The organism is Streptomyces sp. NPDC003023 (assembly GCF_042888225.1).
In the GTDB taxonomy this organism is placed as follows: Bacteria; Actinomycetota; Actinomycetes; order Streptomycetales; family Streptomycetaceae; genus Streptomyces.
Window position 1 is genome coordinate 1 of sequence record NZ_JBIAPL010000002.1, and the last position, 56,250, is coordinate 56,250.

General features: G+C 71.4%; 50 protein-coding genes and 1 pseudogene (1 of these 51 only partly in view). 23 read left to right on the forward strand and 28 right to left on the reverse strand.

What is annotated here, in order from left to right:
* Positions 1–164 precede the first annotated feature (164 nt).
* The 3 genes from ACFYV1_RS08190 to ACFYV1_RS08200 all read right to left on the reverse strand — a co-directional run bounded on the left by ACFYV1_RS08190 (position 165) and on the right by ACFYV1_RS08200 (position 2,651).
* On the reverse strand, positions 165–1,532 hold the full coding sequence (locus ACFYV1_RS08190) for an FAD-dependent oxidoreductase (RefSeq protein WP_389394620.1): 1,368 nt from the start codon (positions 1,530–1,532) through the stop codon (positions 165–167).
* A 103-nt stretch (positions 1,533–1,635) separates the two neighbouring features.
* Positions 1,636–1,836, reverse strand: coding sequence for a DUF397 domain-containing protein (locus ACFYV1_RS08195; RefSeq protein WP_389394621.1), 201 nt, complete (start codon positions 1,834–1,836; stop codon positions 1,636–1,638).
* Positions 1,818–2,651, reverse strand: coding sequence for a Scr1 family TA system antitoxin-like transcriptional regulator (locus ACFYV1_RS08200; protein WP_389394622.1), 834 nt, complete (start codon positions 2,649–2,651; stop codon positions 1,818–1,820). Before ACFYV1_RS08200 ends, ACFYV1_RS08195 begins: the two co-directional genes overlap by 19 nt.
* A 114-nt stretch (positions 2,652–2,765) precedes the next feature.
* Here ACFYV1_RS08200 and ACFYV1_RS08205 point away from each other — a divergent pair, with 114 nt between their 5' ends.
* Both ACFYV1_RS08205 and ACFYV1_RS08210 read left to right on the forward strand, forming a co-directional pair.
* Positions 2,766–3,008, forward strand: coding sequence for a hypothetical protein (locus ACFYV1_RS08205; protein WP_389394623.1), 243 nt, complete (start codon positions 2,766–2,768; stop codon positions 3,006–3,008).
* A complete protein-coding gene (locus ACFYV1_RS08210) occupies positions 3,005–3,232 on the forward strand; it encodes a hypothetical protein (protein ID WP_389394624.1) in 228 nt (75 codons plus the stop codon). The genes ACFYV1_RS08205 and ACFYV1_RS08210 overlap by 4 nt, the downstream gene beginning before the upstream one ends.
* Positions 3,233–3,235: 3 nt before the next feature.
* On the opposite strand, the gene ACFYV1_RS08215 is transcribed toward ACFYV1_RS08210, so the two are convergent.
* Together ACFYV1_RS08215 and ACFYV1_RS08220 are read right to left on the reverse strand one after the other, a co-directional pair.
* Positions 3,236–3,649: a PIN domain nuclease gene (locus tag ACFYV1_RS08215; RefSeq protein WP_389394625.1), complete on the reverse strand. Its 414-nt coding sequence runs from the start codon at positions 3,647–3,649 to the stop codon at positions 3,236–3,238.
* Complete coding sequence (locus ACFYV1_RS08220; RefSeq protein ID WP_389394626.1) at positions 3,650–3,907, reverse strand: type II toxin-antitoxin system VapB family antitoxin; 258 nt, start codon at positions 3,905–3,907, stop codon at positions 3,650–3,652. It lies immediately after the preceding gene.
* Positions 3,908–4,023: 116 nt separating this feature from the next.
* Here ACFYV1_RS08220 and recO point away from each other — a divergent pair, with 116 nt between their 5' ends.
* The 4 genes from recO (at position 4,024) to ACFYV1_RS08240 (ending at position 6,584) form a co-directional block, all read left to right on the forward strand.
* Entirely contained in the window at positions 4,024–4,770 is a 747-nt protein-coding gene (gene recO / locus ACFYV1_RS08225; RefSeq protein WP_389394627.1) for a DNA repair protein RecO, read from the forward strand.
* A gap of 22 nt (positions 4,771–4,792) precedes the next feature.
* The gene (locus ACFYV1_RS08230; protein WP_389394628.1) at positions 4,793–5,638 is read left to right on the forward strand and encodes an isoprenyl transferase; all 846 of its coding nucleotides are present in this window, start codon (positions 4,793–4,795) and stop codon (positions 5,636–5,638) included.
* 71 nt (positions 5,639–5,709) lie between these two features.
* Positions 5,710–6,252, forward strand: a complete 543-nt coding sequence (locus ACFYV1_RS08235; protein WP_389394629.1) for a YcxB family protein — start codon at positions 5,710–5,712, stop codon at positions 6,250–6,252.
* 2 nt (positions 6,253–6,254) lie between these two features.
* Complete coding sequence (locus ACFYV1_RS08240) at positions 6,255–6,584, forward strand: hypothetical protein (RefSeq protein WP_389394630.1); 330 nt, start codon at positions 6,255–6,257, stop codon at positions 6,582–6,584.
* Between the two features lie 67 nt (positions 6,585–6,651).
* On the opposite strand, the gene ACFYV1_RS08245 is transcribed toward ACFYV1_RS08240, so the two are convergent.
* From ACFYV1_RS08245 to ACFYV1_RS08260, 4 genes are all read right to left on the reverse strand, one after another.
* Positions 6,652–7,083, reverse strand: a complete 432-nt coding sequence (locus ACFYV1_RS08245; RefSeq protein WP_389394631.1) for a Fur family transcriptional regulator — start codon at positions 7,081–7,083, stop codon at positions 6,652–6,654.
* An 83-nt stretch (positions 7,084–7,166) separates the two neighbouring features.
* On the reverse strand, positions 7,167–8,084 hold the full coding sequence (locus ACFYV1_RS08250) for a metal ABC transporter permease (protein WP_389394632.1): 918 nt from the start codon (positions 8,082–8,084) through the stop codon (positions 7,167–7,169).
* Positions 8,081–8,845, reverse strand: coding sequence for a metal ABC transporter ATP-binding protein (locus ACFYV1_RS08255; protein WP_389394633.1), 765 nt, complete (start codon positions 8,843–8,845; stop codon positions 8,081–8,083). The genes ACFYV1_RS08250 and ACFYV1_RS08255 overlap by 4 nt, the downstream gene beginning before the upstream one ends.
* A gap of 29 nt (positions 8,846–8,874) precedes the next feature.
* The gene (locus ACFYV1_RS08260) at positions 8,875–9,900 is read right to left on the reverse strand and encodes a metal ABC transporter substrate-binding protein (protein WP_389394634.1); all 1,026 of its coding nucleotides are present in this window, start codon (positions 9,898–9,900) and stop codon (positions 8,875–8,877) included.
* 145 nt (positions 9,901–10,045) lie between these two features.
* Between ACFYV1_RS08260 and ACFYV1_RS08265 the strand changes: the two genes are divergently transcribed.
* Positions 10,046–11,428, forward strand: coding sequence for a glycine--tRNA ligase (locus tag ACFYV1_RS08265; RefSeq protein WP_389394635.1), 1,383 nt, complete (start codon positions 10,046–10,048; stop codon positions 11,426–11,428).
* Positions 11,429–11,541: 113 nt separating this feature from the next.
* Complete coding sequence (locus ACFYV1_RS08270) at positions 11,542–11,745, forward strand: hypothetical protein (RefSeq protein WP_389394636.1); 204 nt, start codon at positions 11,542–11,544, stop codon at positions 11,743–11,745.
* 90 nt (positions 11,746–11,835) lie between these two features.
* Here the strand turns inward: ACFYV1_RS08270 and ACFYV1_RS08275 are convergent, their stop codons facing one another.
* Positions 11,836–12,420, reverse strand: a complete 585-nt coding sequence (locus ACFYV1_RS08275) for a TetR family transcriptional regulator (protein WP_389394637.1) — start codon at positions 12,418–12,420, stop codon at positions 11,836–11,838.
* A 54-nt stretch (positions 12,421–12,474) separates the two neighbouring features.
* Entirely contained in the window at positions 12,475–13,494 is a 1,020-nt protein-coding gene (locus tag ACFYV1_RS08280) for an aldo/keto reductase (RefSeq protein ID WP_389394638.1), read from the reverse strand.
* A gap of 255 nt (positions 13,495–13,749) precedes the next feature.
* Between ACFYV1_RS08280 and ACFYV1_RS08285 the strand changes: the two genes are divergently transcribed.
* The 4 genes from ACFYV1_RS08285 (at position 13,750) to ACFYV1_RS08300 (ending at position 19,908) form a co-directional block, all read left to right on the forward strand.
* Positions 13,750–13,971: a DUF6243 family protein gene (locus ACFYV1_RS08285; RefSeq protein WP_389394639.1), complete on the forward strand. Its 222-nt coding sequence runs from the start codon at positions 13,750–13,752 to the stop codon at positions 13,969–13,971.
* A gap of 129 nt (positions 13,972–14,100) precedes the next feature.
* Positions 14,101–15,252, forward strand: a complete 1,152-nt coding sequence (gene dusB, locus ACFYV1_RS08290; RefSeq protein ID WP_389394640.1) for a tRNA dihydrouridine synthase DusB — start codon at positions 14,101–14,103, stop codon at positions 15,250–15,252.
* A gap of 395 nt (positions 15,253–15,647) precedes the next feature.
* Positions 15,648–18,356, forward strand: coding sequence for a pyruvate, phosphate dikinase (gene ppdK / locus ACFYV1_RS08295; RefSeq protein WP_389394641.1), 2,709 nt, complete (start codon positions 15,648–15,650; stop codon positions 18,354–18,356).
* A gap of 532 nt (positions 18,357–18,888) precedes the next feature.
* Positions 18,889–19,908: an ArsR/SmtB family transcription factor gene (locus tag ACFYV1_RS08300; protein ID WP_389394642.1), complete on the forward strand. Its 1,020-nt coding sequence runs from the start codon at positions 18,889–18,891 to the stop codon at positions 19,906–19,908.
* Here the strand turns inward: ACFYV1_RS08300 and ACFYV1_RS08305 are convergent.
* Positions 19,878–21,041, reverse strand: coding sequence for an alkaline phosphatase PhoX (locus tag ACFYV1_RS08305; RefSeq protein ID WP_389394643.1), 1,164 nt, complete (start codon positions 21,039–21,041; stop codon positions 19,878–19,880). The two genes, ACFYV1_RS08300 and ACFYV1_RS08305, sit on opposite strands and share 31 nt — an antisense overlap.
* 242 nt (positions 21,042–21,283) lie before the next feature.
* On the opposite strand from ACFYV1_RS08305, the gene ACFYV1_RS08310 reads away from it, so the two are divergent.
* Positions 21,284–21,706, forward strand: a complete 423-nt coding sequence (locus ACFYV1_RS08310) for a VOC family protein (RefSeq protein ID WP_389394644.1) — start codon at positions 21,284–21,286, stop codon at positions 21,704–21,706.
* Between the two features lie 91 nt (positions 21,707–21,797).
* On the opposite strand, the gene nirD is transcribed toward ACFYV1_RS08310, so the two are convergent.
* From nirD to ACFYV1_RS08325, 3 genes are read right to left on the reverse strand one after another with little or no spacing between them, the layout of a single operon-like run.
* A complete protein-coding gene (gene nirD / locus ACFYV1_RS08315; RefSeq protein ID WP_389394645.1) occupies positions 21,798–22,157 on the reverse strand; it encodes a nitrite reductase small subunit NirD in 360 nt (119 codons plus the stop codon).
* Positions 22,154–24,745, reverse strand: coding sequence for a nitrite reductase large subunit NirB (gene nirB / locus ACFYV1_RS08320; RefSeq protein ID WP_389395256.1), 2,592 nt, complete (start codon positions 24,743–24,745; stop codon positions 22,154–22,156). Before nirB ends, nirD begins: the two co-directional genes overlap by 4 nt.
* Positions 24,746–24,755: 10 nt before the next feature.
* Complete coding sequence (locus ACFYV1_RS08325; RefSeq protein ID WP_389394646.1) at positions 24,756–25,979, reverse strand: NAD(P)/FAD-dependent oxidoreductase; 1,224 nt, start codon at positions 25,977–25,979, stop codon at positions 24,756–24,758.
* A gap of 430 nt (positions 25,980–26,409) precedes the next feature.
* Here ACFYV1_RS08325 and ACFYV1_RS08330 point away from each other — a divergent pair, with 430 nt between their 5' ends.
* Positions 26,410–27,198, forward strand: coding sequence for a sulfite exporter TauE/SafE family protein (locus ACFYV1_RS08330; RefSeq protein WP_389394647.1), 789 nt, complete (start codon positions 26,410–26,412; stop codon positions 27,196–27,198).
* A 6-nt stretch (positions 27,199–27,204) separates the two neighbouring features.
* Here the strand turns inward: ACFYV1_RS08330 and ACFYV1_RS08335 are convergent, their stop codons facing one another.
* The 5 genes from ACFYV1_RS08335 to ACFYV1_RS08355 form a co-directional block, all read right to left on the reverse strand.
* Positions 27,205–27,699, reverse strand: coding sequence for a hypothetical protein (locus ACFYV1_RS08335; RefSeq protein WP_389394648.1), 495 nt, complete (start codon positions 27,697–27,699; stop codon positions 27,205–27,207).
* Positions 27,700–27,701: 2 nt separating this feature from the next.
* Positions 27,702–28,235, reverse strand: coding sequence for a MarR family winged helix-turn-helix transcriptional regulator (locus ACFYV1_RS08340; protein WP_389394649.1), 534 nt, complete (start codon positions 28,233–28,235; stop codon positions 27,702–27,704).
* 43 nt (positions 28,236–28,278) lie between these two features.
* Positions 28,279–28,929 (reverse strand): class F sortase, encoded by a 651-nt coding sequence (locus tag ACFYV1_RS08345; protein WP_389394650.1) that lies wholly within the window; start codon positions 28,927–28,929, stop codon positions 28,279–28,281.
* Positions 28,930–29,042: 113 nt separating this feature from the next.
* Positions 29,043–29,546 (reverse strand): hypothetical protein, encoded by a 504-nt coding sequence (locus ACFYV1_RS08350; protein WP_389394651.1) that lies wholly within the window; start codon positions 29,544–29,546, stop codon positions 29,043–29,045.
* 276 nt (positions 29,547–29,822) lie between these two features.
* Positions 29,823–30,431, reverse strand: a complete 609-nt coding sequence (locus ACFYV1_RS08355) for a Uma2 family endonuclease (protein WP_389394652.1) — start codon at positions 30,429–30,431, stop codon at positions 29,823–29,825.
* Positions 30,432–30,599: 168 nt separating this feature from the next.
* On the opposite strand from ACFYV1_RS08355, the gene ACFYV1_RS08360 reads away from it, so the two are divergent.
* The 5 genes and pseudogenes from ACFYV1_RS08360 to ACFYV1_RS08380 all read left to right on the forward strand — a co-directional run.
* On the forward strand, positions 30,600–31,202 hold the full coding sequence (locus tag ACFYV1_RS08360; protein WP_389394653.1) for an NADPH-dependent FMN reductase: 603 nt from the start codon (positions 30,600–30,602) through the stop codon (positions 31,200–31,202).
* Between the two features lie 12 nt (positions 31,203–31,214).
* Positions 31,215–32,948, forward strand: a complete 1,734-nt coding sequence (locus ACFYV1_RS08365; protein ID WP_389394654.1) for an ABC transporter ATP-binding protein — start codon at positions 31,215–31,217, stop codon at positions 32,946–32,948.
* Positions 32,945–34,810, forward strand: a complete 1,866-nt coding sequence (locus tag ACFYV1_RS08370) for an ABC transporter ATP-binding protein (protein ID WP_389394655.1) — start codon at positions 32,945–32,947, stop codon at positions 34,808–34,810. The genes ACFYV1_RS08365 and ACFYV1_RS08370 overlap by 4 nt, the downstream gene beginning before the upstream one ends.
* Positions 34,811–35,038: 228 nt before the next feature.
* Positions 35,039–35,341 (forward strand): divalent-cation tolerance protein CutA, encoded by a 303-nt coding sequence (gene cutA / locus ACFYV1_RS08375; protein WP_389395257.1) that lies wholly within the window; start codon positions 35,039–35,041, stop codon positions 35,339–35,341.
* Positions 35,311–35,760 (forward strand): annotated as a pseudogene (locus tag ACFYV1_RS08380) (gamma-glutamylcyclotransferase family protein); the annotation flags it as partial. The gene cutA and the pseudogene ACFYV1_RS08380, both read left to right, overlap by 31 nt.
* 7 nt (positions 35,761–35,767) lie before the next feature.
* Here ACFYV1_RS08380 and ACFYV1_RS08385 read toward each other — a convergent pair.
* The 3 genes from ACFYV1_RS08385 to ACFYV1_RS08395 all read right to left on the reverse strand — a co-directional run bounded on the left by ACFYV1_RS08385 (position 35,768) and on the right by ACFYV1_RS08395 (position 39,483).
* The gene (locus ACFYV1_RS08385; protein ID WP_389394656.1) at positions 35,768–38,002 is read right to left on the reverse strand and encodes a molybdopterin oxidoreductase family protein; all 2,235 of its coding nucleotides are present in this window, start codon (positions 38,000–38,002) and stop codon (positions 35,768–35,770) included.
* A gap of 194 nt (positions 38,003–38,196) precedes the next feature.
* A complete protein-coding gene (locus ACFYV1_RS08390) occupies positions 38,197–38,778 on the reverse strand; it encodes a TIGR03086 family metal-binding protein (protein WP_389394657.1) in 582 nt (193 codons plus the stop codon).
* Positions 38,779–38,826: 48 nt separating this feature from the next.
* Positions 38,827–39,483 carry a vancomycin high temperature exclusion protein gene (locus ACFYV1_RS08395; protein WP_389394658.1) on the reverse strand — a complete coding sequence of 219 codons (657 nt, stop codon included), beginning with the start codon at positions 39,481–39,483 and terminating at the stop codon, positions 38,827–38,829.
* Between the two features lie 68 nt (positions 39,484–39,551).
* Between ACFYV1_RS08395 and ACFYV1_RS08400 the strand changes: the two genes are divergently transcribed.
* Positions 39,552–40,328: a hypothetical protein gene (locus ACFYV1_RS08400; protein WP_389394659.1), complete on the forward strand. Its 777-nt coding sequence runs from the start codon at positions 39,552–39,554 to the stop codon at positions 40,326–40,328.
* Here the strand turns inward: ACFYV1_RS08400 and ACFYV1_RS08405 are convergent.
* The 5 genes from ACFYV1_RS08405 to ACFYV1_RS08425 all read right to left on the reverse strand — a co-directional run bounded on the left by ACFYV1_RS08405 (position 40,226) and on the right by ACFYV1_RS08425 (position 52,958).
* On the reverse strand, positions 40,226–42,148 hold the full coding sequence (locus tag ACFYV1_RS08405; protein ID WP_389394660.1) for a hypothetical protein: 1,923 nt from the start codon (positions 42,146–42,148) through the stop codon (positions 40,226–40,228). The two genes, ACFYV1_RS08400 and ACFYV1_RS08405, sit on opposite strands and share 103 nt — an antisense overlap.
* Complete coding sequence (locus tag ACFYV1_RS08410; RefSeq protein ID WP_389394661.1) at positions 42,145–45,738, reverse strand: DUF5682 family protein; 3,594 nt, start codon at positions 45,736–45,738, stop codon at positions 42,145–42,147. Before ACFYV1_RS08410 ends, ACFYV1_RS08405 begins: the two co-directional genes overlap by 4 nt.
* A gap of 106 nt (positions 45,739–45,844) precedes the next feature.
* Complete coding sequence (locus tag ACFYV1_RS08415) at positions 45,845–47,002, reverse strand: AAA family ATPase (protein ID WP_389394662.1); 1,158 nt, start codon at positions 47,000–47,002, stop codon at positions 45,845–45,847.
* A complete protein-coding gene (locus ACFYV1_RS08420) occupies positions 46,999–52,086 on the reverse strand; it encodes a hypothetical protein (protein WP_389394663.1) in 5,088 nt (1,695 codons plus the stop codon). Before ACFYV1_RS08420 ends, ACFYV1_RS08415 begins: the two co-directional genes overlap by 4 nt.
* Positions 52,083–52,958 carry a DUF4132 domain-containing protein gene (locus ACFYV1_RS08425; RefSeq protein ID WP_389395258.1) on the reverse strand — a complete coding sequence of 292 codons (876 nt, stop codon included), beginning with the start codon at positions 52,956–52,958 and terminating at the stop codon, positions 52,083–52,085. The genes ACFYV1_RS08420 and ACFYV1_RS08425 overlap by 4 nt, the downstream gene beginning before the upstream one ends.
* 457 nt (positions 52,959–53,415) lie before the next feature.
* Here ACFYV1_RS08425 and ACFYV1_RS08430 point away from each other — a divergent pair, with 457 nt between their 5' ends.
* The 3 genes from ACFYV1_RS08430 to ACFYV1_RS08440 all read left to right on the forward strand — a co-directional run.
* Entirely contained in the window at positions 53,416–54,198 is a 783-nt protein-coding gene (locus tag ACFYV1_RS08430) for a sirohydrochlorin chelatase (RefSeq protein ID WP_389394664.1), read from the forward strand.
* Between the two features lie 55 nt (positions 54,199–54,253).
* Positions 54,254–55,579 carry a deoxyguanosinetriphosphate triphosphohydrolase gene (locus ACFYV1_RS08435; RefSeq protein ID WP_389394665.1) on the forward strand — a complete coding sequence of 442 codons (1,326 nt, stop codon included), beginning with the start codon at positions 54,254–54,256 and terminating at the stop codon, positions 55,577–55,579.
* A 137-nt stretch (positions 55,580–55,716) separates the two neighbouring features.
* On the forward strand, positions 55,717–56,250 hold the 5' end (the start) of the coding sequence (locus ACFYV1_RS08440; protein WP_389394666.1) for an NAD(P)/FAD-dependent oxidoreductase. Its footprint extends 747 nt past the window's final position; only the first 534 of its 1,281 coding nucleotides appear in the window; it begins with the start codon at positions 55,717–55,719; its stop codon lies beyond the right edge, outside the window.

A 56,250-nucleotide genomic window follows, 5' to 3' on the forward strand; every position in this document is an offset into this window, starting at 1 on the left:
CCGGGGGGGCGGGCGCCCCGCCCCGGTGCCGCGGGCCCCCGTCCCGCCCCGGGGCCGCCGGGGGGGGCCCCCCCCCGGGGGGCCCCCCGGGGGGGGCGGGGGGGGGGGGCCCGGCCCCGGGGGGCCCGGCCCCACCGCCGGTCTCGCGTTCGGGCGGGGGCCGGTCAGGCGCCGCTCGCCTCGAGCATGTCCTCGCGCTCCACGATCTTCACGCGCGCACGGCCCTGCGGCTCGCCCAGCGCCTTCTCCGCGGCGTCGAGCCTGTACCAGCCCTCCCAGGTCGTCCAGCGGATGTTCCGCTCCGCCAGGAAGGACTCCACCGCCTCCGGCTCGGGCGACGCCGGTGTCTGGAGCCGGCCGTTCGCGTAGTCGGCGAGGAGGTTGGACACCGTTTCGTTCGCGTCGCCCTTGGTGTGGCCGATCAGGCCGACCGGGCCGCGGCGGATCCATCCGGTGACGTACGTCGAGTCCAGGTGCTCGCCGGACTCCTCGATCACGCGGCCGCCCTCGTCGGGCACCGTGCCGGTCGCGACGTCCCAGGGGAGCTTGGGCAGCTCGTCGGAGAGGTAGCCCACGGCACGGTAGACGGACTGGACGTCCCAGTCCTTGAACCGGCCCGTGCCCTTCACGTTGCCGGTGCCGTCGAGCTCGGTGCGCTCGGTCCGCAGGCCCACGACCCTGCCGTCCTCGCCGAGGATCTCGGCGGGCGACTCGAAGAAGTGCAGGAACAGCTTGTGCGGACGGTTGCCGACGTCCCGGATCGCCCAGTTCTCCAGGGTCTTCGCGACCATGTCCGCCTGCTTGTTGCCGCGGCGGGTCTCGATCGAGCCCTCGTCGTAGTCGATGTCCTCGGGGTCGACGATGACCTCGATGTTGGGGGAGTGGTCCAGCTCGCGGAGCTCCATCGGGCTGAACTTCGCCTGCGCCGGGCCGCGACGCCCGAAGACGTGCACCTCGAGCGCCTTGTTGGCCTTGAGTCCGTCGTGGACGTTCGCCGGGATCTCGGTCGGCAGCAGCTCGTCCGCCGTCTTCGCGAGGATGCGCGCCACGTCGAGCGCGACGTTTCCGACGCCGAGCACGGCGACCTTCTCGGCCTCCAGCGACCAGGTGCGCGGCCAGTCCGGGTGCCCGTCGTACCAGGACACGAAGTCCGCAGCGCCGTGCGAGCCGTCCAGCTCGACCCCGGGTATGTCGAGCGCGCGGTCGGCGGTCGCACCGGTGGAGAAGATCACCGCGTCGTAGAAGGCACGCAGGTCGTCGAGGCTGAGGTCGCTGCCGTAGTCGACGTTGCCGAAGAGGCGGATCTGCGGCTTGTCGAGCACCTGGTGGAGGGCGGTGATGATGCCCTTGATCCGCGGGTGGTCGGGGGCGACGCCGTAACGGATCAGGCCGAAGGGCGCGGGCATACGCTCGAAGAGATCGATGGACACGCCGGGGTCGGCGGCAGCCACCTCGGACTTCAGCAGCGCATCGGCGGCGTAGATTCCGGCGGGGCCGGCTCCGACGATGGCTACCCGCAGGGGGCGGGGCATGACAGGTTCCCTTCGAGCGGCGACAACTGGCTCGTCGGTAACCCTAAACAAAGGCATGCCTAAGTCAGTACTCGGCCCAGCCCTATGACCTCATAAGGTTGACTTATGAGGTCTCAAAGGCCTGCTTGATGAACGTATCCCAGGCCCCGGCGGTGACCAGGAGGACGGGCCCGGTGGGTACCTTGCTGTCCCGCACGGGCACGACATGGGGGAGGTCGTCGGCGATCTCGACGCAGCTACCGCCTTCGCCGTTGCTGTAGCTGCTCCTGCGCCACTGGGCGGTGCTCAGGTCGTACTCGCGCATCGTCTGTGGTCCTCCGCCGCCGACTCGAGCAGGGCCAGGGACGCCTCCGGCGACAGTGCGGCGACCCTCAGCAGATCGTAGGCGCGCTGTGCTCTCTTCACCACAGCCGGGTCATCGAGCAACATGCCGGAAAATGACGTCTCCGTATAGGCAGTTGGCGGTGCGTCCTCGAACTCCAGCAGGGTCAGCATCCCGCCCATTGACGCGTGCGCGCCAGCCGTGCTCGGCAGCGCGGAGATCAGCGCCACCCGCTGCCGAGCCAGGGCGGCCAGGTGTTCCAGCTGTCCGGCCATCACGGCCGGCCCTCCGACCGGCACCCGTAGAGCGGACTCGTGCACCACGACCCAATACTCGGGCCTTGTAGTGCCTCCAAGGATGCGCGCCCGCTCCACCCGGGAAGCGACCTTCTCCTCCACGTAGTCCTCGGTCGCGAACGGATTCGCCGCGATCGTGATTGCCCTCGCGTACTCGGCAGTCTGGAGCAGGCCCGGGACGACCGTCGGTGCGAACTCGCAGATCTTCGTTGCCAGTCGTTCCAGCTCTGCCACGGCCTGGAAGTACTCGGCGTAAGGCGACTTGTCGATGAGCTTGCGGCACATTCGCTCGAAAATACCGTCGGTTCGCAGTATTTCGTCGATTCGTCGCGCCACGTCCAACTGTGGTTTCCGAATGGCCTGTTCGAACTGTCCGATGTAGCCACCGGATACGAACACCCGCGCGCCCAACTCCTCCTGGGTGAGTTCGGCGACCTCTCTCCGCCGCTTGAGTTCCGCGCCGAAGAATTCCCACGCCGCCTGCCGCGGAGCTTTGGCCATGGATCAACCCCCGTGCTCAGCTGCCCAGTTGTAGTGGGCACACCCTTGATCAGGGTACTCGCGGAGCGCCACCGTCGTAATGCGATTCGTGAACATGACCATGGAAGGGAAATCATGTCGAGCAAGGGAAAGAGCCCGCGTCACCCGGTGGCGTGCGTGGCAGAGGCGGAGGAAGCCGTGAACAAATTGCGCGTCGCTCTGAAACGGTCCGGGATCACGCTGCCCTCATTGCGCATCGACCCCGCCTCGTACGCGAGGGACGTGCCCTGCCCGCTCGTCGAACTGGGCCGCTGCGACGTGGAAACGGTCCGTCTCGTCACGGCGGCGCTCGCAGGGGAACGGGGCGATGCTCCATGACGTCGGCCGCCGTCCCGCCCATCGGCTCGTATGTCGTGGACACCCGCACCGGCCGCGTCGGCCGGCTCATGGGGGAGTCGGGACCGTTCGTGTCCCTGAGACCCGTCGGGGGCGGCCGCGAATGGGAGTGCGCCCCGGAGGCGGTCCGCCCCGCGACCGCCGCGGAGCGGATCAGCGCGACGACGGCGTACGTGAACGCCCGCAGCCGAGGCGAACTGCCCTGACGGTCAGCTCCGGAGATCGATCACGCGGGTCGGCTGCCCTGTGGTGCGGGCGATGGTCTCGAAGTCCCGGTCGTAGTGGAGCAGTGTGAGGCCGGCCTCTTCGGCGACCGCGGCCACCAGGAGGTCGATGGGCCCAGCGCTGCGGTGCTCGCCTTTGGTGGTGAGTTGTTCCTGTACGACTTGTGCACGCCGGTAGATGCCGTCCGGGATCGGGCACCAGGTGTAGTAGGTGTCGAGGTTGCGCTTCAGCCGCTCGCGATCTGCGGTCGACTTGGCCGAGAACAGGGTCTCCAGCTCGGTGAAGCCGCAGATCGCGACGAGACCGGCGCCGATCCTGCTGTCCCACTCGGCGGCGGTCTGACCCAGCATGATGCGGGCCAGTGCCGAGGTGTCGATGAGGTAGTCGGCGACGTGCACTCACGCACTCCTGTGCGACTCGGTGGCTTCGTCGTCCCGGACGCCGCCCCGGTACTTGCGCTTGTCCATGAGGATGTCGATGTCCACGCCGCCGTCGGCGACGTGCTTGCGGGAATCCTCCAGTGCGCGCAGTCGCCGGTACCGTGCGGTCACTTCGCGAAGTGCGGTGTTGATGGTGTCACGTTTGGTGGTGGTACCGAGCTCTATGGCAGCGGCGGCGAGGGCTTCGTCGTCAAGGTCGATCACGGTCCGGCTCACTGGGCAACCCCCTGTGTATACGGCAGTGTGTATCAGTATATCGCTCCGTGTGTATATTCGGTGGCCCCGGCGCGACCCCGGGTCGGCGGCCGCCGCCTGTACGGGAGAATGGGGCCATGAGCCTGTTCCGTGATGACGGCGTCGTCCTGCGCACCCAGAAGCTGGGTGAGGCGGACCGCATCATCACGCTGCTCACTCGTGGTCACGGCCGCGTACGCGCCGTGGCGCGAGGTGTGCGGCGGACCAAGTCGAAGTTCGGGGCCAGACTCGAGCCGTTCTCCCATGTGGACGTGCAGTTCTTCGCCCGCGGCAGCGAGCTCGTGGGACGCGGGCTCCCGCTGTGCACGCAGTCGGAGACCATCGCCCCGTACGGCGGCGGCATCGTCAGCGACTACGCCCGCTACACCGCCGGCACCGCCATGCTGGAGACCGCCGAGCGGTTCACCGACCATGAGGGCGAGCCCGCCGTCCAGCAGTACCTGCTGCTGGTCGGCGCCCTGCGCACCCTCTCGCGCGGCGAGCACGCGCCGAATCTCGTCCTCGACGCGTTCCTGCTGCGCTCCCTCGCCGTCAACGGCTACGCGCCCAGCTTCGACGACTGCGCCCGCTGCGGACTTCCGGGCCCCAACCGGTTCTTCTCCGTCGCCGCGGGCGGCGTCATATGCGGCGACTGCCGGGTGCCCGGCAGCGTCGTACCCTCTGCGGAGGCCGTCGCTCTGCTCAGCGCGCTGCTGACGGGCGACTGGCCGACGGCGGACGCGTGCGAGGCGCGCCACGTCAGGGAGGGCAGCGGACTGGTGTCCGCGTATCTGCACTGGCATCTGGAGCGCGGGCTGCGCTCCCTGCGGTACGTAGAGAAGTAGCGAAATAGGAGATGTGAGCCGCATGGCACGACGCGGAATCCTTGGCCGGTCCCGCCGCGAGTACAAGGTCCCCGAGCCGCACCCCTCGGGCGCCCGGCCGCCCAGGATCCCGGCGGAGCTGGTGCCGGGCCATGTGGCGTGCGTCATGGACGGCAACGGCCGCTGGGCCAAGGAGCGCGGCCTGCCCCGCACCGAGGGGCACAAGGTCGGCGAGGGCGTCGTCCTGGACGTGCTCAAGGGCTGCCTCGAGATGGGCGTCAAGAACCTCTCCCTGTACGCCTTCTCCACCGAGAACTGGAAGCGCTCGCCCGACGAGGTGCGCTTCCTGATGAACTTCAACCGGGACGTCATCCGCCGCCGCCGCGACGAGATGAACGAGCTCGGTATCCGGATCCGCTGGGTCGGCCGCATGCCGAAGATGTGGAAGTCGGTCGTCCAGGAGCTCCAGATCGCGCAGGAGCAGACCGTCGACAACGACGCGATGACGCTGTACTTCTGCGTCAACTACGGCGGCCGGGCCGAGGTCGCGGACGCGGCGCAGGCCATCGCGCGCGACGTGGCGGCGGGCAGGCTCGACCCGTCGAAGGTCAACGAGAAGACGTTCCAGAAGTACCTGTACTACCCGGACATGCCGGACGTCGACCTCTTCCTGCGGCCCAGCGGCGAGATGCGCACCTCGAACTACCTGATCTGGCAGTCCAGTTACGCCGAGATGGTGTTCCAGGACGTGCTGTGGCCGGACTTCGACCGCCGCGACCTGTGGCGCGCCTGCCTCGAGTACGCGCAGCGCGACCGCCGCTTCGGCGGCGCGATCCCCAACGAGGAGCTCGAGGCGATGCGGGGCCGCCCAGAGGGCCCGGCGGCCTGACCGGACCGGCGTACGAGGCCGCCGGCGAAGGTCGTTACGATCACGGCTCATCACCGCCACCGGGAGGGGCCATGACACAGGAGCGCGGGCAGCAGCAGGACATCGAGGCGGTGGTGCTCGTCTACGAGCCCACCGCCCGCGACATGGCGTCCGCCCTGAGGGCCCGGATGCGCGGCACCCCGGCCGGACGTCTCACCTGGCGCCTGCTGAACTTCGCCGGCGTGCTGGGCGTCTGCGCCTTCGCGCTGCTCATCGTGCGGGGCCGGATGACCTGGAATCTGTGGCTGCTGCTGGTCATCGCGGTGCTCGCCTTCGGCTGCCTGTACCTCCTGCCGTGGATCCAGGCGCGCCAGATCTACCGTATGGCGGCCGGGCAGGGGGAGTTCCGTGCCGTCGCCGACGGCACCGGCGTCCGGGTCACCAGCCGCGACAGCGACACGGCCCAGCAGTGGGGGATGTACGCGCGGTACGCGGAGACCGACGACGTGTTCGTCCTCCTCACCGGCGACAGGCACGGCATCGGCCTCATGGTCCTGCCCAAACGGGGCGCGGCGGACGCGGCCGGAGTCGAGCGGCTGCGTACGCTGCTCGACGGTCATCTGCGGAAGGCGTGACCGTGCGCGGCTGCTGCAGCGCCGCACTCTTCGGCGTCGCCCTCCTCTTCGTACTGCTCAGCTTCGCCTTCACGATCGAGATGGAGGACTTCCCCGGCCTCCGCCCCAACGAATCGGATCTCGCCCTCTACTGTGCCGTGGTGTCGGCCGGAGCCGCACTGGGCGCCATGATGGTCGCCGTGCGCCGGTCCGTGCCCGTCCTCGCGGCAGCCGTCTTCCTGGCAGCGGCGCTCACCTGGCGGATGTACCACCTCGCCCCCGCCCTGGACTGCTGGGGCCACAACACCGTCGGCCGCAACGCCGACGGGTCCTACGACTGCTTCGATCTCTGACGCGGTACGCGTCGGCGGCCCGCACCCGAAAAGGCCGAAAAGGGGTGCGGGCCGCCGACGCGTCAGTTCAGCCGGCCTTCGCCGCGCACTCCACGCAGGTGCCGAAGATCTCGACGGTGTGGGCCACGTTCACATAGCCGTGCTGGGCGGCGATCGTCTCCGCCCACTGCTCCACCGCCGGCCCCTCGACCTCCACGGCCTTGCCGCACATGCGGCACACCAGGTGGTGATGGTGGTCGTCGGTCGAGCAGCGGCGGTACACCGACTCGCCCTCGTTGGTGCGCAGCACGTCGACCTCGCCCGCGTCGGCGAGCGACTGCAGCGTGCGGTAGACCGTCGTCAGGCCCACCGAGTCACCGCGGTGCTTGAGCATGTCGTGCAGCTCCTGAGCGCTGCGGAATTCGTCGACCTCGTCGAGCGCCGCCGCCACCGCGGCCCGCTGCCGGGTCGACCGGCCTCGTACCGGGGCGGTGTTACCGCCGGTTGGCGCCGTGGTCACAGGTGCCTCCTCGCCTCGCCCGCACATATGTCGGGCCATTCTGCCAGGCCCGCCGAGTGGTGCCGCGCGGACCCGTACCGGGCTCAGACCTTGACGTCGTCGCCCGGGCGCCTCGTGCCCGGCATGTCGGCCGTGCACTCGGCTGCGTTCACGCTCCCGTCGCCGCTCGCCTCCATCGCCTTCGCCCGCCGCCGCGCCAGGGGCGCGGCCAGCGCGGTCAGCACGACGAACACGGCGATGGCGAGCATCACAATCGTGGCCCCCGGCGGCACGTCCTGGAAGTAGGAGGTGGTGGTTCCGGCCAGGGCGACCGTCACGCCGATCGCGACCGCCAGGGCGTACGTCGTCCTGAAGGAGCGCGAGATCTGCTGGGCCGCGGCCACCGGCACCACCATCAGGGCGCTGACCAGCAGCAGACCCACCACTCGCATGGCGACGCTGACCGTGACCGCCGCGGTGACGGCGATCAGCAGGTTCAGTGCCCGCACCGGCAGACCGGTGACCCGGGCGAACTCCTCGTCCTGGCTGATGGCGAACAGTTGTCGCCTCAGCCCCAGCGACACCAGCACCACGAACGCCGCGAGCAGCACGATCGCGAGGACGTCCTGGTCGGAGACGGTCGAGAGGGAGCCGAAGAGATACGTGGTGAGGTTGGCCGTGGACCCGCTGTCCGAGAGCTCGATCAGCAGCACACCGCCCGCCATGCCGCCGTAGAACAGCATCGCCAGTGCGATGTCACCGCGGGTGCGGCCGTAGGTGCGGATGAGTTCCATCAGCACGGCGCCGAGGACCGAGACCAGTGTCGCCATCCAGATGGGGTTGGTCGACAGCAGGAAACCGAGGCCGACACCGGTCATCGCGACATGGCCGATTCCGTCGCCCATCAGTGCCTGCCGCCGCTGCACCAGATAGATGCCGACGGCGGGGGCCGTGATGCCGACCAGCAGCGCCGCGAGCAGGGCGCGCTGCATGAACGGGGATTCGAGCATTTCCAGGATCATGTCAGCAGTCCAGTGCGGAGCGGCTCGTCGGCCGCGTGGGGGTGTACGTGGTCGTGCCCGGGCAGGGCGTGCTGGCCGACGGCCTCCGGAGGCGGCCCGTCGTGGACGACGCATCCGTCGCGCAGCACCACGGCCCGGTCGATCAGCGGCTCCAGCGGGCCCAGCTCGTGCAGCACCAGCAGCACCGTCGTACCGGCGCCGACCTGCTCACGCAGCGTCCCCGCCAGCACCTCCTGGCTGGCCAGGTCCACGCCGGCCATCGGCTCGTCCATGATCAGCAGCTCGGGCTCCGCCGCGAGCGCGCGGGCGATGAGCACCCGCTGGTGCTGGCCGCCGGACAGGGCGCCGACGGAGTCCTTGGCGCGGTCGGCCAGGCCGACCAGCTCGATGGCCCGCTGCACGGCGGCCTTGTCACCGCGTGAGGGCAGGCCGAAGCGGGCGCGCGAGAGCCTCCCGGAGGCGACGACCTCGCGGACGGTCGCGGGCACGCCGCTCGCGGCGGTCGTGCGCTGGGGCACGTATCCGACCCGGGCCCACTGGCGGAAGCGGCGCAGCTCCGTGCCGAACAGGTCGATCCGGCCGTCGGTGAGCGGCACCTGGCCGATCACGGAGCGTACGGCGGTGGACTTGCCGGAGCCGTTGGCGCCGAGCAGGGCGACGACCTCACCGCGTTCGACGGAGAGGTCGATGCCGCGGAGTACGGGCCGCGAGCCGAGCGTGGCCCGGGCTCCGCGGACGGAAATGACCGGCTCGGTCCTCATGGGGGGCCGCCTCTCCTGGTGGGACTGCGTCACTTCGCGCCGAGGGCCTTCTTCAGCGCGGCGAGGTTGGAGTTCATGACCTCGATGTAGTCATCGCCCTTCGACCGGTCCGTGATTCCCTCGAGCGGGTCGAGGACGTCGGTCTTCAGGCCGGTGTCCTTGGCGAGGGTCTTCGCGGTCTTGTCGCTGGCCAGGGTCTCGAAGAAGACGGTGGTGACCTTGTCCTCCTTCGCGATCGTCTGGAGGTCCTTGATACGGGCCGGGCTGGGCTCGGACTCGGGGTCGACGCCCGCGATGCCCTCCTGCTCCAGGCCGTAGCGCTGCGCGAGGTAGCCGAAGGCGGAGTGGGTGGTGATGAACGTCTTCGTGGCCGAGTTCTTCAGGCCCTGCTCGAAGTCGGTGTGCAGGGTGTTGAGCTTCGCGACCAGCGCGTCGGTGTTCTTCTTGTAGGCTGCGGCGTTGTCCGGGTCGGCCTTCTCCATCTGGGCGCCGACGCCCTTGGCCACCTCTGCGTACTTCACCGGGTCGAGCCAGATGTGCGGGTCGGCCCCGGCCTCGGCCTCCTCGTGCCCGGCTTCGGCCTCCTCGTGCCCGGCCTCCTCGTGCCCGGCTTCGTCGTGCCCGGCCTCTTCGTGTCCGGCCTCTTCGTGTCCGTGGTCGTGACCGCCCGCGGTGTCGAAGTGCTCGAGCTTCGTGAGGGTGGCCGCGTCGACCTTGTACTTCACGCCCGACTGGTCGATGGCCTTGTCGACGGCGGGCTGGACGCCCTTGAGGTAGAGGACCAGACCGGCGTCGTTGAGCTCGGCGGTCTGGCGGGGCTTGAGCTCGAGGTCGTGCGGCTCGACGCCCGGCTTGGTGAGCGTGGTGACGTCGACGTTGTCGCCGCCGATCTGCTCGGCGAGATACTGCATGGGGTAGAACGACGCGGTGACCTTCAGCTTCCCGCTGTCCTCGCCGCCCGCGGCGTCAGAGGTGGAGCAGGCGGACAGGGCCAGGAGGCCGAGCGTGACAGCTCCGGCGGTGGCGGCGGTGGGTATGAGGCGTCGTACGTTCATGACACTCATTTTCAACAAAAACGGAAACGATTGTCAATAAACCAGCGTCCCGGCCCACGTACCCGATCCGATTTGATCCCAGGGGTGCCGCCGCCGGTAACCTGAATCATTCTCCGTTCGTCGTCGTCGTAATGAAGAGAGCACCGTGGCCGCCGACAAGATCGATACGATCGTCAACCTGAGCAAGCGCCGTGGCTTTGTCTACCCCTGCAGCGAGATCTACGGCGGTCAGAAGGCCGCCTGGGACTACGGACCGCTGGGTGTCGAGCTCAAGGAGAACATCAAGCGCCAGTGGTGGCGCTACATGGTCACCTCGCGCGAGGACGTCGTCGGCATCGACTCGTCGGTGATCCTGGCGACCGAGGTCTGGGAGGCCTCCGGCCACGTCGCCACCTTCACCGACCCGCTCACCGAGTGCACCTCCTGCCACAAGCGCTACCGCGCCGACCACCTGGAGGAGGCGTACGAGGAGAAGCACGGCAGGCTCCCCGAGAACGGCCTCGCCGACCTGAACTGCCCCAACTGCGGCAACAAGGGCACGTTCACCGAGCCCAAGCAGTTCTCCGGCCTGCTCTCCACCCACCTCGGCCCCACCCAGGACTCCGGCGCGGTCGCCTACCTGCGGCCCGAGACGGCCCAGGGCATCTTCACCAACTTCGGCCAGGTGCAGCAGACCTCGCGCAAGAAGCCGCCGTTCGGCATCGCGCAGATGGGCAAGTCCTTCCGGAACGAGATCACTCCGGGCAACTTCATCTTCCGCACCCGCGAGTTCGAGCAGATGGAGATGGAGTTCTTCGTCAAGCCCGGCGAGGACGAGGAGTGGCAGCAGTACTGGATGGACCAGCGCTGGAACTGGTACCGCGACCTCGGCCTGCGTGAGGAGAACATGCGCTGGTTCGAGCACCCGCAGGAGAAGCTCTCCCACTACTCGAAGCGCACCGCCGACATCGAGTACCGCTTCCAGTTCGGCGGCAGCGAGTGGGGCGAGCTCGAGGGCGTCGCCAACCGCACCGACTACGACCTCTCGGCGCACTCCAAGGCGTCCGGCACCGACCTGTCGTACTTCGACCAGGAGGCCGGCGAGCGCTGGACGCCGTACGTCATCGAGCCGGCGGCGGGTGTCGGCCGCGCCATGCTCGCCTTCCTCCTCGACGCGTACAACGAGGACGAGGCGCCCAACGCCAAGGGCGTCATGGAGAAGCGCACGGTCATGCGCCTCGACCCGCGCCTCGCGCCGGTCAAGGTCGCCGTCCTGCCGCTGAGCCGCAACCCGCAGCTCTCCCCGAAGGCCAAGGGCCTCGCCGCGGACCTGCGCAAGAACTGGAACATCGAGTTCGACGACGCGGGCGCCATCGGCCGCCGCTACCGCCGCCAGGACGAGATCGGCACCCCGTTCTGTGTCACCGTCGACTTCGACACCCTCGACGACAACGCGGTGACCGTGCGCGAGCGCGACACCATGAAGCAGGAGCGGGTCTCCCTCGACCAGATCCAGGGCTACCTGGGCAGCCGCCTGCTCGGCTGCTGACGCCCGGCCAACGACGCGTTCGAAGCCCCCGGTTCCGGGTAACGGAACCGGGGGCTTCGTGCACACTGGGCCCACGCGAACCCGCAGGCAGGCCAGGCACAGGAGGCACAAGCATGCCGTCCACGACCACCAGCAAGGTGAGCAGATGGGACCAGCACGGACGTGAACACGTGGTGCGGGTCGAAAAGGCGGGCATCCAGCGGCAGTTGAGCTGCGGTACCTGCGACTGGCGCAGGAGCGCGCAGTTCCTTCCATGGCTCAAGGCGGAGGAGCACCTGGCAGAGGCCCATCAGGCGACCGTGGACCCGAGCTCCTGAAGTCCGCTGCTGAACCGGGCGGTTGCACGGGTATCCCGAACCCGGCTCCCGGCCCGGTTCTCGACCCCGGCAGGATCCGAACGAGAGGCGCTAGGGACGCAGCCCGCGCAGCACCAGGTCCATCAGGCCTGCGAACTCCGCCTCGACGGAGGGTTTCGACCAGTCCGCCGCGTGGGCCGGGTCGTGGAAGCGGGTCGTGGCGTCGAACACCGCCTGCGCGCAGGTCTGCGGGTCCACCGCGCCGAAGCGGCCCGCGGCCACGCCCTCCTCGACGATCGTCCGGAGCTGCCCCACGAGCTCCTGTACATGGTGCTCGACCACATCGCTGTTCTCGCCGATGAGCACGCCGTACGTCGCGAACAGCTCGGGGTCGCCGCCCGCCTTGCGCCGCTTGGCCGCGAACAGGGCCGACATCCACCGCAGGAGCCTGTCGGGGGCCGGCAGATCCGTGCGCGCCGTGATCTCCGCCAGCTCGATCACACTGCGCTCCAGCCAGCGCCCGGTCACGGCCTCCCGCAGCGCCGCCTTCGTACGGAAGTGCCGGTAGACGCTGCCGTGGCTGACTCCGAGCGCCCGCGCCACGTCCACGACCGTGGCCTTCGCCGGGCCGTACCGGCGCAGCACGTCCTCGGTGGCTTCGAGGATGCGCTCGGGAGTCAGTGCTTCGGGCGTCATGGCGTCTGGGCTGCCTTTCGCTGAACAGGGGGCACCGAGACGGTACCGCGCAGCTCAGTTCTCGCTGTCCAGGTGGGCCATCTGTGCTGCCGGGTAGCGCTCGCCCGCGGCCGCGCCCGCCGGTACGGCCTCCTCGATCGCGGCCAGGTCGGCGTCCGGCAGCGTGACCTCGAGGGCGCCCAGCGCCTCGGTCAGCCGGGTGCGGCTGCGGGCGCCGACGAGCGGCACGATGTCCTCACCGCGCGAGAGCACCCAGGCGATCGCGGTCTGCGCGACGCTGATCCCCAGGCCGTCGGCCACCTTGCGCAGCCGTTCGACCAGATCGAGGTTGCGATGGAGGTTGTCACCCTGGAAGCGCGGGCTCATGCCGCGGAAGTCACCGGGGCCGAACGCGCGGTCGCGGGTGACGTGGCCACTGATCAGGCCGCGTGAGAGCACGCCGTACGCGGTGATGCCGATGCCGAGCTCGCGGACGGTGGGCAGGATCTCCCTCTCGATGCCGCGCGAGATCAGGGAGTACTCGATCTGGAGGTCCGCGATCGGGGCGACGGACGCCGCTCGTCGGATGGTCTCCGCGCCGACCTCGGAGAGACCGATGTGCCGGACATGGCCCTCCTCGACCAGTTCGGCGATGGCGCCCACGGTCTCCTCGATGGGGACGTCGGGGTCGAGCCGGGCGATCCGGTACACGTCGATGTGATCGGTGCCGAGCCGCTGGAGGCTGTAGGCGGCGAAGTTCTTCACTGCGGCGGGCCGGCCGTCGATGCCGGTGAAGCCGCCTTCGACGGTGCGGAGCGCGCCGAACTTGACGCTCACGAGGGCCTGTTCCCGCGCGGCGGCGGAGGCGGTGCGCAGCGCCTCGTTGATCAGCAGCTCGTTGTGGCCCATGCCGTAGAAGTCGCCGGTGTCGAGCAGGGTGACGCCCGCTTCGAGCGCCGCGTGCACGGTCGCGACGGACTCGGCGCGGTCGGCCTCGCCGTACAGCGCGGACATGCCCATGCAGCCGAGGCCGAGTGGGAAGACCTCGGGGCCGGTGGTGCCGAGAGGGCGGAAGGGGGCAGGGGTGGTCGTCATCAGGGGTCTCCCAGGGATGTGGAGGTCGTCGGGTCGTGACACTGACGACTATGGCATTACGGATGACAGATTTCAATATCTGTCATCCGTAATGCCGATGCCGGCGCCCGAAAACGTGGTGCCGACCGCCACGCGGAGGCGGTACCGTCACGGCTATGTCTTCGTTCTTCCAGATCTACGAGTGAGAGGGCGGCGGTCATCCGCCCCCGTCCGACGTTTCCCTGAGTCACTTCTCACCATGAATGGGAGAACCCCATGGCCAAGAGCCGCAACAACCTCCTCGGCGTAGGCGGCCAGCGCAAGAAGCTGTCCCGAGCCGACCAGCAGGCGGGTGGCCCCGCCCGCGAGGCCGACCGCAAGGCGGCCGCCGACCAGAAGCAGGAGCTGCTGCGCAAGATGCGCGAGCGCGCCCTGACGAACTCGGACGACCAGCCGGAGACGGCGACGGACGCGGCTGCGCCGGAGAGCACGTCCTGACCCGAGCCGCCCGGACGTGACGGGCCCGGACCGCGTCCCGCGGTCCGGGCCCGTCGCTGTCCCTGACCCTCCCGGCGGGCGGGACCGCACGGCTGACACGCGACGCCCGCGGTGCGGGACAATGGGCGAATGACCACGCTCGCCCCCGCTTCCACGAACACGCTCCGGATCGGCCCGCACGCCGTGCAGCCGCCGGTGGTCCTCGCGCCCATGGCAGGCATCACCAACGCCCCCTTCCGCACCCTGTGCAGGGAGTTCAGCGGCGGCAAAGGCCTGTTCGTCAGCGAGATGATCACCACGCGGGCGCTGGTCGAGCGCAACGAGAAGACCATGCATCTGATCCACTTCGACGAGACCGAGACACCGCGCTCGATCCAGCTGTACGGAGTGGACCCGGTCACCGTCGGCAAGGCCGTGCGGATGATCGTGGACGAGGGTCTGGCCGACCACATCGACCTGAACTTCGGGTGCCCGGTCCCCAAGGTCACCCGCAAGGGCGGCGGCTCCGCCCTCCCGTACAAGCGGCCGCTGCTGCGCGCGATCCTGCACGAGGCGGTCACGAACGCGGGTGACCTGCCGGTGACGATGAAGATGCGCAAGGGCATCGACGACGACCACATCACCTACCTCGACGCCGGCCGGATCGCGGTCGAGGAGGGTGTCACGGCCATCGCCCTGCACGGGCGCACCGCTGCCCAGCACTACGGCGGCACCGCGGACTGGGACGCGATCGCCCGTCTCAAGGAGCATGTCCCGGAGATCCCGGTGCTGGGCAACGGCGACATCTGGTCGGCGGACGACGCCCTGCGGATGGTGCGCGAGACGGGCTGTGACGGCGTGGTCGTGGGCCGGGGCTGCCTCGGACGGCCGTGGCTCTTCGGGGACCTGGTGGCGGCCTTCGAAGGCCGGGAGGACTACGCGCGGCCGACGCTGCGCCAGGTCGCGGACGTGATGCTGCGGCACGCGACGCTGCTGGGGGAGTGGATCGGTGACGAGTCGCGCGGTGTGATCGACTTCCGCAAGCACGTCGCCTGGTACCTGAAGGGCTTCGCGGTCGGTTCGCAGATGCGCAAGAGCCTCGCGATCACCTCTTCGCTGGACGAACTGGGCGCTCAGTTGAGCGAGCTCGATCTGGACCAGGCGTGGCCGGAAGGGGCCGACGGCCCGCGTGGACGGACATCCGGGAACAACCGGGTGGTGCTTCCTGACGGCTGGCTGAAGGATCCGTACGACTGCGCGGGCGTCGATGCCGACGCGGAACTGGACACGTCAGGCGGCTGACGGACCCCCGGAAGCGGTCCGGATGATGGAATTCCGCCTCGTCCAGGGGCGTGATTCTCGCCACCCCTGATAGGGGGTGCGCTCAGATGAGCGAATTCCGGACGTCTGCATCTCTCAAAGGGTGGCACTCGGTGCCACCCTTTTGGCGTTTGAGGCATGGCGTGCCATGTCACTCTGTGTATGAGATCAAGTCGGCACCCACCGCATGGTGTGATCGTTCATTCAAGAGTTGAACTCAAGGGTGGCGGTGTCCGGGGCTTCCAGCCACTTTCGATCTGGTGGCGGACGAGTGGTTAAGGCCGCATGACGCGCAAGTGGACGTACCCAGACGCCTTCGATCTGGGTATGTTCCTCGCCGTCAGGGCAGCCACCGAGTCCTCGAGGAGTCGAGACCCGTGTCGGAAAACAAAGATCAGAAGTTCGTCTACGACTTCACCGAGGGCAACCGAGACCTCAAGGACCTGCTCGGCGGGAAGGGTGCGAACCTCGCCGAGATGACCAACCTCGGTCTCCCCGTCCCTCCGGGCTTCACGATCACCACAGAGGCGTGCAAGGTCTACCTCGAGAGCGGCGCCGAGCCGGCCGAGCTGCGCGACGAGGTGAGTGCGCACCTCGACGCCCTCGAGCAGGCGATGGGCAAGAAGCTCGGCCAGGCCGACGACCCGCTGCTGGTATCCGTACGGTCGGGCGCCAAGTTCTCCATGCCCGGCATGATGGACACCGTCCTCAACATCGGTCTTTCCGACGAGTCGGTCGCGGGCCTGGCCACGCAGGCCGGTGACGAGCGCTTCGCGTGGGACTCCTACCGCCGCCTGATCCAGATGTTCGGCAAGACCGTGCTGGGCGTCGAGGGCGAACTCTTCGAGGACGCCCTCGACGAGGCCAAGGCCGCCAAGAAGGTCACCGTCGACACCGACCTCGACGCCGCGGACCTGAAGAAGCTCGTCAAGCAGTTCAAGAAGATCGTCAAGGCCGAGGCCGGACGCGACTTCCCGCAGGACCCGCGCGAGCAGATGGACCTCGCCATCCACGCGGTCTTCGACTCCTGGAACACCGACCGGGCCAAGCTCTACCGCCGTCAGGAGCGCATCCCCGGCGACCTCGGCACGGCCGTCAACGTCTGCTCCATGGTCTTCGGCAACCTCGGCCCCGACTCCGGCACGGGCGTCGCCTTCACCCGCGACCCCGCCTCCGGCCACCAGGGCGTCTACGGCGACTACCTGCAGAACGCGCAGGGTGAGGACGTCGTCGCCGGTATCCGCAACACCGTGCCGCTCGCCGAGCTCGAGTCGATCGACAAGAAGTCGTACGACCAGCTGATGCAGATCATGGAAACCCTCGAGACGCACTACAAGGACCTGTGCGACATCGAGTTCACCATCGAGCGCGGTCAGCTGTGGATGCTCCAGACCCGCGTCGGCAAGCGCACCGCGGGCGCCGCCTTCCGCATCGCCACCCAGCTGGTCGACCAGGGGCTGATCGACGAGGCCGAGGCGCTGCAGCGCGTCAACGGCGCCCAGCTCGCGCAGCTGATGTTCCCCCGCTTCGACGACGGCGCGAAGTCCGAGCTGCTCGGCCGCGGCATCGCCGCCTCGCCGGGCGCGGCGGTCGGCAAGGCCGTCTTCGACTCGTACACCGCGGTCAAGTGGTCCAGGTCCGGCGAGAAGGTCATCCTCATCCGCCGTGAGACCAACCCGGACGACCTGGACGGCATGATCGCCGCCGAGGGCATCCTGACCTCCCGCGGCGGCAAGACGTCGCACGCGGCCGTCGTCGCCCGCGGCATGGGCAAGACCTGTGTCTGCGGCGCCGAGGACCTCGAGGTCGACACCAAGCGCCGCCGGATGACGGTGGGCGGCACCGTCGTCGAGGAGGGCGACGTCGTCTCCATCGACGGCTCCACCGGCAAGGTGTACCTGGGCGAGGTGCCGGTCGTGCCCTCCCCGGTCGTCGAGTACTTCGAGGGCCGTATGCACGCCGGGGCGGACGACGCCGACGAGCTCGTCCAGGCCGTCCACCGGATCATGGCGTACGCGGACCGGGTCCGCCGGCTGCGCGTACGGGCCAACGCCGACAACGCCGAGGACGCGCTGCGTGCCCGCCGCTTCGGCGCCCAGGGCATCGGCCTGTGCCGTACCGAGCACATGTTCCTCGGTGAGCGCCGCGAGATGGTCGAGCGGCTGATCCTCGCCGACACGGACGAGGAGCGCGAGCAGGCGCTCGGCGCCCTGCTGCCGTTGCAGAAGAAGGACTTCGTCGAGCTCTTCGAGGCGATGGACGGTCTGCCGGTGACGGTCCGTCTGCTGGACCCGCCGCTGCACGAGTTCCTGCCCGACATCACGGAGCTGTCCGTGCGCGTCGCGCTCGCCGAGTCCCGCAAGGACGCCAACGAGAACGACCTGCGTCTGCTCCAGGCCGTGCACAAGCTGCACGAGCAGAACCCGATGCTGGGTCTGCGCGGCGTACGCCTCGGCCTGGTCATCCCCGGTCTGTTCGCCATGCAGGTACGGGCGATCGCCGAGGCCGCGGCCGAGCGCAAGAACGCCAAGGGGGACCCGCGTGCGGAGGTCATGATTCCGCTGGTGGGCACCGTCCAGGAGCTGGAGATCGTCCGCGAGGAGGCCGACCAGGTCATCGCCGAGGTCGAGGCCGCCACCGGCACCGACCTGCGGCTGACCATCGGCACCATGATCGAGCTGCCGCGTGCCGCGCTGACCGCCGGTCAGATCGCGGAGGCCGCCCAGTTCTTCTCCTTCGGAACCAACGACCTCACCCAGACCGTGTGGGGCTTCTCCCGCGACGACGTGGAGGCCAGCTTCTTCACCGCGTACCTGGAGAAGGGCATCTTCGGGGTCTCCCCGTTCGAGACCATCGACAAGGACGGCGTCGGTTCGCTGGTCCGCAGCGCCGTCGAGGCCGGCCGGGCCACCCGGCCCGACCTCAAGCTCGGCGTATGCGGCGAGCACGGCGGCGACCCCGAGTCGGTGCACTTCTTCCACGAGGTGGGCCTCGACTACGTGTCCTGCTCGCCGTTCCGGATCCCGGTGGCGCGACTGGAGGCGGGTCGCGCGGCGGCCGAGTCGTCCGGCAGCGACTCCAGGTAGGACACCAGACCCCGGAGCTGTCACCGGGTCCGGGGCACGAAAACCCGGAGCCCGGTAACCCGACCCTCACCGGCCACCCGGTGGCGGCTCCGGTTCACCAGAGAAGGGGCGGGCGCCTGTGCGGGGCGCCCGCCCCTTCCGCATGTCCGCCGCCGGTTGTTGAACGAGAAGTCAGTTGAATCGCGAATCAGTTGGTACCGGTTTGCTTAACAGCAATCGAATTTCTGTCGCTGGATCCGGAGAACGGACGGAGCGCGGCCGACGGATCCCCACCCGTCGACCGCGCTCCATTTCCCGTGCCGGACACGGAGCCGCAACCTCCGTCACCGCCGCCGGACGCGCAAAGCCCCCCACGGTCCTCGCTGCGTCACATCGGTGAAGTAGGTTTCATGCCCGACGTCGTACAGCTTTTCGGTTGGCCCCCAGAACCCGCGAGGCGTTTCAACTGTGGCTGAAACACCGTGGTAACAACCTGTGATTGCATGCATACTCAGTGGTGGGGGGCGATTGCGGTGGAAACAGTGGGGGTTCGGTGCTTCGTATTCATTTCAACGCGGACGACCTGGCGCGGGTGAGGATGGCTGCCAGGCCCGACGCGTTGTGGGAATCGATTCTCAGTTTCCATCGATTGCGTGACCGAAGAGGCGCTCTGGTCTTCGGGGAATGGCGGGCCGAAGCGCGAACGCGGTTGAAAGGTGAGACGCGGATGCTCTCCGCGCTTGTGCCCCAGCGCGGCTATTTCCCGGACTTTCTCACGCCGCCGGAGGGCTCCGAGGGCCTCGGCACCGGCCTCGAGGCGCTGCGGGCCACCCCGCCGGCCCGCCTGCACACCGAGGTGATTCTCGCGGCCGCCCACCGCTCACCGCTGCGGGCCCTGCCCGGCCGGCTGACCTCACTCGCGGAGGGACGGGCCGAGACGGTGTCCCGCCTCGTGGAGGCGCTGCGCGCCTACTACCGGGCGGCCGTCGAGCCCTACTGGACCCACATCCAGAGCCGGGTGGAGGCGGACCGCGCCGTACGCGGCCGGGCCCTCCTCGACGGCGGTGCGGGCGAACTGCTCGCCTCCCTGCCGCCCGTGCTGCGCTGGCGTGCGCCGGTCCTGGAGGCCGACTATCCCGTGGACCGCGAACTGCACCTGGACGGGCGCGGGTTGCTGCTCCAGCCGTCGTTCTTCTGTCGCGGGACGCCGGTCGTCTACCGCGACGCCTCCCTGCCGCCGGTGCTCGTCTACCCGGTCTCGCACTCCTGCGAGCAGGCGGCGGGCGAGGGCGTCGGCGCCTCGCTCGGCCGCCTCGTGGGCCATACGCGCTCCGCGGTGCTCCAGGCCATCAGGGGCGGCTGCACGACCAGTGAACTGGCCCGCAGGGCAGGGGTGTCACTGGCGTCCGCGAGCCAGCACGCAGCGGTGCTGCGCGAGGCCGGCCTGGTCGTGACCCTGCGCCACGGCAACGCCGTGCTGCACTCGCTCACCCCGCTGGGCGCCGCCCTGCTGAGGGGCGGCGCCGCACCGGAGCCCGTCGTCTACGCGCGGAACGGACCGCTCACCTCGTAGGTGATGCCGCCCGACGAACTGCCGCTGGTGCCCCGCTGGCTGGAGAAGTACAGCCGGCTGCCGTCGGGGGAGAAGGCGGGGCCGCAGATCTCCGACGACGACTGGCCGTTGACGCGCAGGAACGGCGCGACGACGTCGTCCGGCGTGATCAGGCAGATCTCCATGTTGCCGCCGTCCTCCGCGACGAACAGGTCACCCGAGGTGGCGCCGGTGACGTTGTCGACGCCGGTCAGCGGCGCGCTCCCGCCGACCACTAGCGAGTCGTCGTAGGCCAGTTCGTACGTGCTGTTCAGCAGGTTCAGCTGCCACAGGCGATTGTCGCCCTTGGTCGTGAACCACACGGTGTCGTTGGCGTAGTGGCAGCCCTCGCCGCCGTTGAACAGCTTGGCGCCGGACACCTGGTCGCGGGTGGCGGTCGGGGAGCCGTCGGGGTCCGGCACGGTCGCCCAGGTGAAGGAACCGGAGGTGGCCGTACCGGCCTTCAGCACCTGGAGGGTGCCGGAGGACAGGTCGCCCCAGGTGGTGGGGACGAACCGGTACAGGCAGCCGTCGGACGCGTCCTCGGTCAGATAGATCGCCTTGCGCACGGGGTCCGCCGCGGCGGCCTCGTGGTTGAAGCGCCCCATGGCGGACCGGCGTACGGCGGCGTTCACGCCCCACGGGTCCGTCTCGTAGACGTAGCCGGTGCTGACCTCCTCGCAGGAGAGCCAGGTGTTCCACGGTGTGGCGCCGCCCGCGCAGTTGCGGTTGGTGTTGGACAGGATGCGGTACGCGCCGGTGATCGTGCCGGTCGAGGAGAACTTCACGGCGCTCGCACCGCCGGTGGAGGAGATCTCCGAATTGGAGACGTAGATCCAACCTCCCCCGTCGTCGGCGAAGCAGGCACCGCCGTCCGGGGCGTTGTGCCAGGTGTACGACGTGGAGCCGACCTTCTGGCCGGACCGGGCGATCACCCGGCTGGTGAACCCGGCCGGGAGCTGGATGCCGTTCGCGTCGGCCGCACCGAGCCCTCCATAGGGGCCCGAACCGGGCTGGGCGGGGGCAGCCGAGGCGGCGCCCTGCCACAGAGTGAATCCGAAGGCCGCGGCCGACGTGCCGACGACCGCTCCACGCAGGAAGCTGCGACGTTCCACTTGTCACTCCAGGGGTGGGATGACCGCCCCGTGGCGCCGGCCGGCGCCACGGGGTCGCGCGATCTTGCAACCTAGAAGCAATGAGTGACCGTCGCCACAACGGAGGGTGACCCGGACAGGTCGGGACGTGTGAAGAATTCCCCGCCGGGACCGATGAGTGCGGCGCGCGGCGTCCGTCTACCTCTTCGAACGCACCGCACACGGCCCGCGCCACGACGGCGCCCCGAAGGAGAGAGACCACCATGACTCAGATGATCTTCGTCAACCTGCCGGTCAAGGACCTTGAGGCCGCCAAGGCCTTCTGGAGCAAGCTGGGCTACTCCTTCAACCCGCAGTTCACCGACGAGAACGCGGCCTGTCTGGTCTTCAGCGACCACATCTTCGCGATGCTGCTGACCGAGGCGCGCTTCAAGGACTTCACCAAGAAGGACATCGCCGACACCTCGACCAGCATCGAGGCCATCCTGGCTCTGAGCGCCGACAGCCGGGAGAAGGTCGACGAACTGGTGGACGCCGCGCTGGCCGCCGGCGGCACGCCGGCCAACGACACGCTGGACTACGGGTTCATGTACAACCGTTCCTTCCACGACCTCGACAACCACATGTGGGAGATCGCGTGGCTGGACATGGACGCCATGAAGCAGGCGATGGCCCAGGGCGAGTGACCCGGCGGGGAAGGTGTGCCGCTCACGCGTCGCGAAGGGTCAGGGCAGTGACAGGCGACGCGTGAGCGGAACTCTCCGTGGACTCGGCGGTTCAGCGCAGCCGTACCTCGTACGCCGTCACCGACACCGAGTCGTCGTCCAGGCAGCGCCCGGTCTCCAGGTCGAAGCGCTGCTTGAGCAGCGGCGACGCGACGAACGGCCGGCCGCCCGCCGAGCCGGTCAGACCGCGCGAGAGGACCTGCGCGCCGCTGAACGGATCACGGTTGTCGATGGCGTAGGGCCGGCCCTCACGGTCGAGGAAGACCGCGGCCTGACGGCCGTCTGGCAGCAGGGCCGCCGCACCGCGGCCCGGCGTCAGCCGGGACAGCGGGCACAGCGCTGCCCAGTCGTCGCCCAGCCGGAGCTGGATCTGGACATCCGTCGTGGCGGGGGCGAGGGTCGTCGCGGTCATCGGGCGGCACCTTCCAGGGTCTGGTCGAACGAACCAATGGACAGCAGCGGCAGGTCGGGCTTGACCTGGTCGCGCTCGGGCACGAACTTCACGGTCGGGTCCGGGACGTCGGGCGCGTTGACGAACGACACGAACCGCATCAGCCGCTCCGGGTCGTCGAGTGTCTCGGCCCACTCGTCGCGGTAGCCGGCCACATGGTCGGCCATCAGCGACTCCAGCTCGGCGCAGATACCGAGCGAGTCGTTCACGACCACGTCCCGCACGTGCTCCAGACCGCCCTCGACGCGCTCCAGCCAGGTCGAGGTCCGCTCCAGCCGGTCGGCGGTGCGGATGTAGAACATCAGGAACCGGTCGATCAGGCGGATCAGCTCGGCGTCGGACAGATCCTGGGCGAGCAGGTCCGCGTGACGCGGGGTCGCGCCGCCGTTGCCGCCGACGTAGAGGTTCCAGCCGTTCGCCGTCGCGATCACGCCGAAGTCCTTCGACTGGGCCTCGGCGCACTCCCGCTGGCAGCCGGAGACCGCCGACTTCAGCTTGTGCGGCGAACGCAGTCCGCGGTAGCGCAGCTCCAGGTCGATCGCCATCCGGACCGAGTCCTGCACGCCGTAGCGGCACCAGGTCTGCCCCACACAGGACTTCACCGTGCGCAGCGCCTTGCCGTACGCGTGCCCCGACTCGAACCCCGCGTCCACCAGACGCGCCCAGATCTGCGGCAACTGGTCGACGCGTGCGCCGAACATGTCGATCCGCTGGCCGCCGGTGATCTTCGTGTAGAGGCCGAAGTCACGGGCGACCTCACCGATGACGATCAGCTTCTCCGGCGTGATCTCACCACCGGGAATGCGCGGGACGATCGAGTACGAGCCGTTCTTCTGCATGTTGGCGAGGAAGTGGTCGTTGGTGTCCTGCAGCGCCGCCTGCTCGCCCTCCAGCACATAGCCGGACGCGCCGATCGTGGGCGCGAGCGAGGCGATGACGGAACCGACGGTCGGCTTGCAGATCTCGCAGCCGTCCCCGCCGCGGGCCGCCTCACGGCCGTGCGCGTCGAGCAGCGCCTGGTACGAGGTGATGCGCAGGGCGCGCACGATCTCGTACAGCTCCTGACGGGTCTGGCCGAAGCAGCCGCACAGGCCCTTGTCGACCTCGACGCCCGACGCCTCCAGCTCGGCGTTGACCAGCCGGTCCAGCACCTTCACGCAACTGCCGCAGCCCGTACCGGCCTTGGTGCACTTCTTGACCTCGGGCACCGTCGTGCAGGAGTGCTCCGTGACGGCACCGCGGACGGTGCCCTTGGTGACGTTGTGGCAGGAGCAGATGACTGCCTCGTCCGGCAGCGCGGACGGGCCGAGCGCGACCGGCGCACCGGTGCCCGCGGGCAGCACCAGCTGCTCGGGCGCCATCGGGGGAACGGACCCGGTGAACGCGCGCAGCGTGCCGTACGCCTCGGCGTCACCCACCAGGATGCCGCCGAGCAGCTCGCCCCCGGGGCCGACGACCAGCTTCTTGTAGACACCGGCACGGGAGTCGGAGTAGACGACGTCGAGGCAGCCCTCCGCCGCGCCGTGCGCGTCACCGAACGAGGCCACGTCCACGCCGAGCAGCTTCAGCTTGGTCGACGTGTCGGCGCCGGTGAACGAGGAGACGTCGCCGTCCAGGGCCGCCGCCGCCGTCTGAGCCATCTCGTAGCCGGGCGCGACGAGTCCGTACACGCGGCCGTCCGACGCCAGCGCGCACTCGCCGATCGCGAAGACCGCCGGGTCGGAGGTGCGGCACTGCTCGTCCACGACGATGCCGCCGCGCTCGCCGACCGCGAGTCCCGCGTCCCGGGCCAGCTGGTCCCGGGGCCGTACGCCCGCGGAGAAGACCACGATGTCGGTGGCGAGCACCGAACCGTCGGAGAGGGCCATGCCGTTGACGGCGCCGTCCTCACCGGCGGTGACCGCCTGGGTTCCGACACCGGTGTGGACGGCGAGGCCCATGCTCTCGATGGTGCGCAGCAGTGCGGCGCCGCCGCCCTCGTCGACCTGCACCGGCATCAGCCGCGGTGCGAACTCCACGATGTGCGTCTCGAGCCCGAGGCCCTTGAGCGCGCCGGCGGCCTCCAGACCCAGGAGCCCGCCGCCGACCACCGCGCCGGTGCGGGCAGTCTTGGCGTACTCCTCGATCGCCAGCAGGTCCTCGATCGTGCGGTAGACGAAACACCCCTGAGCGTCCTTGCCCGGCACCGGCGGCACGAACGGGTACGAGCCGGTGGCCAGCACCAGAGTGTCGTACGCGATGCTCAGCCCGGCCCGTGACGTGACCGTGCGGGTGGCGGTGTCGATCGCCTCCGCCGGGTCGTCCAGGTGCAGCTCGATGCCGTGCCGCTCCATGAAGCCGTCCTCGACCATCGAAAGGTCGTCGGGCGTGTTGCCGGAGAAGTACGAGGTCAGCCGGACCCGGTCGTAGGCGGGCCGGGGTTCCTCGCACAGCACGACGATCCGAGCCCGCTCGGTGACGCCCCGCTCGGCGAGGGCCTCCAGGAAACGCTGGCCGACCATTCCGTGGCCGACGACCACGATCGTGTCAGTGGTCGCGGAAGTGGACATCGCAGCCATGTCAGAGGCCTCCATCATTGGTGAGCAGGTGGAGCAGGGGGAGGGAGTCCGGCAGGGCCTCGTCGCCCTCCCAGGCCCGGGCGAGCGCGCCGACCGACGCGAGATCCCCGAGCAGTACCCCGCCGACGAGCCGGTCCCCGCGGACGACGACCTTGCGGTACGCGCCCCGGGTGGCGTCGGCGAGCTGGACGACGTCGTCCCCCGGGCGGGGGGTCGGATCGCCGAACGCGGCCAGGTCGAGCGGGCTCGATGCCGAGGAGAGCGTGAGCCGGGTCAGGGAACGGGTGCCGGTGTAGCGGGCGCCGTCGCCTCCGCCTCCACCTCCACCTCCGCCCTTCAGCACGGACGCGAGGACGTCCGCCTGCTCCAGCGCCGGGCCCGCCAGGCCGTGGACGACACCGTCGTGTTCGGCACAGTCGCCGACGGCGTGGATGTACGGGTCGGAGGTGCGCAGCTCGTCGTCGACGACGACGCCCTTGCGCACCTCGAGACCGGCGTCCACCGCCAGTCCCACACGGGGACGCACCCCGCACGCCAGCACCACGACCTCGGCGTCCAGCGCGAAGCCGTCAGCGAGGACCACCGCGCCCACCGCGCCTTCCGGGGTGGTCCGCAGTCCCCGTACGCGGCACTCGGTGTGCACCTCCACTCCGAGGAGTTCGAGGTGTGCGCGGAGCAGCGCGGAGGCGGACACGTCCAGCTGGCGCTCCATGAGGTGCTCGCCCTGCTGGGCCAGCACCACCTTCGCGCCGCGGGTGGCCAGCGCCCGCGCGGCCGAGACCCCGAGCAGCCCGCCGCCGACGACCACGGCCCGCGTGCCGGGGCGGACGGCCTCCGAGAGCGCGGCGCAGTCGTCGAGGGTGCGGAAGGGGTGGACGCCGTCCGGGAGCCCGCGCCGGATACCGCGGAGCGGCGGCAGCACGGGGTTGGAACCGGTCGCGAGCACGAGCCGGTCGTATCCGACCGTGGTGCCGTCCGCGCAGTGCACGAGCCGCCGATCGCGGTCGACGGCGGTCGCCCGCACGCCGCGCCGCAGCACGGGCACGTCGGGCAGCGCGATCACCTCGGGGCCGTACCGGCCCGCGAGCACCTCCGCGAGCAGGACCCGGTTGTAGGGCGCGTGTGTCTCCTCGCCGAGGACCGTGACGCGCGCACCCGCGCCGAGCTGCCGCGCGAGCCGCGCGCCCGCCGTCCCGCCGCCGATCACCACGATCTCCGAAGTCATGCGAGCAGCGTGCGTCGCGGGTGTTACCCGGCAGGTTCCCTTCTGTTTCCCACGGGGAACCTTGCGCTCAGCACGGTCCGCGCGCCTCTGTGAGGCCCCGCGTGGCGCCTCGATCTCCCCTTACGGCGTGGTGGCCGTGGCGCCCCCCACATCCAGCCTCGCCGGCGTTCGAGGCGCGGGGGCACGGGGGCGGAGCCCCGGAAATAGCGCGCGGAGCGCGGTGCCGGGCCCGGGGCGGCGCCCGGTTCGGGGCTCCCCCTCCGCCCGGCGGCGTGGGAGGTCCTCCCGGTCCCTGGCCGCCAGGCCAGCAGGTGCGGCCGCGGGGCCTCCACGCCGCGGTACTACGCCCCCGCTCCCCCAACCTCAGACGACCCTCAAGACTTCGGCGATCGTTGGACGGCACACGTACCTCCTCCATAGGCTCGCGACCGTGCCCGACATATCCCTGACCACCATCGTCTTCCTCTGTATCGCCGCCGCGGCGGCCGGCTGGATCGACGCCGTCGTCGGCGGTGGCGGACTGCTGCTGCTGCCGGCGCTGCTGCTCGGGCTGCCGAACACACCGGCCGCCTACATCCTCGGCACCAACAAGGCAGTGGCCATCGTCGGTACGTCGGGTGCGGCGGTCACCTACGTGCGCAAGGCCCCGGTACAGGTGAAGACCGCCGTACGGATCGGGCTCGCCGCGCTCGCCGGCTCGATGGGCGGCGCCTTCTTCGCGGCGGGCATCAGCAGCGATGTGCTCCGTCCGGTGATCATGGTCGTGCTGCTCGGCGTCGCCGCCTTCGTGATGCTGCGCCCGTCGTTCGGCAAGGCGACGGCCGACGCCGACAGGCCCCGTGCCACGCGGACACGTACCGTCCTCGCGATCGTGCTCGTCGGCGGCGGCATCGGCTTCTATGACGGACTCTTCGGCCCGGGCACCGGCACGTTCCTGGTGCTGGCGCTGACGGCCGTGCTCCATCTCGATCTGGTGACCGCGTCCGCCACCGCCAAGATCGTGAACGTGTGCACCAATGCCGGAGCGCTCGCGATGTTCGCCTACCAGGGCACGGTGCTGTGGCAGCTGGCCGCGCTGATGGCGGTCTTCAACCTGGCAGGCGGCATGTTCGGGGCCCGTATGGCGCTGCGCAAGGGGAGCGAGTTCGTCCGCGGTGTGCTGCTCGTCGTCGTCTTCTCCCTGGTCGCGAAGCTGGGCTTCGACCAGTGGACGGCCTGACGGCGGTCAGTACCTGTCGGCGGTCTCCGCGTACGCGGCGTTCGCCCGTGCGATGACCTCGGTCAGCACCCGGCCCGCGACGGCCAGGTCCTCGGCCGGGATCCCGCCGTAGACCCGCGGGCCGAACTCCGCGGCGAACTCGGCCAGCCTGCTCTGCTCGGCGCGGCCGGCACCGGTCAGGGCGACCCGCTCCTCCTCCTCTTCCCCCTCCTGGTCCGGCAGCGGCTCCGCTGCCTCCTGCCGCTCGAGGAGCCCGGCAGTCACCAGCTCTGACACGGTGTCCCGTGCGGTGGCTTCGTCGATCTTCAGTGTGGAGGTCAGCAGCTCCACGATCCGGCCGGCCCGGACGGTGCCGCCCTCACCCGCGGTGGCGTTCAGTACCAGCGACTGGTGGAAGGTGGTGCTGGTGCGGTGCAGTTCACGGTCGAGCAGGGCGCGGGCCGCGTGGTGGGCCCGGCCGAGTATCTGGCTGTTGAGCAGGACCGGGGCGTCGGACGTCATCGTTACTCCTCGGACGGGGTGGGTGTGTTCGCAGGGTCGTCGAGCGGTGCGGCCGGGGCTGCGTGCGGGGGTGCGTCCGGCGGTGTGTCCAGAGGGGTGTCGAGCAGCAGCCGCAGCTCGCGTGCCAGTTCCTCTGTGCGGGGCGCGTCGAGCCCGCCGAGCGGTGACAGCAGCCGGTCGAGCAGCGTGTGGACCTCCGCGATGGCGCGGCGGGCCGTCTCCTGTCCCTCGGGTGTGAGCGAGAGGCGCACGGCCCTGGTGTCGATCGGGTCGGGGGTCCTGCTCACGAGCCCCGACGATTCGAGTGCTCGGGCGAGCTTGGAGACGTAGAGCGGCTCCAGCCCGGTGTGGTCGGCGAGCTGCCGTTGGCTGGGGCTGTGCCCGGACCGCCATACGCCGTGCAGCGAGGCGATCAGGGTGTACTGCGCGTGAGTCAGTCCCAGGGGCGCGAGGGCGCGATCGACCGCGACGCGCCATTTCGTCGACAGACGCCAGACCAGGTAGCCGGGCGTGGGGCCCTTGGGTGCTGTGCTCATGGAACAGATACTGTACATGGATATTATGTCCATGGACAGTAATTCAGGAGGCGGAGCCGCCGCGGACCCCGATGAGGTGCCCGTAGGCCACGACGTTTCCCTGGTATCCGGTCTTCTCCGAGAAGTCGCCGCCGCAGGTGATCACCCGCAGTTCGGCCCGTTCGCCGGCCCCGTAGACCTTCTTGTCGGGGAAGGCGGCGGCTTCGTAGACCTCCACCGCGTCGATCGTGAACACGGCGGTCCTGCCGTCCGCGCGGAGCACCTCGATCCGGTTGCCCTTCCGCAGGGTGCCGAGACTGTAGAAGACCGACGGCCCCCGGGCGTTGTCGACATGACCGGCCACGATCGCGGCGCCCTCGGCGCCCGGCGTCGTGCCGTCCTCGTACCAGCCCGCCAGATTGCGGTCGGCGGCCGGCGGAACCTCCAGGCTGCCGTCGGCGGCGAGACCGAGCCCCATGACAGGGGCGTCCACGTCGATCTCGGGGATGCGCAGCCGTACGGGTGGCGACGGCGGCAGCGGATCTGCGGCGGCGTCGGTGTGCTGGTTCGGGCCGGCCGCGAAGGCCTGGGCGGCGGAGGGGACCGGCGGTGTGACGTCCCGGGCGCCGTTCTGGACCAGCCACAGCCCTACGCAGACGGCGACGGCCACGCCCCACCCCCTGGTTCTGCGACTGACACTGTGCAGGGCGGTCATCGACACTCCAGGACGACGTCTTCGCGGGGGACAAGTCGCCCCGCTCCCGTCGGCTCGAGGCCTGACGGGAGCGGGGGATCCGGCGGTACGGAGGACGGTGGGGTACCGGTCCGTCAGCCTCGCTGCGCGCCGCTCGCCCGGCGGCGCAGGAGGAGTGTCCCGCCCACGGCGGCCGCGGTCAGTACTGCCGCGCCCGCCGCGATCTGGGTGGTGTCGGGGCCCACGCTGCCGCCGACGCCGGTTCTGACATGCCCGCTCGGCTCCCTGTGGCGCACCTCGAGGTCGCCGCCGGCCTTCTTGCCGTTCTTGCAGCGCACCTCGATGCCGTACGTTCCGGGCCTGGTGTCCTCGGGGACCGTGAACCGGCCCACCGCGACCTCCTTGTGCGTACCGGGCCACAGCTTGAACTCACCGGCGCCGAGCGACCGGGCGTCACCGACGCCGTGGCCGTCCTTGCCGCATGCCGTGGTGTTCACGGTGATCTCCGTGCCGGGGGTGGCGGGCGACGGGTACACCTCCAGCTCTCCGAAGTCGCCGGCGTACGCCCCATGGGCGCCGAGGCCTATCGTGGCGAGCGCCATCGCGGTGCCGGTCAGCAGGCGGGCGGTGGTGCGCATGGGTTCCTCCGGGAGCGCGTGGTGCGGTGTCTCGTCTCCTTCGAGGTAAGGGCGCTGCCACTCCCCATGCCTGCTGATGGCCAATCAGATTCCCCCGGTCGGCGCGGCGTGTCGAGCTGGACAGCTCGTGTTCTCGCAGGTCAAGCCGGAGGGTGCCGCGTCAGGTGCGGCCGTCGGGCAAGCCGTGACCGAACGGGTGACATACCAGGGGGCCGAGACCCCGGCGAAGCCGCGAGAGGGCTCTGTCCGCGCGGCGGACGCGGTGGACGCTTCCGCTCAGGGGCGAGGTGACTCCTGCTCGGCGGGCGGCGGGGTGAAGCCGGCGGTGTCGAGATCGAAGTCGAACGGGGCGGGGACGTGCAGCGGCTTGCCGAACGGGACGGTGGTGCGGGACTGGTACCCCTTGGGGGAGGGATCCCAGAAGGCGGTGATCTCCTCGCCCTGCATGTCGAGCACCAGGTGCACCGGTACCTGTCGCCCGTAGACCTCGAGCTTGTCCTGCCGGTCGGCGTCCTCGGTGCTCACGGAGGTCGGCTCGGCGACAAGGGAGAGGGCTTCGCCGTCGGCGTGCCTGCCGTCGGTGTCGAAGGCGCCCGCGTCGGCCACGTAGAGGTCGGGCCCGAAACCTCGCTCCTGGTCGGGCATGCGGAACAGGAACGGCGCGATATCTGCGATGTGGCCCTTCGGGGCGTGTGGCTCCAGTTGCATGCGCAGCGATCGCATCGGGAGCAGGTGGCGCAGCTTCGACCACGGTGACACGACGATCTTCCCCCGGATGAGCTCGGCCTTGTAGCCGTCAGGTGTGTCCAGCTCCTCCACGATCCGGAGCTGACTGTCGAAGTCTCCGGAAGGGGGAGCGTCCGCCGACGCCGGTCGTTCGATCATGATCGTCACCGTAGTCCTCCGCCCGCCCCGGACCGTGCTGGTTCTTCCATGATGAGGGCGTGTCCCGGGGCGCGGTGCGGTTGTCGAGGTGGTTCGCCCGTTCGTGTGCAGCGTAGTCCCTTGCCGCCGCTTGACCTCAACCAAACTTGAGGTACCAGGCTCCTCCACATGGACATCAACACGCCTGACAACACGTCCCCTCTCAAGCTCGCCGTCGTCATCGGCAGCAACCGCGACGGCCGGTTCGGACCCGTCGTCGCCGACTGGTTCCGCTCCCGCACCGCGCTGCGCGAGGACTTCCAGGTCGAGTTCGTCGACGTGGCCGACGCCGATCTGCCCACTTCGCTCTCCTACAACCCCTCGCCCGAGGTTCGTGCCGAGCTCGGCAAGGTCACACCGAAATTGGCCGACGCCGACGCCTTCGTGGTCATCACTCCCGAGTACAACCACTCCTTCCCGGCACCCCTCAAGAGCCTCATCGACTGGCACTTCGGTGAATGGCAGGCCAAGCCCGTCGGCTTCGTCTCCTACGGAGGGATCTCCGGCGGCCTCCGCGCGGTCGAACAACTGCGGCAGGTCTTCGCCGAGTTGCATGCCGTCACCGTCCGCGACACGGTGTCCTTCCACAACGCCGGCGCCCACTTCGACGACGAGGGCAACCACCGCGACCCGGCCGCTCCCGACGCCGCCGCCAAGACGATGCTCGACCAGCTCGCCTGGTGGGCGGAGGCACTCCGGTCCGCCAAGTCCGTCCGCCCGTACGCCGGCTGAGGGCCGCCGACCGTGCTGTTGAAACTCGTGGCCGCCCGTCTGGGGCCCTACCGCCGGACGATCGTGCTCGTCGTCCTCCTCCAACTCGTGCAGTCCGTCGCCACCCTCTGTCTGCCCACCCTGAACGCCGAGATCATCAACAACGGCGTGCTGCGCGGCGACACCCGCCATGTCCTGGCAACCGGCGCCCTGATGACGGCCGTCACGGTCCTCCAGGTGGCCGCCGCCGGGGCCGCCGTGTACTGCGCCGCCAGGATCGCCATGGGAATCGGCCGCGATCTGCGCTCCGCCGTCTTCCGCCACGTCCAGGACCTGTCCGTACGCGACGTCGGACGCTTCGGCGCCGCGTCCCTGATCACCCGTACCACCAACGACGTCCAGCAGGTGCAGACCTTCGCCCTGCTGGTGCTGACCATGCTGGTCGCGGCACCCCTGATGTGCCTGGGCGGCATCACGCTGGCCTTTGCGCAGGACGTACCGCTGGCAATGCTTCTGCTGCTGTTCGTCCCGGTCCTCGCCCTGTCCGTCGGAGTGATCGTCCGCCGTCTGCCGCCGGTCTTCCGGTCCATGCAGGGGCGGATCGACCGGGTCAACCGGGTGATGCGCGAGCAGATCACCGGTATCCGTGTCATCCGCGCCTTCGTACGCGACAGCCACGAGCAGCGGAGGTTCGCGGGGGCCAACGACGACCTCCTCGCGGCCGGTTTGCGGGCCGGGCGCCTGCAGACCCTGATGTTCCCGACCGTCCTCGTCGTCTGGGAGGTCGCCACCGTCGCCGTCATCTGGATCGGGGGGCACCGGCTCGACTCGGGGTCCCTGCAGGCCGGCTCGATCGTCGCCTTCCTCGGCTACCTCACCCAGATCCTGATGGCCGTGATGATGGGCCTGTTCCTGATGATGCACCTGCCGCGCGCCGAGGTCAGCGCCGAGCGCATCCAGGAGATCCTCGGCACCGAACCGAGCGTCGGTCCGCCGACCGCCCCGGTGAGCCGGCTCCGCAAGCGGGGCGAACTGCGGCTGCGCGGGGTCGACTTCAGCTATCCGGGCGCGGAGGAACCCGTCCTCAAGGGCGTGGACCTGATCGCACGGCCGGGCCGGGTCACCGCCGTCATCGGCTCCACCGGCAGTGGCAAGACGACCCTCCTCGGCCTTGCGGCGAGGCTGTTCGACACGACCGGCGGCGAAGTCCTCGTCGGGGACACGGACGTGAGGGACCTGGACCCGGCGCTGCTCGCCCGGACGGTCGGGCTGGTCTCACAGAAGCCGTACCTCTTCTCCGGGACCGTCGCCTCCAACCTGCGGTACGGAAAGCCGGACGCGACCGAGGAGGAACTCTGGCACGCCCTCGAGGTCGCCCAGGCCGCGGACTTCGTGCGGCGGCTCGACGCCGGCCTGGACGCACCGGTCTCCCAGGGGGGCGCCAACCTCTCCGGAGGGCAGCGCCAGCGCCTCGCCATCGCCCGAGTGCTGGTGGCCGGCCCCGAGGTGTACCTGTTCGACGACTCGTTCTCCGCGCTCGACTACGCCACCGACGCCGCCCTGCGCGGCGCACTGGCCGCCGAGACCGCCGACGCGACCGTCGTCGTCGTCGCCCAGCGCGTCTCCACCATCCGCGGCGCCGACCGGATCGTCGTCCTCGACGAGGGCCGCGTCGCGGGCAGCGGGACCCACGACGAACTCATGCGGGACAGCACCACCTACCGGGAGATCGTGCTCTCCCAGCTCACCGAGGAGGAAGCCGCATGAGCTCCACCACCACACCACCGCGGCGCGGCCCCGTCGCGCAGCAGCGCGGTCCGGGTGGCATCGGCACCCCGTCCCTGGAACGCTCCCTGCACTTCCGCGCCTCCGGCATGCGGCTGCTGCGCATGACCGCACCCGAACGTCCCCTGCTGCTGGGCGTCCTGGCCGCGGGCGCGGCCGCCGTCGTCCTCGCCGTACTCGCCCCGAAGCTCCTCGGACACGCCACCGACCTCGTCGTCGACGGCGCGGCCGGCCCGGGCGGTGTCGACTTCCACGCCGTCGGCGAGGTGCTGGCGCTCGTCCTCGGGCTGGTGGTCCTGTCCTCCGTGCTGACGCTGGTCCAGATGCGGCTGGCCATGACCGTCGTACAGCGGGTCGGCCACCGGCTGAGGGAGCGCGCGGAGTCAAAACTGTCGCGGCTGCCACTGGCGTACTTCGACAAGCAGGCCCGTGGCGAGGTGCTCAGCCGTGCCACCAACGACATCGACAACATCACGCAGACCCTGCAGCAGGCCTTCAGCCAGATGGTGCGGGCCCTGCTCACCATCGTCGGCGTCCTGGTGATGATGTTCTGGATCTCACCGCTGATGGCGCTCGTCGCACTGGCCACCGTGCCGCTGTCGGTGTACGTGGCGGCGCTCATCGGCAAGCGGGCCCAGCCGCAGTTCGTCCGGCAGTGGTCCGTGACGGGCAGACTCAACGCCCATGTTGAGGAGATGATCACCGGTCACACCGAGGTCCGCACCTTCGGCCGCCGCGAACAGGCCGTACGGACCTTCGACGAACTGGACGAGCAGCTGTACCGGTCGAGCCTGCGGGCCCAGGTGATGTCCGGTTTCATCCAGCCGGCCCTCGGCTTCGTCGGCAACCTCAACTACGTGCTGATCGCGGTCGTCGGCGGGCTGCGGGTCGCCTCGGGATCACTGTCGATCGGCGACATCCAGGCCTTCGTGCAGTACTCGTACGAGTTCAACGGCCCGATCAACCAGGTCGCCGCCATGGCCAACCTGCTCCAGTCCGGTGTGGCCTCCGCCGAGCGGGTCTTCGACCTGCTGGACGCGCAGGAGGAGTCGCCGGCGCCCGCCGGGCCACCGCGGCGGACGAAGGACGGCCGGCCCGCAGGGCATGTGACGTTCGAGAAGGCGGCCTTCCGTTACGACCCCGCCCAGCCGCTGATCGAGGACCTGTCCCTCGACGTCGCACCGGGCCGGACCGTCGCCATCGTCGGCCCGACCGGCGCCGGCAAGACCACCCTGGTCAACCTGCTGATGCGTTTCTACGACGTCACGGGGGGACGCATCCTGCTCGACGGCGACGACATCCGGGCCATGTCCCGCGAGGAACTGCGCTCAGGAATCGGGATGGTGCTCCAGGACACCTGGCTGTTCGGCGGCACGATCGCCGAGAACATCGCCTACGGCGTCCCCGGCGACGTGTCCAGGGAGCAGGTCGTCGCGGCGGCGATGGCCACCCACGCCGACCGCTTCATCCGCACGCTGCCCGACGGCTACGACACCGTCGTCGACGAGGAGGGCGGCGGACTGAGCGTCGGGGAGAAACAACTCCTCACCATCGCACGGGCGTTCCTCACCGAACCGTCGATCCTCGTGCTGGACGAGGCCACCAGCTCCGTCGACACCCGCACCGAGGTGCTCATCCAGCGCGCGATGTCCTCGCTGCGCGAAGGGCGCACCAGCTTCGTCATCGCACACCGGCTCTCCACCATCCGGGACGCCGACGTGATCCTCGTGATGGACGCCGGGCGGATCGTGGAGCAGGGAACACACGACGAGCTGCTGGCAGAGGGCGGGGCGTACGCCCGGCTCCACGCGGCCCAGTTCGCCGCTGCCGGTGCCGAGGCATAGGGCGCGGGTGCGGCGACGCGTACGGCTTGCTCACTGCTGTGCGTACGGTGGCGGGGTGGGACCGGAGCCGGACCCGCCCCGGCCCCCCGGTCCCGTGCAAGGCCCGCCCCGGACCGGGCGGGCCTTGGACGGGACCCGGATCCGTCCAGTGCGCCGCAGACGAGCCGATGACAGAGAAGGAGCCCCGCCGTGGAACAGATCCCCGCCGCGCCGCCGCTGCTCGCCGTGATGACCACGACCGACAGCGCGGAGAAGGCCAAGCAGCTGGCGCAGGGCGCCGTGGAGGCCCGGCTCGCGGCCTGCGCGCAGGTCTCCGCGCCGGTGACCTCGGTCTACCACTGGCAACAGGCGATCGAGACCGCGGAGGAGTGGCAGGTCCTCTTCAAGACCACACCGGCCTGCTATGACGCTCTCGAGGCACATCTGACCGCTGCCCACGACTACGAGACCCCGGAGATCATCGCCCTGCCGGTGGTGCGCGGGAACGCGGCATATGTGGGCTGGGTACGGGCGGAGACCGTGGCCCGGTGAACGAGCGGCAGCGGCTTCCGTTCTTCGTCTACGGCACCCTGCGGCCGGGAGAGCGCAACCACGACCTGTTCCTGCTGGGACGCACCGGCGCGGAGCGGCTCGCCGTGCTCCACGGCGCGAGGCTCTACGAGGGCCCCGGCTATCCGTACGCCGTCGACGACCCCGGCGGGCCGTGTTCGGTGACCGGCGAGGCGATGTGGGCCGCACCCGACGAGTACGGGCGGCTGCTCGGCGTACTCGACCGGCTGGAGGAGTACACCGGCAGACCGGGCCGTCCGGAGAACCTGTACGAGCGGGTGGCCCGTGAGGTCGTCCTCGACGACGGCACGGTCGTCACGGCCTGGGTCTACGTCGCCGCCGAACGCGTGGCACGCGGGCTCCGGGCCGGCGGCACCCCCGTCGACGGCGGCGACTGGCGCGGAACCGTCAGTCCTTTGAGCCCGAGCCCGCGTCCGAGCCCGCGTCCGAGCCCGAGCCCGAGCCCGACCCCGAGCCCGAGCCCGCGTCCGAGCCCGAGCCCGCGTCCGAGCCCGCGTCCGCCGGTCCGGGCCGGACGGAGTCCGGGCCCGCCGGCTCCAGCCGGACCGCGCACACCTTGAACTCGGGCATCCGCGAGGTCGGGTCGAGCGCCGGGTTGGTCACCGTGTTGACCCGCCCCTTGCCCGGCCAGTGGAACGGCATGAACACCGTGTCCGGCCTGATCCCGGTGGTGATCCGCGCGGGCCCGGACGCCCGGCCCCGCCGGGACACCACGGCGACCGGCTCGCCCTCCTGGACACCGAGCCGCTCCGCCAGTTGCGGATGCAGTTCCACGAAGGGGCCGGGCGCGGCGGCGTTCAGCTCGTCGACGCGCCTCGTCTGCGACCCGGACTGGTACTGGGCGACCACCCGCCCCGTCGTCAGCAGCACCGGGTACTCGGCGTCGGGCTCCTCGGCCGCCGGGCGGTGCCCCACCGGAACGAACCTGGCCAGACCGTCGGCGGTGGCGAACCGGTCGAGGAACAGACGCGGCGTACCGGGATGCGGTGCCTCCTCCTCCGGGCACGGCCAGAACACGCCGTCCTCTTCCGCGATCCTGCGGTAGGTGATCCCCGAGTAGTCGGCGGGGCCGCCCGCCGACGCCCGCCGCAGCTCCTCGAAGACCTCCTCGGGGTCGGTGGGGAAGCCCTTCTCGTGGCCGAGCAGCCCCGCGAGCGCGCCGAGCACTTCGAGATCGCCGCGCACCCCGACCGGAGCGTCGACCGCCTTGCGGCGCATCAGCACCCGGCCCTCCAGGTTGGTCATCGTGCCGGTCTCCTCGGCCCACTGGGTCACCGGCAGCACCACGTCCGCCAGCGCGGCGGTCTCCGAGAGCACCACGTCCGCCACCGCAAGGAAGTCCAACGACCGCAGGCGGCCCTCGATGTGGGCCGCGCGGGGCGCGGACACCACCGGGTTGGAACCCATCAGCAGCAGTGCCCTCACCTCTCCGCCCAGCGCGTCGAGAAGCTCGTACGCACTGCGCCCCGGCCCCGGCAGCGACTCGGGATCGACACCCCACACACCCGCGACATGCGCCCGCGCCGCCGGGTCGTCCAGCTTGCGGTAGCCGGGCAGCTGGTCGGCCTTCTGGCCGTGCTCGCGGCCGCCCTGACCGTTGCCCTGTCCCGTCAGACAGCCGTAGCCGGACAGCGGCCGTCCCGCCCGGCCGGTCGCCAGGCACAGATTGATCCAGGCGCTCACCGTGTCCGTGCCCTTGGAGTGCTGCTCGGGCCCGCGGGCCGTGAGCACCATCGCGGACGGTGCGTCGCAGAACAGCCGCACCGCTTCGCGCAACTGCGGCACGCCCACGCCGGTGATCCGCTCGACCAGCTCGGGCCAGTGCGCCATGGCGGCGGCCCTGGCCTGCGCCCAGCCGCTCGTACGGTCGGCGATGAACTCGTCATCGATACGGCCCTGCGCCACCACCTCGTGCAGCAGGCCCAGCGCGAGTGCCAGATCGGTGCCGGGCCGGGGCGCCAGATGCAGGTCGGCGTGTTCCGCGGTCTTCGTACGGCGCGGGTCGACGACGATCAGCCTGCCGCCGTTCTCCTTGAGCTCGGTCAGGTAGCGCAGCGCGGGCGGCATGGTCTCCGCGGGGTTCGACCCGACGAGGATCACGCAGCCGGTCCGCGGGATGTCCTCCAGCGGGAACGGCAGCCCGCGGTCCAGCCCGAACGCCTTGTTGTGCGCGGCCGCCGCGGACGACATGCAGAAACGGCCGTTGTAGTCGATCTGCGAGGTGCCGAGCACGATCCGGGCGAACTTGCCGAGGGCGTAAGCCTTCTCGTTCGTCAGCCCGCCGCCGCCGAAGACGCCCACCGCGTCCGAGCCGTGCACTTCCCTCGTACGCCGCAGCCCGTCGGCGATCGTACGCAGTGCCTCTTCCCAGGTGGCCGGCTCGAGCCCGCCTGTGGCGTGGCTTCGCACCAGCGGCCCGGTCAGGCGCACCCGGGAGGAGAGAAGCGAGGGTGACGTACGGCCCTTGCCGCACAGCGCGCCCCGGTTGACGGGAAAGTCCGGGCGCTCCACCACCTCGACGGCCGGCCCGGCGGCGGCGTCCTGCTTCGGGACGCCGCGCAGATTCATGCCGCACTGCAGGGCGCAGTAGGGACAGTGGGTCGGGATGGTCTCGTCGCGCATGACGCCAGCGTGGAACATTCGTGTTACGCGGGCCGACGTGGCGCATTACAGACGAGGTACGCCCGGCTCCGCGGCCGGATCACGGTGGCGTGAGGAGGCCGGGGCGGGCACGGCCGTCGTCCGGCCTGTCCGGCCTGTCCGTCCTGTCCGGTCCCGTACGGCCCTCGTTCACGCACGTGGCTCGGCGCCGCGGTTCAGGCGCGGCGGCCCAGCATCGCCAGCAGGCGGGTCTGCGGGTCGTCGCCCGGCGGGGGTTCGATCGGTGCGGCGAACAGGCCGGACTTCGCCAGCTCCGAGGCGTACGGGGCGACCTCTTCCAGCGTGAAGGCCACCAGCGCGTCCGGCAGCCGCTCTTCCGCTCCGATGGCGCGCGACAGGTCCCACGCGTGCACGACCGCGTCGCTGATCATCTGGGAGCAGTACGCCGTGGTGGGCGTCTCCCCGTACGACAGCTGGACCGTCCCCTCCATCGCCCCGTCGGCGGAGAACGCCTTGCGGGCGGCGCGCGCGGCCGCGTCCCAGGTGTGGCGGGGGCGATCGCCGAGGACGTCACCGTCGTACGCGTCGCCGATGTCCTCGATCGTCGCCCTGTCGGTGACCAGGTCCGGGACCCACAACTGCTCGGCGGTGAGGTGGTTGACGAGATCGCGCACCGACCACCGCGTGCACGGCGTCGAATCGTCCCACTGGTTCTCGCGTACGGCGTGCACCCGGTCGGTGAACAGCGCGAGTGCCTCGGTGTGCCGGGTCAGCAGGGTTGCCACGTCTTTCCTCATGGGTCCACTGTTGCCTGCCGAGGGCCGCCGCGCGAGCGTGGCACGCGGTCAGCGCCGGGCGTCCGCCAGGGCCTCGTGGACACCGGGCTCCCGCGCCCCCAGGAACCGGGGGTCCGGTCGGAACACGGCGTCCACGGACGCCTTCCCCGCCGCGAAGATCTCCCGCACGCCGCCGTAGTACCAGGTCGCGTCATGCGGCTCCGCGACACCGACGCCGTACGAGTCGACCCCGGCCGACCGGCACAGCGCGACGGCCCGCCGGATGTGGAAGCCCTGGCTCACCAGCAGCGCGCGCTCCACACCGAAGATCCTCTTCGCCCGTACGCACGAGTCCCAGGTGTCGAACCCCGCGTAGTCGCTGACGATCCGGTCGTCCGGCACACCGCGCTCCGTCAGATAGGTGCGCATGGCGTCCGGCTCGTCGTACTCGATCCGGCTGTTGTCGCCGGTCACCAGCACGACCTCGACCCTGCCGGTCCGGTACAGCTCGGCGGCGGCGTCCAGTCGGTGCGCCAGGTACGGGGAGGGCCTCCCCCGCCACAGCCCGGCGCCGAAGACGACGGCGACGTCCCGGGCCGGGGCGTCGGCGACCGTACGGACCCGGCTGTCGGCGACGGCGTGCGTCCAGGTCATGGGCGCGAGCCCGAGCACGCATCCGAGCATGACCGCCTGCACGGCGGTCCGCCGCCTCCTCGTTGCTCTCATGCCCGGTCAGACGCCTGGTGCGGCAAAAAGGTTCGCCGTGCCGCCGTGCCGTTCGACATGATCAACGGATGATCGACGAGAGGGCGCGGACAGCCGCCCGCAACAACGCCGAATGGTGCGAGGCCATGTGCCGCGCACACGGGCTCCCCGGTGTCTTCGGGCCCCGTGCCTGGACCAACCCGCACCGCACTCCGCTTCTCTACCCCGACGCGGTGACCCTGGGCGAGGACGCGACGGCGGACGACGTCCTCGGCGCGATCGACACCGCCGCGATCGACACCGCCGGCGGAGGATGCTCCGTCAAGGACAGCTTCGCGTCCCTGGACCTGTCGGGGGCGGGCTTCGGCGTCCTGTTCGAGGCGCGATGGCTGCACAGGCCGGCCGGCCTGCCGGCGCCCACCGCACCGCACGGCGTCGAATGGGCCCGGCTCGGCACACCCGACGCCCTGGCCGAATGGGCGGCGGCCTGGGACGCCGGCGAGGGCCTGGCGCACCTGTTCCACGCCCGACTGCTCGCCGACCCGGCCGTCGCCTTCCTCGCCGGCCGCTCCGCCACCGGCCGTGTGGTCGCGGGCGCGGTGGTGAGCGAGGGCGGAGGAGCGGCGGGCGTCTCCAACCTGTTCACCGTGGACGGGGACCTCGACGGGGCATGGGCGGGCTGCCTGTCGGCAGTGGCCCAGGGGTGGCCGGGCGTCCCGGTCGTCGGCTACGAGCACGGTGACGACCTGGCGGCGGCGGTCCGTCAGGGCTGCGACACCGTCGGGCCGCTGCGGGTGTGGCTGGCGTCCGGGCCCGCCGGGGACCAGGCGGCCGTCAGCAGCGAACCGGCCGCCGCCGACACGTAGACCGACGCCGCGAGCCAGGCCGTCGCGAAGGCGTCCGGATCGGCCGGCAGCAGCCGGCCGAGCGCGTCGTGCCGGCGGTCGGCAGCCGTCCGGGCCAGGTCGCGGGCGAGGTCCGCACCGGTGCTCAGGCCGACCGCCCGCAGCCTGCGGGGCAGTTCCCCGTCGGCTGCCGCCGCTGTGACCGGCCTGCCGCCGGCGACCGTGCGGTCCACGGCGCGGCGCAGCAGCGACAGTTCGAGCGGGAGCGCGGGCGGTGACGCCGCCGCCGTCTCCGCGCCGGCGGTGGTCTCCGCCGAGCAGGGCACGGCGGGTATGTCGGAGCGGTTCAGCCGGCGCAGCCCCAGGTCGGCGCGGACGGGTTGGGCGTCATGACCGGTCCAGCCCGCCGCCAGTGCCAGGACGCCGTCGGGGCGGTCGGGAACGAGACGGGCGATCAGCCGCAGCGCGAGTCCGGGACACGAGCCGAGCAGCCGAAGATTCTCAGCGTACGGCAGCTCGGGTCGCTCGTCGGGGGCCAGCAGGCGCAGTACGGGGCCGCCGCTGACGGCGAAACCGCCAGGGACGAGGGTGCCGGTGAGGAACAACAGGTCGCTGCCCGCGGGACGTTCCTCCGCGGGCTGCACCGAGCGGGCCAGGGCGGAGGCCAGTTGCTCCGAGGGGGAGCGCTGCCAGAGCGCGTCGAGCGGTGGTTCGTGCCAGCCGGCTCCGGCTGCCCGTACGGAACGAAGTCCCTTGCCGCCGCCGATTCGTCCGTCCGCGGACACGGTCGGGCCGGTGAGGATCACCGCGCCGCCGTCGCCCCACTCGCGCAGCGGCAGCGCGCAGCCACCGGGCACCGGCGAACCGGCGGCGCGCAGAGCGCGCTCCGGGCCACCGGGAGTGATGTCGGAGACGGTACGCAGCCGGCCGTCGGCCGCGAGGCCGTACGCGGTCGCTCCCGCATACCCAGAAGCGGTGACCACCGGCTCAGTGAACAGGCCGTACAGACGCAGTGGTTCGGCCGGACGGTAGGCGCGCCGCGCGGGTGTGACGGCGTCGGCGGGGTGCAGGAGGACGTCGAGAAGCGCGGTGAGTTCGGCGGTGAGTTCGGCGAGCCTGAACGAGGGGTCGCCGGAGCGCGCCTCCCCGAGCCGACGGGCGATCCGCACGGCGCCTGCCGCGGGCAGGTGCAGCCCGGCGAGCCGCGCCGAGTGCGCCGCGTGCAGCAACTCGGCCCGCTGCACGGCACCGGCGCCGGACGAACCGGCGACGAGGACGGCTGTCGCGGCGCGCCACAGGGCGTGGACGGCGGTGTGGCGGGAGGTGTCGAGAGCGGTTGATCCAGAGCCGTCGGAGGGCTGGGCGTGCTGGGCGGGCGGTGCGGGCTGGGTGAGTTCGGCCGGCTCGGCGGGTCCGGTGGTCCCGGCGGATCCGGTGGGCTGGGAGCGGTCTCTGCTGCCGGTGGGTCCGTACGGTTCCTGGGGTTCCCGGGGAACCTCCGGTTCTTGTGGTTCCTCGGGGGCGGGTTCGTCCGCAGGCTCCGTAACCGCCAGCGGCGCGCTGGACAGGACGGCCGCCCGGTGGAGGCACGCGGGTGCCAGCAGGCACCCGCAGACCGCGTCCTGCGGACGGACCACCACTCCCTCCGTGACCCTGAGGTCCACGGCGGTGTCCGCGTCGACGCGGACACGAACCCCGTCCGGCAGCGGCTCCACCGCCCAGCCGGGCACCTTCGCCATGGCCGCGTCGACGCGCTTGCGGAGCCGCCCGGGCAGCAGTTCGAGAGCCCCGGCCGCCACTTCGGCGGTCACCGGCGGCAGCGTTGCGGAAGTCGTGGTCACCGGTCCGTACCTCCCACGCGTTCGCCGACCCAGCGGGCCAGCTCCAGGGGACTGAGTGCGGCGACCGGCATACCCGCGGCCACCAGGCTCCCCGCCACACCCGCCGAGTAGCGGGGGCGGCCTTCGTCGTCGAGCGAGGCGCAGCCCAGCAGGTGGCACCCCGCGTCCACCAGTGCCCGCACCTCCCCGAGGAGCGGACCGACAGGGCCGCCCTCCTCGAAGTCGCTGATCAGCACCACGAGGGTCCGCGAAGGCACTGTCACCAGGGCGCGGGCGTGGTGAAGACCGCGGGCGATGTTCGTGCCCCCGCCGACGCGGACCTCCAGCAGCAGGCTCAGCGGGTCCTCGACGTGGTCGGTCAGGTCGATCACATCGGTGGAGAAGGCCACGAAGTGGGTGCTCAGGGCGGGGACACCCGCCAGGACGGACGCGGTGAGCGCCGACCAGATCGTCGATGCCTCCATCGAACCGGAGACGTCCACCACGAGGACCAGTCGCCAGTCGGCCGTGCGCCGGGCCCGGGTGCGGAAGACGGGCCTTTCCGGCAGCACGGTCACGGCACCCGACTCCGGGTCCTTGCGCGCGGTCGACAGGTTCGCCCGCAGGGTCCGGGCCAGGTCCAGCGGACCGCCGGGACGGCGGGTCGGGCGGGGATGCGCGAGTCCCGTGAGCGCGGGGCGCAGCCGGTTGGCGAGCGCCTCGGTCAACTCCCGGACCAGCCGGGCCACCAGCGGCCGGAGCCGGGCAAGCTGCTGCTCGGGCATGCCGCCCGCGTACGACAGGACGGTACGCAGCAGTTCCACGGACGGCCGGGCCGAGGCCGGGTCGAGTTCCATCGCCGCGTCGAGCCGTCCGGCGCTCGCCGCCGCGGCGAGGACCTCCTCACGGACCCCGGGCCCGAAGAGCGAGGCGAGCTCCTCCGACCAGGAGCGCACATCGGGGTAGGGAGCCCCGCCACCCCCTCCGGGCCCGCCGAGTCCGGCCTCGCCGCGGGAGCCTTCGCCGTGCCCACGCCCGTACAACTCGTCGAGCGCGGTGGCGAATCTGACCGCATGCCCCGTCAGCTCCCGCCCCCGACCGAGCAGCAGCCGCCAACGGGTCCCGGTGTCGAGCCCTGCTGTGCCGGCGGCGGCGCCTTCGGCTCGTGCCGCGGCAACCGTGGGCTGCGGGACGTGGTGCCCACCCGGACCCAGGGGCCCGGTGCGCCCGCGCGACCCTGATGCGGCGGCCGGTTCCTCTCCTGCCGTTCCGCCTTCCCGGCCCCGCTCCTCGCCCGGCTGCTCGCCCCGCCCCGGAAGCAGCCCCTTCGCGGTCAGCGCCTGCCTTCCCGTCACGTCCGCCGCTGCCAGAGCGGCCAGCGACGCCGGGTCCGTGATCCGGCCCGTCAGCGTGCCCGCCGCTGTACCCGTGCGGTCCTCGACCATGGCGAGCAGCCGGGCGCGGGCGGCAGGGGCCAGTGTGTCGAAGCCCGCGCGCAGCGCCGGCAGCCGTTCGAGGAACGCCTGGTCCGGCAGTGCCTCCACACGCTCGAGCAGTGGGTCCAGCACCCGGCCGGTTTCCAGCAGCGGGCCTGCCGCGACCAGTGTGCCGCGCAGAAACTCCGCCAGTGCCGTCCGTGGTTCCGGGGACGACGCACTGTCCGTGCGCGAAGCCAGCTCCGTGCCGAAGTCCGCCGCGTCCCGGTGTCCGAGCAGGACCCGCGCCGCACCCGCGGCGCCGCGCATCAACGGGGTCGCTCCGGCGTCCAGGCGGGCCAGGGCGTCGGCGAGGCGCAGTCCGCCCCCCGACTCGGCCGCTCCGACGGCCAGCGCCACCAGTGCCCGAGCGTCGTCCGGTTCGGTGGATCCTGCGAGCCCGTCCAGCGCACGGGCACCGGCAGCGGTCAGCTCCTCGTGCGCGGTGTCGACGATGTCCCGCTGCCACGCCGCGTCCAGGCCGGGGAGGTGACCGGAGCGGATACGGTCCAGCAGTGCCATACCGGTGAGCAGCTCCGGCAGAGTGCCGGTGGCCGGGAGCTGCACAGTGAGCTCCGTCAGGCGCTCGCCCGCGAGCTCGGGCAGTGCGCAACGTGCGGCGTCGGCGAGACCGTCGAGAGTCTCCGCGGCGGTCGGTCCGCCCTGCCGTCGCGCTTCCGCGTCCCGTCGGCGCAGCACGCCCGCGGCGGCCTGCTCGAGCGTCACGCCGTGCACACCCGCCACGTCGAGCATCGCCGCCGTCGACGGGGACCAGGCCACGGCCCAACGCGTGGTGAGCGCGGCGGCGTCGCCCGTACCGGCGACCTCGCCCTCCTTCCCGTACGGCACGCGGCAGACGGCGAGCCGTCGCAGGAAGATCTCGCGCCGCCGGTCCAGGTCCGAACGGAGGACGTCCAGGCGCAGCTCGCGGGCGCCGGGGGCGTCCGGCCCGGGCAGCTTCAGGTCGGTCAGGAGAGTCTCGACGGCGGGGCCGAGGCCCGAGCGCGGTGTGCCGGGAGCCAGGCGGCCGAGCCGTCTGCCGACCAGGACCTCCTCCATTGCGGAGGCAACGGCCCGGCCGCGGCCCAGGAGCCGGCCCTGGGTGAGCACGGTCCGGGCGGCCTCGGCGAGTTCACCGCGTCCGGCGGCGCGCAGTCCGCGCAGCGCGGCGAGGTCCCGGGCCATCCGCACCACCTCGCGTGCGTCGGCGGGCCCGCTGGGGTGGCCGGCGCCCCGCACGGCGGCGCAGACGCGTACGGCCGTGGCGGTGAGGAGCTCATCGAGACGGCCGGGGTCGCCCGCCGCCCGGTACACGCCGTGCTGCCATTCCGGGTCCCGGATGCCGGCGGGGTAGCCGGAGCGTTCGTCCAGCAGGGCGTACGAGTAGGGCACGAGTGAGGTCACGACGTGTTCAGCGGACACGGCGGGCTCCGCAGGGTCCGCGTGCGGGTCCTTCTGCCGTGCCCCCGCGCCCGGCAGCAGCGCGGGTGCGTGGAACGCCCCGACGACGGCCGCCGCCCGCCGTCCCGCGTGCGCCGCCAGATGCCGGCGCATGTTCGCCTCGCGCCGCAGATCGCGCTGTTCGACGGTGCCCGTGTCCTGGCGCATCGCCCATCCGACCAGGAGTGCGGCCCGCCGCAGGGCCTGAGCGGCCGAGCCGGGTGCCGTCGCCTCCACCAGCCGGTCCCACAGGTCGTCACCGGGCCGCCCCGAGACCCTGGCCCGCAGTGCGTCCGTCAGTCGACCCGGCCGGTCGGGTGGACCGGGAGCACGGTGTCCGGTGTCGTCGCCGGCCCGGACGGGCAGGTCCGCGCGAGCCCCCAGCGGCAGATCGAACGGGATCACCTCCACGCCCGCCGTCCGGGCCCAGCGGATCGCCGCCAGTTCCGGTGAGAAATCGGCGAAGGGCAGGAACGCCGTGGTCCCGTCCCCGGCGCTGCCCGCCAGGGCGACCGGCGGCACGGTCGCCGGGTCGGCCAGGTGCTCCAGCCACGGCGTGAACTCCTCCGGCAGTTCGATGAACAGAACCTCGGGTGCCGCGTCCGACAGCAGTTGCGGCATGGCCGCCGCCAGTGCGGGGGAGTGGTGCCGTACCCCGATCAGATACGGGGTGCCGCACCCGGCGAGGTCCGCCATCGCCTTCTCCGGGGCAGAGGCCCCGGCAGCCGCCTCTGCCCCGGCCGATGCCCCGGTAGATGCCCCGGCCATGTCCCCCGTCACGGAAGTCCCCGCCGCCGTGTCCTCAGGCGAGTTCATCGCGCAGCTCCCACAACGTCCGCCACAGCGGAGCGCCGCCCTCCGCCCGGCGCCGCACCGGACCGTCCCAGTAGCCGAGCAGCCGGGCGTGGTCGGCCGGGTCGTCCTTGCGCACCGTGCCCAGCAGATGGCCGGGCAGCGAACGCACCAGATCCCGCCCGTCACCGAGATACGCGGCACCGAGCCCCATCGACGTCGCCACGTGCACCGCCTCCGCGGTCGACATGACCGTCGAGGGGCGTTCCACCTCCCAGCCTTCCGCGCTGCGCCCGCTGCGCAGATCGCGGAATGCCGTCACCAGCGCCTCCAGAACCGTGTCGTCGACGTTGAACAGAGCCCCGGAGCGCGCCAGTGCCGCCTTCGCCTGCCCGCGCACCAGCTCCGTCTCGGCGTCCAGGTCGCCGATCGGACCGACCTCCTCGAAGTTGAAGCGCCGCTTGAGCGCGGCCGACATCTCGGAGACGCCCTTGTCGCGGAGGTTCGCCGTGGCGATCAGGGTGAAACCGGGCACGGCGTGCACGGTGCCGTCGGCTCCGTCCGCGCCGGCCAGTTCCGGTACGGACATCCGCCGCTCGGACAGCAGCGACACCAGCGCGTCCTGCACCTCCGGCAGACAACGCGTGACCTCCTCCACCCTGGCGACCGCGCCCCGTCGCATCGCCGTCAGCACAGGGGAGGGCACGAGCGCCTCACGGCTCGGCCCCTTGGCGAGGAGCATCGCGTAGTTCCAGCCATAACGCAGCTGGTCCTCCGTGGTGCCCGCGGTGCCCTGGACGGTCAGCGCGCTCGTCCCGCACACGGCGGCCGACAGCAGCTCGGACAGCATCGACTTCGCCGTGCCGGGCTCGCCCACGAGAAGCAGGCCCCGCTCACCCGCCAGTGTCACCACGCAGCGCTCGACCAGGGCCCGGTCCCCGACGAACTTCCGGGAGACGGTCAACTCCCGCCCGTCGGCCGCGCGCAGCGGCTCACCGCCCGACCCGCACACGAACAGCACGACCGCGCGGGGTGTCATCCGCCAGCCCGGCGGGCGCGGTCCGTCGTCGTAGGTGGCGAGGAACGCCAGCTCCTGGGCGTAGCGGTCCTCCGGCAGATCGATCTGCCGTGCTCCGGTGCCCTCGTCCATCCCGGTCGCCCCGTTCATCGTGCTCCTCCTCGGCCGCCACGGCCCTTGAACTCCTCGAATGCCGGCGGATCACCGGCCGTGACCCGCCCCCAGGCCTCCGCGTACACCTGCGGCAGGGGCCGGTCCGGCACCACGAAGCCGTCCTCTGCCCAGCGCAGGAGCGGGACCTTCCAGCTCTCCACGGGCAGTCTCGGCGTCTTCTGCTCCAGCCAGCCGCCGGGCAGGAACAGCGAACGTCCGGCACGCGCCCGCTTGGCCTCCACCACCAGATCCGTCGCGGCCAGTTCCGCGCGGGCCTTCTTCAGCCGTGCCGGCTTCCATCCCGTCCACTCCGCCTGGCTGCGGTCGGTCGGATCGGGGAGCGCCAGCAGCATCAGATACAGCGCCGCCCCGTCCTCGGAGAGCCCGAACCGCCCGGCCGCCTCCGCCACCAGGTCGGGCACGGCCAGCTGCGGGTGCTGCGCCGCACCGGCCGGACCGTCCGCGGTGACCAGCGCGGTGAATTCGTCGCTCAGCACGTCATGCATCGCACGCAGGAACGCCGTCTCGCCGGTCACCCCCGCCAGCACCTGGAGCGCCTGCGCCGCCGACCCTCCGGCCGATTCCCCTGCCGAGCCACCGGCCATGAGAGCGGAGGGCCGCACCCACACGGATTCCCAGTTCCCCTGGTACCGCGACGGACCGAGCACGATCGCCTCCGACAACTCCACCAGACCGTCGGTGCTCCCGCGCCGGGCCCGCGAGGCATTACCGCTCTGTGGCCCGGCCTGTGAACCTGCCGATGAACCGGCCTGTGCCACGGCCACGAACTGCGGCAGTCCGTACACCTCGCGCAGCAGGTCCGAGACCGCCTTGTTTTCGTCGGTCCAGTTCTTGTCGTGGGCGAGCAGCAGACCGGGGTCGGCGAGTCGCTCGCGGATCACGCTCAGTGTGACCGGCAGAACCGTACGCAACGGGTCGCCGTACGGCAGCCGGTAGGCGAGCCAGCGGAGCATGGACAGATGGGACACCAGCTCGGCGGAGGTGTAGAGGGCCGCCGGGTCGGCGGCGACCAGACCCCCGTCCCCGCAGCGCTGTTCGGTCCGGCCGGTGAGGGAAGAGGCCTGCCGCGGATTGAGCACGGTGTCGAGCAGGGTGCCGGGTCCGACCTCCGCCACCATGCGGGCGACCAGTGCGTCGGGCGCGACAAGGCGCTTGCCCCGTTCGGCCAGCCAAAGGGCGGTCAGCGGCTCCAGATCGTGGCCCTTGGCCCACAGTTCCGTCACCCGGTCCGGCTCCGAGGGCAGCAACCGGGCGGTGAACCGGCGCCGCTGCGCCGGAGTCAGCTCGGCCAGCACCTGGCGTCCGGCTTCCGCATGGGCCGACTTGACCCCCAACGGCTCCAGGTACGCGGCGGGCAGCAGCCCTTCCCGGCCGTACCCATTGACCCCCGGCAGACCGAGTGTCAGCAGCGCCCCCGTCACCGCACCGACCCCGACCCGCTCCGCGAACTCGCGTGCCTGTTCGGGGCGGTAGGGCAGCGGACCTCGGTCGCGCACGAGGTCTGTCAGACGGCGCACGGATTCGGCCCGCAGGGGGTCGTCCGCCGCGCCGAGCACCTCGGCCCCCACGAGGGTGAAGCCCTCCCAGGCTCCGAACGCGCCGGCCGGGTCGTACTCGATGCCGTTCCAGTAGGCGTGGGTGTCGTCGACCCGCTGACAGGATGTGAGCAGCAGCCGCCTTTCGCCGGCGTGGTACACCTCGCCGAGTTGTGCGCCGTCGGTGGCCCGGGGCGCCCGCAGTTGTGCGATCCGCAGCCGGCCGCGGGGATCGAGGAGGACGGCGTCTCCAGGGCCGCCGTCCGGTCCGTCGGCCGCACGGACCTCGAGGGCGGCGTCGAGCAGTTCCAGCAGCGCGACCCGGTGCCGCTCCTGTGTCGTCGGCGACGCCGCGCGCACGGCGGCGGCCGCGAAGCCCGCGCCGGGCAGCGGCAGCCACGGGACGCTCGACGCCTCCAGTGGCGACGTCCCGGCGGTGGCCGCGGGCGCCAGGACCCGCCGCAGCACGTCCAGTTGTTCCAAGGTCCGGGTGGAACCGGTCGACCGGCGGGCGGATCCGTAGAAGTGCCGGGAGCCGGTGAACCCCTGCAGCGCCTCGTCGAGCACGTTGTCGTGCGCGTGCCTCACCACGGGTTCCTGAGCCGACGGTTCAGCCCTGGGGTCCCGCTCCACCCGCTCCGCGAGCACTCGGATGCGCCTGGAGTGCCGAGCCGCCTCCGCCAGCAGCCCGGCCACGCCCTCGATCAGCGACGGGTGGGTCAGCAGGGGCAGCGACTGGCGCACCGCCTCCACGGGCTCGGCGCCGTCCGACACCGCGGCGAGCAGCGCCCGCGCGTCGGCCTCCGTCACCGTCCGCAGCACCGCGGAGCCCGCCTCGTCCCGTGTCCGCAGCGCGTGCCAGTGCGCCAGCGGCGGTACGACCGGGGTGCCTGCCGCGTACGTCCTGCCACGGTCGCCTTCCCGGACCTGACCCACCAGCACGCCTTCCGTGTCGTGGAAGGCGATGTGGGCGTCGTAGCCGGCGCGGAAGCACGCGTGGAGGACCGCACCGGCGGGAAGCCGCATAGGGGGCAGTGGGACGGGACGCACGGCGTACCGGTTCGTGTCGTGTGCGGGCCGTGCCAGGGCCGGGCTGCGACTGCCGTCCACCGAGCAGGCCGTCAGTGTCCCGGTCCGTTGGTCGTGCCGCACCCACCAGCCGAGGAGTCCGTCCCGGGTGCCGAAGGGCGAGTGCTCGAGCCCAGGCTGGACCGGCAGCAGCCGGCAGGCGTGCTCCAGGAGTCGCATCCTGCCCGAGGCAGGCCCCTCGGCCTCCGCCAGAGCGGAGTCGAAGAACGCGGGGACCGAGACCCGTCCCCTGCGGGCCGTCGCCGGGTCGTAGTCCCACCACCGGCCCACGTGGAACACCCATACCGAGATGCCGTCGGACGCGACGGGGCGGCGCTCGTCCGCGAACGAGGTGTCGCCGGCGTGGACGGGCCGTCCGCCGAAGGTGCGGCTTCCGTCCGGTAGTTGCAGCGACGCGCTCTGGAGGGCCGTCCAGTTGTCATGCATCTCCCCGACGGGGCTGAAGACATCGGCGGGGCTGCCCGACCACACGGCACGCCGGTCGCTTCCGTGTCCGTTGGCCACCAGCCACTGGCCGCCCACATGGCGCACCGTCGGCACGTCCCACCGGGACGACCTGCCCGCGGGGAAGGTGAGGTCGCGCTCTTCGAGCACCCGGTCCGGCCCCACCAGCGCCACGCGGGTGCCGGCTCGCACGATCAGCGCGGGCCAGGCGTCCGAGAGTCGGTACCAGTCCTCGGCCAGATGGCTGTGGCGCTGCCCGGCCGCCATCGGGTTGACCTTGCCCAGGCCGTCCAGCGCCTCCTCCAGCGCGGGCCAGCCCAGCTCGTCCAGGATGCCGGCCCGCAGGGTGCGGGCCAGCGCGGCGGCGGGGGAGAAGGACGTCATACGGTTCACCGCCTCGGGTGCCGCTGCCAGTACGGACGCGGAGGAGAACCGGCTCATCCGGGTCAGCAGCTCGTCGATGGCGGGCAGCCCCATCGGCTGCGTCAGTTCCCGGGCCCGTTCGGTGAGCCAGTCGGCGAGCACGGTCCGCAGCGCCGGATGTTCGGCGATCTGCTTGAGCTGCGCCGACCCCTCGTCGGTGCCGGCCGCATGCTCGACGCCGCGGTGCAGCAGGCCGGTGAACCGGGGTTCGGCGGTCAGCGCGGCCAGATCCCGGCGGCCCTCCCGTGTGTCGCGCAGCCATGTGCCGATGTCCAGGTGCTGCGCATCGGGTGCCGGATCCTCGATGGGAACGCCTGCCGCCAGACAGAGGTCGAGCAGGTCGAGGCCCGTGGTGGCGCGCCGGCCGCCGTCCATCAGCAGCCGTACCGGGGTCCTGTCCGTGACCAGTCGTGCTGCCAGCCGTTCCACCAGGGCGAGTTCGGCCGCGAGCCGCGGTGAGGGGCGCCAGCCGCGCTGCCGGTGAGCGGCCCACGCGGACAGCCACTCGGCCGCCGGGACGCTTCCGTCCAGCAGCAGTTCGATCGCCCCGCACCGGTCGAGAACGCCGAGCCACGTCTCGTCGAACTCCTCCGGGCTGTCACCGCCCACGGTCGGCAGCAGCGCCAGCAGCCGCTCCCGTACCGTGCGGTCCTCGGCCGCGACAGCGGTCAGCGCGGGCAGCGCGGCCTTCCAGAAGCCACCGGCGGCACGGTTCATCGCGCCCGTGTGGATGATCTCCGTGACGAGTGCGCGTTCCTCGGCCGCCGCGTCGAGGCGAGCGCCCTTCGCGAGGCGCCGAAGGTCCTCCACCATGCCCGAGTACGGGGGAAGACCGGCCGCGCACCGCCCCAGGCACACCGCCTTGAACTGCTCGAACGCCGCTGCCGGCGCGAGCCGTGCCGCCAGCGCCTTGGCGTGGTCGCGCAGTGCCTTGCCGCTCAGCGCGCCCGCCCCGGCGAACTCCAGGAAGACCTCTCGCAGCCGGGCCTCGTCGACCGGGAGCGCGTGGCGCTGTTCGGCCGCGCGTGCCTTGCCGAAGAACACCGCTGCCTGCTGCCGTGCCTCCGCGGCCAGGAACAACCGCCCGGCCTGCTCGTAGAACGTGGGCAGGAAGTGCGGCACCGAACGGTCGAGCCGGGTGCCGATGTCGTCGAAGCCTTCCTTGGCGAGGCCGGGCTTGGTGACGACCAGCCGGGTCAGACGCTCCATCTCCTTGACCACCGCGAGGGCGTGATGGCCGTTGCCGGGGTCGTGCACAAGGGCCCAGGCAGGGAAGCCGAGCGACTGACGTCTGACCCGGCCCACCGGTGCGGAACCCTCGGCCGTGAAGCCCAGGTACTCGAGCGCGAGGTCCTCGGCGGGACCGATCGCCTCCGGCACGAGACGCACCACCGTGCGCCCCTCGAGCGCCGGGTGTTCGTACGCCCGCGCCGTCAGCGCGTCGTTGGGCGCCGATCCGTCATCGCCCGGCCCGAGCGGCAGCACCGCCCCGGCGTCCAGCAGTTCCTCCACCATGTCCCCCGATTCCGACGACGTGTGCCCTGATCCGACGGTGCGTGCGCCGCTCATCGCAGTTCCTCCTCGGCGTCGGCGGCGACGCGGCCCGCGTACACCAGCGCGGCCATCCGCTCGCCCTCCGACCAGGCGACCGGCCCCACCTTCTCCAGCGGCAGCCTGCGACCCTCCCCGTCCCGCCACTCCAGCGGGCCGGTCAGGGCCTCCATGTCCGGGTATTCGTCGCCGAGCCAGTAGGCCGCCTCGAGCGGCCGGCCGTCCTCGACCAGCGGGCACACCGCCTCCCCGCCGCGCACCCGGTACCCGAGCCCCACCGCGCGCGTCGTCGCGTTGCGCAACTGCTCGAACCTGCCGTTCGCGTACGCCTGCCAGTGGTGTCCCCGGGCGTCGTCCGGCCGCCGCCACACTTCACGGAACAGCTGTTCCACACTCTGTTCGACGCCCAGTTCCAGGGCGAACTCCCGGAGGTCCTCCAGGTCTTCCAGCAGAACCGGATGGGGTATCAGCAGCGCTTCGCAGTCCAACCGCACCGAGTCGCCGTCCAGGTCGACGACCCCAGGCCCCTTGTCGGTGTCCACGTCGCGCAGGAACCCGGCCCGTGCCACGTCGGGCGAGCCGTCCGCGTCCATGGGTGCCACGACGAGATCTCGCAGTGCCGTCTGCCAGGCGTCGTCCGGCCACACCCGCGCCAGCAGCGCCACCGGAACCGGCAGAGAGCGCACCAGCCAGGCGTCGACCTGCTCGCGGCACTCCTTCTCGTGCCGCTCGAGCCATTCGGCGAGCTGCCGCAGCCGGACGACCACCGCGTCGTCCCGCAGCTTCGCCGGCACCTGCTTGAGCGGCCTGCCCGCCGCATTGCGGCACAACACCTTCGTGCCTTCGAGCGTGACGGAGTATCCGCCGCCCTCCGTGTCGATCCAGCCCATGACGAGACCGCCTCCCCGACGGTCGACGACCGCCCACGACCCTGCGCGAACCGTTTCCGGTTCCATCCGTGATCACAGTAGGCGCAGGGTCCGACAGAGCCGCGGGCCGGACGTGAGCCTGTGGAAAACTCCCGTCACCCTCACGCAACAACCCGGCAACCTGCGCTTGCCACCATCGGTCCATGACGGAGCCGGAACACCTTCGTGAGTCCCCGCCCCAGCCCCGCCTCCAGCCTATGCCGCCCCCGCCCCGGCCCCGCCTTCAGCCGATGCCGCCCCCGCCCTTGCCTCTGCCCCCGCCTCAAGCCGACGCCGTCGGCGGTGCGGTCCGCGGTGCCGTCGGAGGTGCGGTCGTCACCATCGACCGGCTCGACACCGCCGTCGACCTGCTCACGCGCATCACGACTCAGCTCGGCACCCAGCTGAGTCACGTCCGACTGAACGGAACCCGCCACACATGCACGCGACTTCGGCCCACCGCACAGCCCGGCCCGTCCTCGTCGCCGTCGCCCACGGCAGCCGCGACCCGCGTGCCCTGCGCACCGTCACCGCCCTTCTCCAGCGGGTCCGCGAGCTCCGGCCCGGCCTCGACGTCCGCCTCGGGCACGTCGAGCTGAACGAGCCGCTCCTGACCGACACGCTCGCCGCCCTGCCCGCCGGCACCCGGGCCGTCCTCGTACCGCTGCTGCTCAGCCGCGGACACCACGTCAAGCACGACCTCCCGCAGGCCGTCGCCGCGATCCCCGGCGCCGGCATCCGCATCGCCCGGCCGCTCGGCCCGCACCCCCTTCTCGTCGAGGCGCTCGCCGCCCGCCTCACCGAGGCGGGCTGGCGCCCCGAGGACGGTACGAGCCCCGCCACCGGTGTCGTCCTCGCTTCCGCGGGCTCCCGCGACCCCGAGTCCGCGCAGGACACGCGGCGCGTGGCGGCCATGCTCGGTGAGCGGCTCGGCGGCGTGCCCGTCGTCGCCGCGTACGCCTCCGCTCTCGCGCCCACGGTGCCCGCCGCCGTCAAGGCGCTGACGGCCCGCGGAAGACACCGGATCGCGGTCGCCTCGTACTTCGCCGCGCCCGGCCTGTTCGCCGCCCGCAGCGCCGGTACCGCGCCCTGGATCGCCGCGGAGCCGCTGGGCACGCACCCGGCGATGGCCCGGCTGCTGCTGCACCGTTACGACGACGAGGCGCGCAATCTCCCGTTCGCCGCGCACGGGTCCCGGGGCCTGGAACTCTCCGCCGCATGAGGCGGGACGGGCCACAGTGGGCCGCACTGTCGGCCGCTCCGGTTACCTTCGGTGCATGGACGGCACCACCAGCACCTCAGGCACGGCCGGCGGCAGCGGCACCGTTTCCGACGGCTACGACGAATCCGCCGCCGAGCGCTGGGCCGCCGAGCCCGACAAACGCCCCGGCCGCACCGCCTTCCAGCGCGACCGCGCCCGGGTGCTGCACTCCTCCGCACTGCGCCGCCTCGCGGGCAAGACCCAGGTGGTCACCCCCGGCACCCGCAGCCACGCCTGGGACGCCAGTCCCCGTACCCGGCTGACGCACTCGCTGGAGTGCGCGCAGGTCGGGCGCGAACTGGGCGCGGCCCTCGGTTGCGACCCCGACCTCGTCGAAGCGGCATGCCTGGCGCACGACATGGGGCACCCGCCGTTCGGGCACAACGGCGAGCAGGCGCTGAACGAGTTCGCCGAGGACTGCGGTGGCTTCGAGGGGAACGCGCAGTCCCTCCGCCTGCTCACCCGTATCGAGCCCAAGCGCTTCGTGGACACCCCTGAGAGGGGCGAGCCCGTCAGCGTGGGCCTGAACCTCACCAGGGCCACCCTCGACGCCGCCACCAAGTACCCCTGGCCGCGCGGCGGTCACCCCACGGACCCCGGCTCGGCGAAGTTCGGGGTGTACGAGGACGACCTGCCGGTCTTCGAATGGGCGCGCCTCGGCGCTCCCGAGCACCGCAAGTGTCTCGAGGCCCAGGTGATGGACTGGTCCGACGACGTCGCGTACTCGGTCCACGACTTCGAGGACGGTCTGCACGCCGGGCACATCGATCCCAACTGCCTGCTCTCCGAGACCGAACGCGCCGCCATCTGGTCCGTGGCCGTCGGCCGGTACGTACCACCGGACACGGACCCGCACGAGCTGTCGGACGCGCTCGACCGACTGGTCGACCAGGTCTGGTGGCCGCACCACTACGACGGATCCGCCGTGGCCCAGGCCCGTCTGAAGGACGCCACCAGCCAGCTCATCGGCCGGTTCGCGCTCGCCGCAGAGGGCGCCACCCGCCAGGCGTACGGCGGCGGCAGGCTCACCCGTTACGCGGCCGAACTGGTCGTCCCCCGCTCCGCGCGCAACGAGTGCGCCGTGCTGAAGGCGGTCGCCGACCGCTACGTGATGCAGCGCGCCGAACAGGAGGCGCTCCGCGCCGACCAGCGGATCGTGCTGGCCGAGCTGGCGCAGGCGCTCACGGCGCGCGCGCCCGAGGGGCTGGAACCGCAGTTCCGCGCGATGTTCGAGACCGCGGCGGACGACCGGGCCCGCAAGCGGGTGATCGTCGACCAGATCGCGAACCTCACGGACGCCTCCGCCCGCACCCTGCACGCCCGTCTCACGAGCCGACGCTGATCACCGCACCCCCCACCCTTGGTGGGCGATTCGTCCGGTTCTGACACGCCGGAGGGGCACTCCCTCTTCCGCCATAACGCTCTGTGCGGGACGCTCGCTGAAGGCTGAGCTGCGTAGAAGCAACGAGGAGGCATCACGTGGTCGACGCACATCGGACATTCGTCATCGTCGGTGGTGGGCTGGCGGGGGCCAAGGCCGCCGAGACCCTCCGGGCCGAAGGGTTCACCGGACGAGTGATCCTCATCGGCGACGAAGGCGACCACCCCTACGAACGACCGCCGCTGTCCAAGGCGTACCTGACGGGCAAGGACGAGCGCGACAGCGTCTTCGTCCACGAACCCGGCTGGTACGCGCAGGCCGACATCGAACTGCACCTCGGCCAGACCGTCGTCTCCATCGACCGCGAGACCCGCTCCGTGCGCCTCGGGGACGGCACCGTCCTCCACTACGACAAGCTTCTGCTGGCGACCGGCGCGGAGCCCCGCCGCCTCGACATCCCGGGCACCGGCCTGGCGGGCGTCCACCATCTGCGCCGCCTCGCCCACTCGGACCGGCTGCGCCATGTGCTCGCCGCACTCGGCCGCGACAACGGCCACCTCGTCATCGCCGGCGCGGGCTGGATCGGCCTCGAGGTCGCGGCCGCCGCCCGCGGCTACGGCGCGGAGGTGACC

Excerpts from the sequence above, each read along its gene's own strand:
- ACFYV1_RS08190 (WP_389394620.1), bottom strand. The coding sequence starts at position 1,532 with ATGCCCCGCCCCCTGCGGGTAGCCATCGTCGGAGCCGGCCCCGCCGGA.
- ACFYV1_RS08195 (WP_389394621.1), bottom strand. The coding sequence starts at position 1,836 with ATGCGCGAGTACGACCTGAGCACCGCCCAGTGGCGCAGGAGCAGCTAC.
- ACFYV1_RS08200 (WP_389394622.1), bottom strand. The coding sequence starts at position 2,651 with ATGGCCAAAGCTCCGCGGCAGGCGGCGTGGGAATTCTTCGGCGCGGAA.
- ACFYV1_RS08205 (WP_389394623.1), top strand. The coding sequence starts at position 2,766 with ATGTCGAGCAAGGGAAAGAGCCCGCGTCACCCGGTGGCGTGCGTGGCA.
- ACFYV1_RS08210 (WP_389394624.1), top strand. The coding sequence starts at position 3,005 with ATGACGTCGGCCGCCGTCCCGCCCATCGGCTCGTATGTCGTGGACACC.
- recO (WP_389394627.1), top strand. The coding sequence starts at position 4,024 with ATGAGCCTGTTCCGTGATGACGGCGTCGTCCTGCGCACCCAGAAGCTG.
- ACFYV1_RS08230 (WP_389394628.1), top strand. The coding sequence starts at position 4,793 with ATGGCACGACGCGGAATCCTTGGCCGGTCCCGCCGCGAGTACAAGGTC.
- ACFYV1_RS08235 (WP_389394629.1), top strand. The coding sequence starts at position 5,710 with ATGACACAGGAGCGCGGGCAGCAGCAGGACATCGAGGCGGTGGTGCTC.
- ACFYV1_RS08250 (WP_389394632.1), bottom strand. The coding sequence starts at position 8,084 with ATGATCCTGGAAATGCTCGAATCCCCGTTCATGCAGCGCGCCCTGCTC.
- ACFYV1_RS08255 (WP_389394633.1), bottom strand. The coding sequence starts at position 8,845 with ATGAGGACCGAGCCGGTCATTTCCGTCCGCGGAGCCCGGGCCACGCTC.
- ACFYV1_RS08260 (WP_389394634.1), bottom strand. The coding sequence starts at position 9,900 with ATGAACGTACGACGCCTCATACCCACCGCCGCCACCGCCGGAGCTGTC.
- ACFYV1_RS08270 (WP_389394636.1), top strand. The coding sequence starts at position 11,542 with ATGCCGTCCACGACCACCAGCAAGGTGAGCAGATGGGACCAGCACGGA.
- ACFYV1_RS08275 (WP_389394637.1), bottom strand. The coding sequence starts at position 12,420 with ATGACGCCCGAAGCACTGACTCCCGAGCGCATCCTCGAAGCCACCGAG.
- ACFYV1_RS08280 (WP_389394638.1), bottom strand. The coding sequence starts at position 13,494 with ATGACGACCACCCCTGCCCCCTTCCGCCCTCTCGGCACCACCGGCCCC.
- ACFYV1_RS08285 (WP_389394639.1), top strand. The coding sequence starts at position 13,750 with ATGGCCAAGAGCCGCAACAACCTCCTCGGCGTAGGCGGCCAGCGCAAG.
- dusB (WP_389394640.1), top strand. The coding sequence starts at position 14,101 with ATGACCACGCTCGCCCCCGCTTCCACGAACACGCTCCGGATCGGCCCG.
- ACFYV1_RS08310 (WP_389394644.1), top strand. The coding sequence starts at position 21,284 with ATGACTCAGATGATCTTCGTCAACCTGCCGGTCAAGGACCTTGAGGCC.
- nirD (WP_389394645.1), bottom strand. The coding sequence starts at position 22,157 with ATGACCGCGACGACCCTCGCCCCCGCCACGACGGATGTCCAGATCCAG.
- nirB (WP_389395256.1), bottom strand. The coding sequence starts at position 24,745 with ATGTCCACTTCCGCGACCACTGACACGATCGTGGTCGTCGGCCACGGA.
- ACFYV1_RS08325 (WP_389394646.1), bottom strand. The coding sequence starts at position 25,979 with ATGACTTCGGAGATCGTGGTGATCGGCGGCGGGACGGCGGGCGCGCGG.
- ACFYV1_RS08335 (WP_389394648.1), bottom strand. The coding sequence starts at position 27,699 with ATGACGTCCGACGCCCCGGTCCTGCTCAACAGCCAGATACTCGGCCGG.
- ACFYV1_RS08340 (WP_389394649.1), bottom strand. The coding sequence starts at position 28,235 with ATGAGCACAGCACCCAAGGGCCCCACGCCCGGCTACCTGGTCTGGCGT.
- ACFYV1_RS08345 (WP_389394650.1), bottom strand. The coding sequence starts at position 28,929 with ATGACCGCCCTGCACAGTGTCAGTCGCAGAACCAGGGGGTGGGGCGTG.
- ACFYV1_RS08350 (WP_389394651.1), bottom strand. The coding sequence starts at position 29,546 with ATGCGCACCACCGCCCGCCTGCTGACCGGCACCGCGATGGCGCTCGCC.
- ACFYV1_RS08355 (WP_389394652.1), bottom strand. The coding sequence starts at position 30,431 with ATGATCGAACGACCGGCGTCGGCGGACGCTCCCCCTTCCGGAGACTTC.
- ACFYV1_RS08360 (WP_389394653.1), top strand. The coding sequence starts at position 30,600 with ATGGACATCAACACGCCTGACAACACGTCCCCTCTCAAGCTCGCCGTC.
- ACFYV1_RS08370 (WP_389394655.1), top strand. The coding sequence starts at position 32,945 with ATGAGCTCCACCACCACACCACCGCGGCGCGGCCCCGTCGCGCAGCAG.
- cutA (WP_389395257.1), top strand. The coding sequence starts at position 35,039 with ATGACCACGACCGACAGCGCGGAGAAGGCCAAGCAGCTGGCGCAGGGC.
- ACFYV1_RS08385 (WP_389394656.1), bottom strand. The coding sequence starts at position 38,002 with ATGCGCGACGAGACCATCCCGACCCACTGTCCCTACTGCGCCCTGCAG.
- ACFYV1_RS08390 (WP_389394657.1), bottom strand. The coding sequence starts at position 38,778 with ATGAGGAAAGACGTGGCAACCCTGCTGACCCGGCACACCGAGGCACTC.
- ACFYV1_RS08395 (WP_389394658.1), bottom strand. The coding sequence starts at position 39,483 with ATGAGAGCAACGAGGAGGCGGCGGACCGCCGTGCAGGCGGTCATGCTC.
- ACFYV1_RS08400 (WP_389394659.1), top strand. The coding sequence starts at position 39,552 with ATGATCGACGAGAGGGCGCGGACAGCCGCCCGCAACAACGCCGAATGG.
- ACFYV1_RS08410 (WP_389394661.1), bottom strand. The coding sequence starts at position 45,738 with ATGGCGGACCTCGCCGGGTGCGGCACCCCGTATCTGATCGGGGTACGG.
- ACFYV1_RS08415 (WP_389394662.1), bottom strand. The coding sequence starts at position 47,002 with ATGAACGGGGCGACCGGGATGGACGAGGGCACCGGAGCACGGCAGATC.
- ACFYV1_RS08420 (WP_389394663.1), bottom strand. The coding sequence starts at position 52,086 with ATGAGCGGCGCACGCACCGTCGGATCAGGGCACACGTCGTCGGAATCG.
- ACFYV1_RS08425 (WP_389395258.1), bottom strand. The coding sequence starts at position 52,958 with ATGGGCTGGATCGACACGGAGGGCGGCGGATACTCCGTCACGCTCGAA.
- ACFYV1_RS08430 (WP_389394664.1), top strand. The coding sequence starts at position 53,416 with ATGCACGCGACTTCGGCCCACCGCACAGCCCGGCCCGTCCTCGTCGCC.
- ACFYV1_RS08435 (WP_389394665.1), top strand. The coding sequence starts at position 54,254 with ATGGACGGCACCACCAGCACCTCAGGCACGGCCGGCGGCAGCGGCACC.